We start from the raw sequence: 57,516 nt of genomic DNA on the forward strand, positions 1-57,516 counted from the left end.
CAGCCCGGACAGACGGTAGGCTATCGCACAAGGCTGGATACCCGTGTGTCTGCGGCCACCCGGATCGAAGTCGTGACCGAAGGCATCCTGACCCGGCTGATCCAGGCGGATCCGATGCTGGAGGAGTACGCGGCGGTCATCTTTGATGAGTTCCATGAGCGCTCTTTGCAGGCGGATCTGGGCCTGGCCCTGGTGCGGGAATCGCAGCAGGCGTTGCGGGAGGATCTGCGGTTGCTGGTGATGTCCGCAACCCTGGATACCGGGCCGATTGCGCAAGTGCTTGGAGACGTTCCCGTAATAACCAGTGAAGGACGGGCGTTTCCGGTCGATGTTCATTACCGGCCGTTGCCGCGCAGTGGCCGCATGGTGGATCAGGTTACCGCTGTGGTTCGGGAGGCATTGGCTGATCAAAGCGGCTCACTGCTGGTGTTTCTGCCCGGTGTGGGTGAGATACGTCGGGTTGAGCAACAGCTCCGTGCAAACCTGCCGGACCGGGTGATGCTTGCTCCACTATACGGCAATCTGAAATCGGAGCAGCAGGACCAGGCAATCTCACCGGCTCCCGAAGGCCAGCGCAAGGTGGTGTTGGCTACGGCTATTGCCGAAACCAGTCTGACCATTGAAGGGGTTCGGGTTGTTATCGATTGCGGTCAGCAGCGTCGGGCCGTTTTTGATCCCAACAGTGGCATGACCCGCCTGGTCACTGGCCGGGTATCCAGGGCTTCTGCGGAACAGCGTAAAGGCCGGGCCGGCCGGATGGAGCCCGGGGTCTGTTATCGATTGTGGAGCGAATCGGAACAGTTCGGATTGGCCGATTACACGCCGCCCGAAATTCTGGAGGCCGATCTGGCACCCTTGGTGCTGGAATTAGCCCAGTGGGGCGCGCGGGAAGCCGATGCCGTCGCCTGGATTGATAAGCCCCCTGCCGCCCATTGGAGGCAGGCTGTGGCCCTCCTGCGGTGGCTCGATCTGCTCGATTCAGACGGAGCTATTACGGACCACGGCAAAGCGGCCCGGGAGCTGGGTATACACCCGCGACTGGCGCATATGGTGCTGAAAGGCCGTTCTATAGGGCTCGGAGGCGCGGCTGCGGCCGTGGCCGCCTTGCTGGAAGAGCGTGATCTCCTGGGCCCCGGAACTGGTGCGGACATGCACGAGCGGGTTCGGGTGTTCTTCGGGGAACGGCGGGATCGCACGCTGGATGTCGCTCGCCTGAAGGCTGTACGCCAGTCGGCCCGGCGTCTTTCCGGGCCCGGGACGACTGAGGCAACACCGCCCTCGGAGACCGAAATCGGCCGATTGCTTGCCCTGGCCTATCCGGACCGTATTGCCAGGCGGCGATCGGATAAGGCGGCGAGGTATCAGCTCAGTAATGGCAAAGGTGCGGTACTGAGAGAGGATGATCCCCTGGCACGGCACGAGTGGCTGGTGGCGGCCGAGCTGGATGGCCAGGCCCGCGAAGCCACGATTTACCTGGCCGCGCCGGTGGACATTCCGGACCTGGAGCTCGACCTGGCTGACCACATACAGGAGATCGAAGAGGCACTGTGGGACGACAGCCAGGGTAAAATTCTGGCGCGGCGTGCGCGAAAACTGGGTGAACTCGTGCTTCAGGAAAAGCCGCTCGGCCGGGTGGATCCGGAACTGGTCCGGCAGGGGCTGCTCAGCGCGATTCGGAAGAAGGGCCTGGAAAGCCTGCCCTGGAGTGATGGCAGTCGCCAGTGGCGTGCCCGAATGAGGTTGCTCGCCAGAACCTTCCCGGATTCCGGCTGGCCGGACACCGATGACGCGGCGTTACTGGATAGTCTCGAGGTTTGGCTGGGCCCGTTTCTGGTCGGCATGACCCGATGGTCCGATCTGGCCCGGATCGACTTGCTGGCGGCCCTTAACAGCCTGATTGATTACCCGTCCCAGCAGCAGCTTCAGAGTCTGGCGCCAACACATCTGACCATACCGACCGGCCAGCGGGTGAGTCTGGATTACACCGCCGACAATGGCCCGGTGTTGGCGGCCAAGCTCCAGGCGCTGTTTGGCTGGAAAGAAACCCCTGCCGTTGCCGGTGGGCGGGTACCGGTGGTGCTTCATCTGTTGTCCCCCGCGCAACGGCCTCTGGCGGTCACCGCCGATCTGGCCAGTTTCTGGCATAACGCCTACCCCGAGGTGCGCAAGGATATGCGTGGGCGGTATCCCAAGCATCCCTGGCCGGAAGATCCGTTTACCGCCGAGGCTCAGCAGGGCACGAAAAAACGCCCAACTCGCTGATGCGTTTGCTGACCAGCGCGTGTGGCACCCGCTCAAAGTAGATATTCCGTGGCGTTATCCAGTCTCCCGGCGGTGCGTTGAGTTCTTCCGCGGGCATTTCCTCGAGTTCAACCGACCCGGGGTCGGCGTCGCTGTTCCGGAAGCTGTCGGCAAGAACCCAGAGGGGCTTCCCGGCCGCATGGGCCGCCAGAGCCAACAAGTGTGTACCGCTTTTGTTGATAAAATGCCCATTGGAAAGCCAGGTATCGCACCCGGTGATCACCAGGTCAGCCTGGGGCACAAACAGTCCCATCTGCGCATCGGTGATTAGGGTGACGGGTATGGCTAGCTCGTTCAGCGCCCGTGCCAGGGAGTGGCCCTCGAAGCCCGGGCTGCTCTGGGTGCAGATGACAGAGAAGGCCTGGCGCTGTTCCGCCATGTTACGAAACAGCGCCAGCACTGCGGAGCTGGCGCTATGGGTCAGTATCACCGGCGACCCTGGCAGAAGATCGAGGGCGTGCCGGACAATGGTTCCGGTGGCATTTTCCAGCTGGTCTTTGATGTCCATGACGGCCTGCCGTGCGACCTGAACATCACTGGATAGACGCTGCTCGATCATGGCCAGTGCATTGCCAATCGCGATCATGCTAGGGCGTGCCGCCCGGAGTTCTGCCAGTAGCCTCAGAAATGTCTCGCCCTCTGGCTCGACCTCGTCCAGGTAAGATAGCAGTTGATCGAGGGTGTTCAGTGCCAGCTGTGTAGCGCCTGACCGGGAGTCCGCTTTAAGTGCGGCCAGAATAGACTCTGCCCTCGCATCAAGTTCCTGCATTCCGCCCTCCCGTGCTTCTGTGCTGCTTCAAGGGTAGCACCTGTACGGTCTTTTCCTGATGTCCGGACGTGAAAATAGCACTTGCCTGAATGTCAGCCCTGTATAAAATACGCGCAATTCAACCCCGAGTGCGCAGTATCCATGCACCTTGTTTCCTTCGATATTTTCCGAACCCTCGGTTTTCCCGACACCACCGTCCTCAAGCCGGAGCAGTTTCTGCGCCATAAAGAACTGTTGCGGGAAGCGGATTGGGTCCTGTTCCCAGAATACTGGCAGCTGAATGCCCTGGTTCACGGTCTCAAGTGCCGGGTGTTTCCCAGCGAAGCCAGCTACCGCATCGGCCACGACAAGGTGGAGATGACCCGTGCATTCCAGGCAGTGGCCCCGGAGCACACGCCCTGGACCATGATTGAGGCCAACGGCCCGGTGGAACGTGACATGATCTGGGATGCCATGGTGCATCCGTTCGTTGCAAAGCTCCCCAAGGCCAGCATGGGCGAAGGCGTCTGGCTGATTGAATCCCGTGAGGACTGGCGCCGCTACTGCGAACGCACCGACGTGCTCTACGGCCAGGAATACCTCCCTCTGGACCGGGATGCGCGAGTTGTGGTGGTTGGCGATCAGGTGCTGACGGCTTACTGGCGAACCCAGGCCGATCAGGGCTTCTACAACAATGTGGCCCGGGGTGGCCGCATTGACAACAGTCCGGTTCCCCCGGTGATGACGGACCTGGCGTTGCGGCTGGCCAGGGATCTGGGTGTTGATCACGCAGGCTTTGATATTGCGCTGGTGGATGGCCACCCTTACGTACTGGAATTCAACCGGCTGTTCGGAAACAAGGGATTGGGCCAGGGCACGGAGCTCCAGGAGGCGATTCTCGGCTATCTCCGGGAACAGACCGAACCGGAAGACCCGGACGGCCCCACCGAACCACCGCCGATATGGCCGGTGGCGGTCTAGGAATTCCCGCCAGAATTCATGCCAGTGGCGTTGCCAGTATTGCCCATTACTTATGGGTAGATATGCTCATATCCGGGCCCTCAAAAAAGCCCGATGATCGCGCTATCTAACGGGTGCTGCAGCGTTGCTGTAGTGCCTTTTTTTATGCCTGTTTGCCCTGTGGAGGGACACACCACCCATGACCGAAGCCGCTAACGCCAATATCGCCGATTACTACGAAGCCGACACGTTCAAGCGCATCAAGGACTTTGCCGACGGCAAGGAAACTCCGTTTGTGGTGATCGACACCGCAACGATTGACCGTCAGTACGACGAGCTGGTCGAGGGTTTCCCCTACGCCAAGGTTTACTATGCGGTGAAAGCCAACCCGGCCCCGCAGATCCTGACCATGCTGCGCGACAAGGGTGCCTCTTTCGATATCGCGTCGGTTTACGAGCTGGACAAGGTGATGGCCCTGGGTGTGACCGGTGAGCGGATCAGCTACGGCAATACCATCAAGAAGGCGAAGGACATTCGCACCTTCTACGAGAAAGGCGTTCGTATGTTTGCCACCGACTCGGAGGCAGACCTTCGCAACATCGCCAAGGCGGCCCCGGGCTCGAAAGTGTATGTGCGTATCCTGACCGAAGGTACCCTGACGGCAGACTGGCCGCTGTCCCGCAAGTTCGGCTGCCAGACCGACATGGCCATGGACCTGCTGATCCTTGCCCGTGACCTGGGTCTGGTGCCCTACGGCGTGTCGTTTCACGTCGGTTCCCAGCAGCGCGAGATTGGCGCCTGGGATGCGGCCCTGAACAAGGTGAAGGTGATTTTCGAGCGTCTGAAGGAAGAAGACGGTATCGAGCTGAAGATGATCAACATGGGCGGTGGTTTCCCGGCCAACTACATCACTCGCACCAATGAGCTGAGGGTGTACGCGGAGGAGATTGCCCGCTTCCTGCACGAGGACTTTGGTGCCGAGCTGCCGGAGATCATCATCGAGCCGGGCCGATCGCTGATTTCCAACGCCGGTGTTCTTGTGAGCGAGGTGGTTCTGATTTCCCGGAAATCCCGTACTGCCCTGCATCGCTGGGTGTTTACCGATGTGGGCAAGTTTTCAGGCCTGATCGAGACGCTGGATGAGGCCATCAAGTTTCCGATCTGGACGGAAAAAGTGGGCGAAGGCGAGGATTGTGTGATTGCCGGGCCGACCTGTGACAGTGCCGATATCATGTATGAGCATCACAAGTATCCGTTGCCGTTGAATCTGGCGATTGGGGATCGGATGTATTGGCTGTCTACCGGAGCCTATACGACGACCTACAGTGCCATTGAGTTTAATGGGTTTCCTCCGTTGAAGGACTATTACATCTGACCCTGTATTAGTTTGGAGTCTGGCCGCGGGGCGGGGGATGTAATACCCCCGCCCCACGGCCGTTCCGGCTGTATACGGGGAGTCCGCGAAGGGAAAATTGGTATTCAGAGAAGGATCAGCTTTCGGGCTGGTCCTTTTTTCGTTCCAGGTTCAGGGTAAAGGCCAGGGGCAAGACCAGCAGGCCGTAGGTGATCATCAGCATCAGGGCGTGGCGGGCATCGCCGGTCCAGTCGGCGACGACACCGCCAAGCATAGGCACGCAAAAAGCGACGGTGTAACCGACCAGGAAGGTGCCGGCGGAGAGGCGGCCAGTTTCGGCGGCGGAGACCACCAGCGGGGGTATCGCTACGAGCAGGATCAGGAGCATGCCGGCGACCAGGCTCATGAGAGTGGCGCTGACGATGGACCACCAGCCGGTAAGCATGACCGCGCCAATGGCGCCGAGCAGGCTGATGCTGGCCAGGGTGGCGATGACGCCACGACGCCCGACCCAGTAGCGCGCCATTTTCAGCATGATCAGGGAGGCGAAGACCTGGGCAAGGTTGTACCAGAACAGGGCATCCGGCAGTTTGTCGAACTGGCCCTGATGCTGCAGCAGGTTGCCCATGTACGCGTTGAGGCCAAAAAACAGCGAGCCGGAGAGGCCGAGCAGTAGACCGATTCTCAGGGTCAAGGGGTTATGCCAGTCCGGTAGCCAGGCTACTTTTCGCACCGGTTTGGCCCGGTCCCGTTTGGGCAGGAACAGGGCTGCGGCAACCAGCAGCGCCGGGAGTGACCAGGCCACCAGGGTGGCGCGCCAGCTGTTGTCCAGCAGGGGCATGAGCACAGGCAGCGTGATGCCGGCACCGATGAATTCACCCATCAGCATGCCGTTCATGTAGATCGCAGAGCCTAACGCGAGGTGGTGGGGTTCCAGCCACCGGGGCAGTAGTGCCGGCAGAGATGGTTGCATCATGGAGACGCCGATGCCCATGACGGCACTGGCAAGCATCAGGGTCAGGGTGTCGGGCATCAGGCCGCGCCCGGCGGAGCCGATCACCATGATCACCATGGCCAGAGCCAGGGTATTGCGGGGGCCAGTCCGGGCAATGGCCAGTGAGCCGGGCATGGAGCCGATGGCCAGCATCAGGATGGGCAGGGTGGTCAGGGCGCCGGTGAGTGCCTGGGTGAGTGCCAGTTCGTCGCTGATGAACGGCGCCAGGGGCGGCGCGACCAGTACCGGTATCCGCAGGTAAACGCCGGCCAGCCAAAGCAACACCGCCACCGGCAGCAGCTTCGCTGGCGGTGGCGGTGTGGTCGCGGCCTGGTGTTCAGCCACGGGCAAGACGATTCAGTCTTCGCTGGTGTCCGGCAGATAGGCACCGTCTTCGTCGTGGACTTCACGGCCGGTAACCGGTGGATTGAAGGCACAGATCAGTCGCATGTCTTCCGTGCCACCGTACAGGGTGTGCTGGTCATGCTTGTCGAGTGCGTACAGGGTTCCGTCAGTGATCTCATGGGTTTCACCAGTGGCTTTGTCCAGGATCTTGCCGTTGCCGGCAACACAGTAGACCGCTTCGAGGTGATGCTTGTACCAGAGGTTCAACTCGGCCCCGGCAGGGATGATGGTCTCGTGGAAGGAAAAGCCCATGCCGTCTTTTTTGAGAAGCATGCGGCGGCTTGTCCACCCTGGGCCGGTGACTTCCCGCTCGGTACCGATAATGTCTTGCACTCGTACGATTTTCATGAGCATTCCTCATTTTGTGATGGAATAGCCTTTTAGTATAAACATCCCTTTCAGGTGCGGTTCAACCGCCAATCGTCGTAAACGGCCATGGCCTGTTCGAGCGAGGTGGCGAATCTTTCCCGCTGGCGTTCATCCAGGGGGCGCCGTTTCCGGCACTTGTCGAAGGCTTTCTGAATTTCCTGTCGGCTCGATTTTTCAAGTCGCTCGAGCCAGTGATGGTCTGCTGGCTCAAGGTCCAGCAGGTCGCGACCAGCGTGATTCCGATGGGAGATATGCCACCAGTGATCCACGGCCCTTCCCAATACAACATAGCCGAACTGGCTGTCCTGTACAGGACCGAAGGTGGCTGTTTTCAATCCGTCCCTGAGCACGCCGATACTCAGCGCCGGCAAGGCCAGCCGATCGCCGTAGAAATAGCTGCCGGCAGCACCGATCAAACCGCCCACCAGAGCACCGGTTCCAAGGGAGGAGCCGAAGGTCAGCGCGTCGATTCCGGCGCCACTGACGGCGCCCGCGCCGAAGCCGGCGGTGGCCAGGTAGCGCTTGCTGACCGCCCAGGCTTTGCGGCTGTCTTCCGAGAACAGGTCGTGTTCGCTGTGCCACTCCAGTTCGGCTTCCTGGCGACGGATGCGCTGGTGCTGATAAAGATGTTCGATATCCACGCGCAGGGTCTGTTCCCGCTTGCGCTGGTGACGATACCAACGTTCCCGCAGCTGTTCGGCCAGGGAGCCGTCACTGGTTTCTGCAGCCTGGCCGGCGGTAAGCGTCCGTTTTTCCTGGTAGGACATCATGCTCTCAAGTGTCCTGGCGATCAGTACTGCGGCCTGATGGCGGCGCTGCTGCCGCTGGGCGGACAGGTAGTGAGTGGCCTGTTCCAGTGGTGTTTCCCAGTCCGGCTCCAGTTGTCCGAAAGCCCGCAAAAGGCCCAGATGTTGCTCGAATGGGGCGCGAACCGCGTCGAAACGGCGGACAACCTGAAAGAACTGGCCCAGAGCAGCCTGCCAGGTGTCACTGTAGTCGTCGGCGCCGATGCTGTTGATCAGGGCCAGGCTCGGACGGCCAGTCCAGCGCAGGATGGTCATTTCTGCCTCGTGCTCTGCGCTGTAAGGCACCGAGCCGTCCACCACGTAGATGATCCCGGCGCCTTCGATCAGCGGTCTGAGAAGCTCACATTCATCGGTGAATCGGCCGTCCCCCTCATGCTGTGCCACAAAGGCTTTGACGGTGTCTGCGTGATCCGAGGCGGAGACACTGTGGGCTTCCAGCCACTCCATTACCCGTCTCGGCCGCTGGAATCCGGGCGTGTCGACCAGAGTGTAGAGGGTCTGGCCGTCCACCTTCAGCGGGTACGCCTGATGCCTGCGTGTGGTGCCGGGTTCCAGGGCAATGGCAATGGCATCGTTCTGGGACAGGGTCGCCACCACGCTGGATTTACCCTTGTTCGGGTGTCCGACGACCGCAAACGTGGGTATCCGAGTCATGACCCATCCCCGATGGCTGTGTAGGGGTCCCGCATCTGGAGCGGGGGCAGAGACACCTGGACGAACTCGCTGCCCACCCTTTCGGCAAATCGCAGCCAGGGCTGGATCTGGTGGGCATCGGGTTGCTGATTGCTGTCCGTGGCCAGTGGCACCAGCGCGACCCTGGCGTTGTCGGGCCAGATGTCCCGGGCGGCCGCCAGGAAGTCCTGAAGCTCGCCGGTCGGGGGTTGCCAGCAGCGAACCAGCAGGATGACTGCCTTGGCGTTGTTTTTCAGATGCTCGGCGATCCGGTGCAGAGCCTGATCATCGTCCGAAAGGCTGGCGCCGCCGCCGGCCGTGAGCACGAGCTGCTTGCCTGACCGAAGCGACTCTGGCAATTCCGGTTCACCGGCGCCGGCCCAACACAACAGAATGTCGCTGTCGGGCAGTGATCGCAGGTTGCCTCGAGTGTCGGTGTCCGGAAGATCGTCGGCGTCATGATGGCTGTTGCCAGTGTCCAGGGCGGGTGTTTCCATGCGATACAGCAGGGCGTGCATGGCTGGATGGCTGGTGAGCAGGCGCCGGGCTTTTTGCCGGGCCTGCACGGACGCACACGCCCAGAGAATTATCCTTGGCAGAAGAACCCAGGTTGCCCACATCATGGCCACAAACGGCCACCAAAGGCCCCAGAGGGCCGGGTCAGGACTTGCCGTTGGGTTACCGGCCCGGAAAAAACGCGTCGCCTCGACCAGCGCAAGATCCGGGGCCGCGGCAGGCCAGAGCCAGGCCCAGGGCGTCGCAATGGCCCTAACCAATCCGTGATAGCTGGTGGCGGCAGTGTCCAGCGTGGTGCTCCAGCCGAAGGCGAGGTCCTGCAAGACGACCATGGCCAGCAGGGTAAACAGCCCTGCGATGGCGAACGCAATGCCGCCCAGGTGAGCCGCTCTGGCCATCAGAACAGGCTGAAGCCTGGTGAAGGCGCCATCTCCCGGGTTGACCCCCAATCGATGCGCCAACCAGCGCCAGGGCTGCCATCCGGCCATGGCTTGCACGGTGGTGAACAGGGCAAATATCAGGTGCAGCAACACGAACGCCAGGAAAACCGTGATGTTGATGCGCTGGCCGCCGTCATAGAACAGCAGCCCGGCCATCGCCAGCGTGCCCGCGACCGCGCCTGACAGTGCAAAACCACCGTTGATCCGGCGCCACGATGCCAGTGTCCGGTCCGCGGATGTCGGGGTTGCCCGGGGACCGCTGAGGCGGTTCAGGTGGGCGAGCCAGCGGGCCGCGTCCGGGGCCTCGCCCTGCTCTTCACAGACGAGAGCGAACTTGCGGTCGCGTCGATGCAGGAAGGTAGGCGGCTGTGATCTGTCCCGTTGCGCCTGGCTGTCAAACTCCAGCAGCAATCGGAGGGGGTTGTCGGTCATTCAGGGTTCCGGTGTCGAATTCGGGCTGTCGGGCCCCGTCGGGCTTTAGTGCTAGGATATAGGGATACCCGCACCTGATACCAGACAACGAGAGTCCATGCCCCACCATCTGATGAACCTGCGCCATGTACCCGATGACGAGGCCGAGGAAATCCGGGCCCTGTTTGATGCCCACGAGGTAGCCTATTACGAGACGCCACCAAGCCGCTGGGGCATCAGCATGGGCGGTTTCTGGGTGCACGACGACGATGAGGCGGCCAGGGCCAGGGCGCTGCTGGATGAGTATCAGAGGCAACGCTATGAAACCCAGCGACAGGCCTATGAGGAGCACCTGGCCCGGGGCGAATCCGGCGGTTTCTGGTTCATGCTCAGGCAGAGGCCAATCCGGACTCTGGCGGCCTGCATTGCCATTCTGGTCATCACGGGCCTGAGCCTGCTGCCGTTCATCCGGATCGGATAGCGACCCGGCAATCAGTTACCTTTCTCTCGGTCGAGGAATGCGATTGCCTCGTCAACCGCATCGCCGGCTGTGAGAAAGCTGGTGACATGTCCTCGCAGATGCATTTCATAGAGTTCGCTGTATACCTGATGACTTGCGAGAGCGTCCCGGAAACGTTCGGCCTGGCTGAAGGGCACAAGCATGTCCACGGCGCCGTGAAACAGGAAAAAGGGCGGTGCGGTGGCCGTCACGTGACTGATCGGTGAGGCACTGCGATAGGTGTCCGGCATCGCCTGCTGCTCGCCACCGAGGAACTGCCGGATCAGCTTGCCCGAACCGAACGCCATGAGGTCAGACGGCAAGCCGCCGGCGACAACAGCGTGCAGCCGGGACTCCGGCCCGCCGTAGGGCTGGTTTAGCTCGCTGTCGGAGCTTTCCACCAGGGCCAGCAGGGCAATCAGATGGGCGCCGGATGAAAACCCGAAACCGCTGACTTGCTTGCGGTCGAGGCGGTATTTGTCGGCATGCTCGTTCAACCACTGGCGGGCGAGCTGGAGATCATGCAGCTGCGCCGGGAAGGTGTATTCCGGTGCAAACCGGTAGTCGATGTTCAGCACCGCGAAACCGTGGCTGGCCACTTCTTCCGCGATCCAGGCCATGTCTTCACGGGACCGTCGTTGCCAGCCACCCCCGTGAACCATCAGGACCACCGGATGGCGATGCCCTGAGGCCCCGTTCTCGGGCAGGTAAAGGTCGGCGAATAGTCGTTGTGGCCAGTTATCGGGGGAGAACTGTAAATTGCGCTCTACCTGAAAGGATGATTCTCCCGGCAAGGCCGCGTTCTCTGGTGCATTGTGGTGGGTCGCGCACCCGGCCAGCAACAGCAGGCTGCCAATCACGCCGACCAACCCACCCCGTCTGCCCCCTGTTCGGTAACCGGGCACTGGGCTCTCCTTTTTCAGGCGAATTGAGGTTTCACATCAAAGCTACGACGGACTGATATTGATGGATGCCGGTACGGGGCGGGGCGGATTACCTTATCCAGACTCCATTGTCCGACATTCAGTACAGTGTCCGGTTTCAAGGACAATCTCTGCTAGGCTCGCAATGGGCGTGTTTTTCGATGATTGCTGGCCCCGGGGCTGTCCGGAAATCCGGAATTATTCTTTAAAGTTCAAGTAAGAGGTAAATTTAATATTTATAAAACATAGACATAGCCAATTGGCACAGGATGCGCATGGCGTTCCCGGGGCCCGGCTTGCGGCCTGGTCTGTTCGTTTACAACAACAAACAAGGAACGATCATGAAACGAATAATGCTCTGCGCCCTGATCGGCGCCACGGGGTTGACCCTCTCAGCCTGCAAGGATAATCCACCGTTTAACGAAATCCCCGATTTCATTCAGGGCGATATCAGTCAGACCAGCTACGACGGTATTACCGATGACCTGCTTACTGCGGGCCTGGGTGCCAGCGGTCTGGCCAGTGCGCCCGGGCCTGCATTCGCAGACCCTTTGAACCCTACCGCTGCAGAACTTCGACGGTTGGCGATCTATAACAACTATCGCGCACTGGTGGATACCGCCCCCGGAGGCGGTTATGGGACCTTCTTTGGTCCGCAGGTTAACGCCAGCGGTGAAGGCCTGATTGCGGGTGAAGAATTCATTGCCTACATGTCAGTGCCCGGAACCGACGTGCCGGTTACGGTGATGGCTCAGGTGCCCGATAGCTTTGACCCGGATCGACCCTGCATGGTCACGGCGCCGTCCTCCGGCTCCCGTGGCATCTACGGTGCTATCGGTACGGCCGGCGAGTGGGGCCTGAAAAAAGGGTGTGCTGTCGTATACACCGACAAGGGCACAGGAACAGGTTCCCATAACCTGGCTACAAACACCGCCCAGCGGATTGATGGCACGCTCACCTCCGATGTCGAACCAGTGCAGTTCCGGGCCGACCTGACCGATGGGCAGCGAGCGGATTTCGACAGCGCCTGGCCGGATCGGTTTGCCTGGAAGCACGCTCACTCCAGAGCCAATCCGGAAGCCGACTGGGGCCAGCATGTACTGCAGTCCATTGAATTCGGGTTTTACGTGCTGAACGAGAAGTTTGGCCGTGAGCTGGGCAACGGCGAAACGCTGCTGACCATCAAACCCAAAAACACCGTGGTCATTGCCTCCAGTGTCTCCAACGGTGGTGGTTCTTCCGTCCGTGCAGCCGAGCAGGATACGAAGGGCCTTATCGATGGCGTGGCGGTGTCCGAGCCCAACGTGAACCCGCAGGTGGACCGGAGCTTCACCATACGCCAGGGCGAGGGCCTGGAGATTACCGAGCACAGCCGCAGCCTGCTGGATTACACCACGGCCCTTGCTGTCTATCAGGGCTGTGCCAACCAGGCGCCGGCGATCCGGGACGATGCGCCATTGAACGCCACCTTCAATCCCCCTGCAATCGGCGAGAATATCTGTAACTCCCTTGCCAACAAGGGGCTGGTGAGTGGTGCCACGCTGGATGACCGAGCCACAGACGCGCTGCGCATCCTGAACGAGGACTTTGGTATTCAGCCGGAGCAGAATCTGCTGGCGCCGGTGCACTTCGGGCTCGCCGTAGCCCAGAGTATTTCTATGACCTATGCCAATGCTTATGGTCGCGCCGGTGTCGAGGATCGTGTCTGTGATCTCAGCCTGGCGGCAGTGGATGGCGCCGGGGCAGTGGCTCCGATAGCGCCGGGGGTAGAGGCCGCTCTGTTCTCTGTCAGCAATGGCATTCCGCCGTCGGCCGGCGTAAACATCGTCTACGATGGTGCCGATGGTCAGCCCACCAATCTGCCTGCCAGTGCTTCACCAAGTACCAACCAATTGGACTATGGCCTGGATGCACTGTTGTGCCTTCGTAGCCTTGCCCAGGGCAGCGACCCCGTCAGCGGAGCTGATCTGCAGGGCTCTGACGCCGAGCTGGCAACGGCTATTGCCGAGGGTATCGCCGAAGTCCGTGCCTCGGGTGATCTGCAGGGCAAGCCGACGGTTTTCGTGACCGGCCGTGCCGATGCGATTCTACCCATCAACCACACCTCCCGGCCCTATTTTGGCCTGAACCAGCGAGTGGAAGGAAAGAAAAGCAACCTGCGGTACTACGAAATCCTGAACGCGCATCATCTGGACGTACTTAATGGGTTCCCGGGCGTTGCTGACCGGTATGTGCCGTTGCACCACTATTATTTCCAGGCGCTGGACCTGGTCTGGGCGAATCTGACTGAAAAGCAGGCGTTGCCGCCAAGCCAGGTAGTCCGGACGGTGCCACGGGGGGCTATCACAACACCGCTGGCGGAGGTCAACCTGCCGGCGATCAATCCCGCGCCGGATGCCGGCGACCGGATTGTCTTTACTGACAACCAGGTCCGGATCCCGGAATAAGTGTGACACGCGCCGGCCCGTTGCGGGGCCGGCTTCGTTTGCCCCCGGTCCGGGGGCCCCATATACTTCCGTCACTGCACCCGGCCTGTCGGGTGCGAGGGTTATCCAGATGAATGACATTCGACCCGTTGGTGCGCGGTACATGACACAGCTGTTTTCTGACAACAATAAAAGTGGCCTGACCAGAGACCTGATCGAAGCCCTGTTTCCCATGTTCGAGGAAGCCAGCGCCGGTGCCATCGCCGTGGACTGCGATGCACGGATTACCTGGATTAACAGCAGCTACTCCCATCTTCTTGGCCTGGGCGATCCGTCTACCATCATCGGCAAACCGGTGCGCCAGCTAATCCCTCACACCCGAATGCCCGAAGTGGTCGAAACCGGTAAACCCCTGCTGCTGGACATCATGGAGCACAACCAGCAACAGTTGGTGGTAACGCGCCTGCCGTACTACGACGACAACGGAAAAATCGTCGGTGCCGTGGCCTTTGTACTTTACGACGACCTTCAGCCCCTGACGCCACTGGTGTCGAAATACCGTCGGCTCCACCAGGATCTGGCGGCCGCGCGCAAGGCGTTGGCGAAAAAGGCACGAGGTACTCGCTATAGCCTCGGTGATTTCGTTGGTGCCAGCCCGGCAGCGCTGGAGGTCAAGCGTCGCGCGCGCTTGGCGGCCGGTCGCGATATGCCGGTTCTACTGCTGGGAGAAACGGGCACCGGCAAGGAAGTGCTCGCCCAGGCGATTCATACGGTCTCGGGACGTGCGGAGAAACCGTTCGTGGGAGTGAACGTGGCCGCCATTCCGGACAACCTCCTTGAGGCCGAGTTCTTTGGCGTCGCACCCGGCGCCTACACCGGTGCCGATCGCCGCACCCGGGAAGGCAAGTTTCAACTGGCTAACGGTGGCACCCTGTTTCTCGACGAGGTGGGTGACATGCCGTTGCCGCTGCAGGCCAAGCTGTTGCGGGCCCTGCAAGAGGGAGAGATTGAACCGCTGGGCTCCAACAAGGTGGTTTCGGTGGATGTTCGGGTTATTGCTGCCACCAGCAGAAATCTTGAGGTCATGATCTCCGAAGGTACTTTCCGCTCCGATCTTTATTACCGCCTTAATGTCCTGGAAATCCCCATTCCACCCTTGAGGGATCGGCTGGCGGATCTCGGTGTGCTCTGCGAAGCGCTTCTTGAAGAGATCTGCGAGGGTCTGGAGTTGCGTGGTGAGATTACGGATGCCGGCGTCTCGGCGCTGGGCAGTTATGACTGGCCGGGCAATATCCGTGAGTTGCGCAACGTTCTCGAGCGGGCAATGACCATGGGCGAGGAAGGTGGCTTGCTCGATGCCGACGCGATTTTCAAGGTGTTGCCCCGAGCCGGGACGCGCCCGGTGTCTTCTCTTGCACCGCAACCCGTGAGGCCGTTGTCCCAGACACTCGCCGAGGCAGAGGCCCAGGCGATCGAAGAAGCTCTGGTGGCAAGCCGTGGCAACCGTACCCGGGCTGCCAAGCTGTTGGGTATATCCCGATCTGTTCTGTACGAGAAACTGGCCAAGTTGTCCTGAAATCCGGACGACTGTCTGCTCATCCGTACAATCCCTTACGACTGACGTCTAATGATGTCCTAAATTCCGGACACTTTCCCTCGTGCCGGCTTCGACCGCATTTTATAACTTACTGAATTATATCAATAAAACTAAGATGGCATAGTGTCTGCTATATCCGAGGCGCAGGACGTCAGAACAATGCACAGAACAAGACTGGCGCTAACTGTTGGACCCCAAACATCACCCTGTCCGTCTGTTCCTGCATTCTCTGATTATACTCAGTTCAGGCCTTTCTGGTTGAAAGCCGCCAGGCCAGACAAAACAACAAAGTTAGGAGACTTGCCAATGAAACTTCTCAAGGCTCTCACCGGTGTGGCCGGTGCGATCGCTCTTACCACGGGCTCCGCTTTTGCAGACGATCTGCGCTGGAAAATGCCCGTAGCCTTCGCAACCAACCTTCCTGGCCTCGGTTCTCCCGCTGCCTGGGTTGCAGACAACCTCACTACCGCTTCTGATGGCAGCATCCAGGTCCGTGTCTATGAGCCCGGCAAGCTGGTTCCGCCGTTCGACATCCTGCAGTCCGTCTCAGACGGCAAGGTTTCCGCCGGTTACACCTGGATCGGTTACGACCAGGGCAAAGTGCCTGCGATTCCCCTGTTTGCCGCTGTTCCCTTCGGCATGAAGCCGCCTGCCTACATCGGCTGGTATTACTACGGTGGCGGTCATGAAATGCTGCAGGAAACCTATGCCAACAAAGGCTTCAATGTTCACGCACAGCTGTGCGGCATCATTGGGCCTGAAACAGCGGGTTGGTATTCCGAGCCCATCGAGACCCTGGAAGATTACAAAGGCCTGAAGATCCGCTTCGCCGGCCTCGGCGGCAAGGTCCTCGAAAAGCTGGGCGCCTCTGTCACCATGATGCCTGGCGGCGAGCTCTACCAGGCACTGGAGAAGGGCACCATCGATGCCACCGAATTCTCCATGCCAGCCATCGATCAGATCCTGGGCTTCAACCAGGTGGTCAAGTACAACCTGTTCCCGGGCTGGCACCAGCAGTTCACTGCCCAGTACATGCTGATCAACAAGGACGAGTGGGCACGTGCCACCGAGGCACAGAAGGCGCTGGTTGAGGCTTCCTGCACCGCGGCAACCACCCGTGGTCTGGCCGAGGGCGAGTACAAGAACGGCAAGGTTCTGGCCGAGTTCCAGGACAAAGGCGTTCAGGCTGACCAGATCCCCCGCGACGTTCTGCTCAAGCTGAGGGAAGTAACCGAGGAAGTGCTCGAAGAAGAAGCTTCCAAGGATGCTGACTTCAAGCGTGTTTACGAAAGCCAGCAGGAGTTCATGGAATCCTACAAGGTGTGGGATACCCGCGCCTATGTTCCGGCGGACCTGTAAGGTTCGGGGCTGACCCAGGGCACCGGACGCAATTCCGGTGCTCTTTGATTTAGTCTGGATGGCCCTGCGGGGCCATCCTTGTTTCACGGCAGGCTTTCTGAACGAGGAACTGTTGTATGACAGTGTCTGATAAAGGCTCTCCGCCCGAGGTGCATGCATCGGCGTCGGACGCCGGTCAATTTATTCATCATCACACCGAGTTTCCAACCACCTGGCTAAGCCGGGTTCTGGACGCCGTGATTTCTGCAATAGGCAAGAGTGCCTCCTGGCTCTGGATTGTGGTCACGGGCGTGATTATCTACGCAGTGGTGGGGCGCTATGCCTTTGGCATGGGGTCGGTCACTCTGGAGGAAGTTCAATGGCATCTGGCTGGCGCGGGCTGGTTGTTGGGGCTGGGCTACACCCTGGTAACCGATGATCACGTGCGGGTGGACGTTATCCATGAGCGCTTGTCGTTGAAAGGCCAGGCCTGGATCGAGCTGTTTGGGCTGGTGTTCCTGTTGTTGCCGTTTTTGGTTTTGGCGGTCTACGAAATGATTCCCTATGCCGTGAGCTCCTGGGAGCAGGGCGAGACCAGTCAGGCGCCGGCGGGCCTTCCTTACCGCTGGATTCTCAAGGGCGTTCTCGCGCTGTCGTTTGGGCTCCTGATCGTCGCGGCCCTGTCCCGTCTGCTGAAAGTGACGGCTTTGCTTTTCGGCTTTCCGAAGCCAATCCGGGTCGAGTCCGGTGAGACCAAGAAAGAGGATGCGTCCTGATGGAGCTTGAAACCCTATTTGTAATCGGCATGTTCCTCACCTTCGGGGCGCTGCTGATGACCGGCTATCCGGTTGCTTGGGTACTGGGCGGCACCGCGGTTATCTGGACCGTTGTTGGTGTCGTCGCCGTTGAGAATTTTGGAGCCAATCTGTGGTTCGATTATCAATCTTCCATGGGGCTTGTGCCCGAGCGAATCTGGAAGGTGGTCAGTAGCGAAACCCTTGTGGCACTGCCCATGTTTATATTCATGGGCATCATGCTTGACCAGTCCGGCGTAGCCGAGCGACTGATGAACAGCATGGTCAAACTGTTTGGCGCCGTTCGCGGCGGCTATGCGGTGACCGTCATCGTTATCGGCGTTCTGTTGGCCGCGACCACCGGTATCATCGGGGCGTCCGTAGTGCTCCTCGGCATGTTGTCCCTGCCGGTAATGATGGAGAACAAGTACGACAAGGGCTTTGCGGTGGGTACGGCGTGTGCCACCGGAACCCTGGGTATTCTGATTCCGCCCTCCATTATGCTGGTTCTGATGGCCGACCGCCTGGCGGTTCCCGAGGCGTCAGTCGGTGACCTGTTCATGGGCGCCTTCTTCCCCGGCCTTATGCTGGGTGCCATGTACGTGGCCTACGCGATTATCCGTCCGATGCTGCAGCCGAACATTGCGCCGGTGCCGGAAGGTACCGAAAAAGTGAGCTGGGCCATCGTCTGGGAAGTGGCAAAGGCAGTAGTGCCAACCGCCGCGTTGATCCTGGGCGTACTGGGTTCCATCTTTGCCGGCATAGCGACTCCAACGGAGGCTTCCGGTGTGGGCGCCCTGGGTGCTCTCCTGCTGGCACTGATGTCTGGCCGACTGAACCTGAACGTGCTGAACTCTTCCATGCAGCAGACGACGCGCACGGCGGCGTTCATCTTTGCCATCTTCCTGGGTGCCACCGCGTTCTCCGTGGTCCTGCGGGGTCTGGGCGGCGACCAGGTGATCGAGGACGCCCTGTTGGGTCTGCCGTTCGGCCCTTATGGTGTGGTTCTGACCATTCTGTTCGGCGTATTCCTGCTCGGCTTCTTCCTGGACTGGGTGGAAATCACACTGATCATCCTGCCGCTGGTTGCCCCGGTTGTGCAAAGCCTCGGCTTTGATCTGGTCTGGTTCACCATCCTGTTTGCCATGTGCCTGCAGACTTCTTTCCTGACGCCGCCGGTCGGATTTGCGCTGTTCTACATCAAGGGTGTGGCGCCGCCGGAGATCGCCGTTACCGACATCTACCGTGGCGTTATACCGTTCATCATTATTCAGCTGGCAGCGCTGGCTATTGTGTTCGTGGTACCGGAAATCGCGACCTGGCTGCCCAGCGTGGCTTACGACTAAGGAGAAAATAACCATGCGTCTGGAAAACCGGATTGCTTTGATTACCGGTGCCGGTCGCGGCATCGGCCGGGCCATTGCCGAGGCCTACGGCCGCGAAGGCGCCAAGGTCGCTGTGGCTGACCTGACACTCGAGGCGGCCCAGGACACCGTAGATGCCATCGAGCAGGCCGGCGGCACTGCCATCGCCCTTGAAATGGATGTCACTGACGAAGATGCAGTTGACGTAAACGTCAATTCTGTGGTTAAACAGTGGGGTGGTCTGGATATCGCCATCGCGAACGCCGGCATCCAGCACATCGACCCGGTGCACAAGCTGGCCTACTCCGATTGGCGCAAAGTCATGAATGTGCATCTCGATGGCGCATTCCTGGTGACCCGCGCGGCACTCAAGCACATGTACGAGAGTGGCGGGGGCACCATGCTCTACATGGGGTCGGTGCATTCCCAGGAAGCCTCGCCCCTGAAAGCCCCATACGTGGCGGCCAAGCATGGCATGCTGGGGTTGTGTCGGGCGGTGGCGAAGGAAGGTGCGGAACACGGGGTGCGGAGCAACATCATCTGCCCCGGGTTTGTGCGCACGCCCCTGGTGGACAAGCAGATTCCGGAACAGGCCAAGGAGCTGGGCATTTCCGAAGAGGAAGTGATCAGTAAAGTTATGCTCAAGAACACTGTGGACGGGGAATTCACCACCCTGGAAGACGTGGCAGAGTTGGCCGTTCATCTGGCTGCATTCCCCTCTGCGGCTTTGACTGGCCAGTCCATCGTGGTCAGTCACGGCTGGCATATGCAGTAACATTCAGGAGATATGGATGAGCAATGAAGAACAATCACCGGTAGTCTGGTCTCCGTCGGAAGACACCCTGGCCAATTCCCGTATGGGCCAGTTCAGGACATGGCTTGAGCAGCAGGGCTTCGGCCCGTTTGCTGACTACCACGCACTGCACCAGTGGTCCATTGATGAGCTGGAAACCTTCTGGCAAAAAGTCTGGGATTACTGTGGTCTTGTCTGCGATACACCGGCTGAAAAAGTACTGGGCAAGCATGAAATGCCGGGCGCCGAATGGTTCCCCGGGATGAAGCTGAACTTTGCTGCCAACCTGCTGAGGCTGGCAGATGGTGAGCACCGCGATCGCGAAGCGGTCGTGGCGTACTGCGAAACCCGTCCGGTGCTGCGTCGCACCTACGCCGAACTGAAAGCCGATGCCGGTGCCCTGGAAGCCTTCCTGCGCAGCAAAGGCATCAAACAGGGTGACCGGGTAGCCGGTGTTGTTACCAACGGCTATGAAGCCCTGGTGGGGATGCTGGCCGCTACAAGTCTTGGGGCCATCTGGAGTTCCGCGTCACCGGATTTCGGCATCGGCGCGATTCTTGACCGCTTTGGCCAGATCGAACCTTCGGCTCTGATCGTCGTGAACGGCTACGGCTACGGCGGCAAAGTGTTTGCGCGCCAGCAGGATTTTGCCGAGCTCATTGCCGGCCTGCCAACGCTCAAGGCGGTTGTCAGTGTCCAGCAACTGCCAGACGAGGCTCCGATTTCGGGCGATCTGGTGACTACCTGGGAAAACGCCCTCGCTGCTGGCGAAGGAACGGCTCCTTCCTTTACGCCTCTGCCTCCGGATCATCCGGTGTATATCCTGTATTCCTCCGGCACCACGGGCAAACCCAAGTGCATCGTGCACGGCAATGCTGGCCTGCTGGTCAATCATGCCAAGGAGCTGATGCTTCACGGCGACGTTGGCCCCGAAGACCGATTCCTGTACTTCACCACCTGTGGCTGGATGATGTGGAACTGGCAGGCCTCCGCCCTGATGACCGGCGCCGCCGTAATCACCGTTGATGGCTCTCCGGGTTACCCGAGCCTGAACTTTCTGTGGGACACCGTTGCGGAAGAGAAGGTCACCCACTTCGGAACCAGCGCCCGGTTCATTGCCGGCTGCCGAAAAGGCGAACTCAAGCCCGCAAAAACCCTGGATCAGAGCAAGCTGCGAGTGGTGTTTTCCACCGGCTCACCGCTGTTGCCGGAAGACTATGACTGGGTTTACAGCGATGGCGCCCCCGACGCCCTGCTTGGCTCCATTGCCGGTGGCACGGACATCTGCGGCTGCTTCGTGGGTTCAACGCCACTGCTGCCTGTTCGCCGCGGCGAAATCCAGTGCCGTTTCCTGGGCGTCGACGCGGTTGCCTACGGCGACGATGGCCAGCCGGTCAGTGAAGGTCGCGGCGAGCTGGTCTGCCGTCAGCCGCTGCCATCCATGCCCGTCAGCTTCTGGCAGGATCCGGATGGCGAGCGCTACCGCGACGCCTACTTCAACACCTTCCCGGGCGTATGGGCCCATGGTGATTTCATCGAGTTCACCGAACACGGCGGCGCCATCATCTATGGCCGCTCTGACGCCACCCTGAACCCGGGCGGCGTTCGAATCGGTACCGCGGAAATCTACCGCCAGGTCGAAACCGTGGCCGAGGTCAAAGACAGCCTCGTCGTCGGCCGCCAGATCGACGGCGACGTGGAAGTGGTTCTGCTGGTGGTTCCGGCCGACGGCCAGGAAATCACCGACGACCTGCTGAAACAGCTCAAGAGCCGAATCCGCGAAGGCGCCAGCCCACGGCACGTGCCCAAGCACATTGTGGAGGTGAACGACATTCCGTACACCCGCAGTGGCAAGAAGGTTGAACTGGCGGTGGCCCGGTTAATCAACGGCTCGAAAAAGGCCGACAACCGGGATGCCCTGGGCAACCCCGAGGCCCTGGACCATATTCGGGAGCGGTTGTCTGCGGTCGGGTTATTGCCGGAATAAGGCCGGTTTTGTTGACAATAAGTCGCTGAAAACGGGCGAGATTCTTGCTGTAGAGCTCGCCTGAACAGCCCAACAGCGGGGCGGGTGGCGCCTCCCAAAACTGTGCGGAGCCATGGATGGCGGAGCCCAAGCGCCACAGGGATGTGCCGCAAGGAGCGTGTTTTGGGAGGCGCCACCCGCCCTGCGTCCACTCCAGGTCGATGTTAGAAAGTTTCGTAAATTCCCGCCATTTCATCGTCTTGTAACCGAAGATCAGGCATTTTTAGTCCGTTCTTATACTAAGATCGTAACCAAAATTAACGAAAAAATGGTATCTTAGTAGCCCTATCAAAAGTTCCTAATCAGTCATTGCTCAGGTCGGACGTTCAAAAGACGCCTGACCCCGCCATGACCGTCCTGAACCCACCCATTAGCCTGAGGACGAAAATGACATCATCCAAAGCCAAGATTGTCTACACACTGACCGACGAGGCGCCAGCCCTCGCAACACGGTCGCTTCTTCCCATCCTGGAAACCTACGCCAAGCCGGCTGGTATTGAATTCGAAACCAGCGACATCTCTCTCGCGGCGCGTATTCTGGCGAACTTCCCGGATTATCTGGAGGAAGATCAGCGGGTTCCGGATGCCCTGGCCGAACTGGGTGAATACACCAAGGACCCGGACGCCAACATCATCAAACTGCCGAATATCTCAGCGTCCATTCCCCAGCTGCGGGCCGCAATCAAGGAGCTGAACGAGCAGGGTTACAACGTTCCGGAATACAAAGAAAATCCGGAAAATGACGAAGAGAAAGAAATCCAGTCCCGTTATGCCAAGGTTCTCGGTAGTGCCGTTAACCCGGTTCTGCGTGAAGGCAACTCCGACCGTCGTGCGCCGACTGCCGTAAAGGCTTTTGCCCGCAAATACCCGCATTCCATGGGTGAGTGGAGCCCGGCCTCACGCACCCACGTGGCCCACATGCGCGGTGGCGACTTCTACTCCAGCGAGCAGTCTGTCACTCTCGACAAGGCGACCAAAGCCAACATCGTGTTCGAGAACAAGCAGGGTAAGCAGACGGTTCTGAAGGCCGACCTGCCGCTGCAGGAAGGCGAAGTTCTGGACGGCATGTTCATGAGCAAGAAGGCGCTGGTGAAGTTCTTCGAGGACGCCATTGCCGATTGCGAGAACACCGGTGTCATGTTCTCCCTGCACGTGAAAGCCACCATGATGAAAATCTCCCACCCGATCGTGTTCGGTCACGCGGTGAAGGTTTTCTACAAGGATCTGTTCGACAAGTACGGTGAGCTGTTCGACGAGATCGGCGTGAACCCGAACAACGGTCTGTCGAGCGTGGTCGAGAAGATCAAGCAACTGCCGGAATCCAAGCAGGAGCAGATCCAGGAAGACCTGCACGCCTGTTACGAGCACCGTCCGGAAATCGCCATGGTCGATTCCGTCAAGGGCATCACCAACCTGCACGTTCCAAGCGACGTCATTGTTGATGCTTCCATGCCGGCGATGATCCGTAACTCCGGCAAGATGTGGGCGCGTGACAACAAGCTCAAGGACACCAAGGCGGTTATGCCCGAGTCCACTTACGCCACCATCTACCAGGAAGTGATCAACTTCTGTAAGACCCACGGTGCCTTCGATCCCACCACCATGGGGACCGTACCGAACGTCGGTCTGATGGCGCAGAAAGCCGAAGAGTACGGCTCTCACGACAAGACCTTTGAAATCAAGGAAGACGGTGTTGTTCGCGTTGTTGCCGAAGACGGCACCGTGCTGACCGAGCACAACGTCGAGAAAGGCGACATCTGGCGCGCATGCCAGACCAAAGACCTGCCGATCCGTGACTGGGTCAAGCTGGCGGTCAACCGTGCCCGTGCCACCGGTATGCCTGCCGTGTTCTGGCTGGACGACGAGCGTGCTCACGACGCCCAGCTGATCCAGAAAGTGAACACCTATCTGAAGGATCACGACACTGAAGGTCTGGATATCCGCATCATGTCCCCGGTTCGCGCCATCCGCTGGACCATGGAGCGCCTGATTCGCGGTCTCGACACCATCTCCGTGACCGGTAACGTACTGCGTGACTACCTCACCGACCTGTTCCCGATCCTCGAGCTGGGTACCAGTGCCAAGATGCTGTCCATCGTTCCGCTGCTCAACGGCGGTGGCCTGTACGAGACCGGTGCCGGCGGTTCCGCACCCAAGCACGTTCAGCAGCTGATCCAGGAAAACCACCTGCGCTGGGACTCCCTGGGTGAGTTCCTGGCTACTGCGGTCTCCCTGGACGAGCTGGGCGAGAAGCAGAACAACGAGCGCGCGCGTCTGCTGGGTCAGACCCTGGACAAGGCCACCGAGCGTCTGCTGGAAAACAACCAGTCTCCGTCCAGGGTTACCGGTGAACTGGACAACCGGGGTTCTCACTTCCACCTGGCCCGTTACTGGGCGGAAGAGCTGGCCAACCAGGACAGCGACAAGAATCTGAAGGAGTTCTTCACCAAGCTGTCGGCACAGCTGGAAGAGAACAAGGACAAGATCCTGGAGGAGATGACCGTGGTTCAGGGCAATCCGGCCGATATCGGGGGCTACTACCACCCGCCGATGGAAAAGGTCTGCGAAATCATGCAGCCCAGTGCCACGCTGAACCAGATCCTTGAGGATGCCCGTTCATCTGTGAAGTAAGTCAGCGTTGAAGCATCCGGACTGACATCCGGATGCATTCAAAAAACCGGACAACCCTTGGGTTCTCCGGTTTTTTTATGGCCGTGTACCGGGCGATCAGTCCTCGTCCGGTTCGTCCTGATAGCCTTTGCCGGTTTCGCCGGCTCGCCTGAGCTGAATCAGGGTGAGTGGCGGCCCCACCAGTTCAAAGATCACCGTTGCGCCAATGACCAGAGGCAGAATATACGTCAGTTCCGGCAGCCGTTCTGTGGCCAGCAGTGCCAGGCCCAGGGCAACGCCGGCTTGGGGCATGAGGCAGGCGCCGATCCGTTTCCGGGTATGAGATGCAGAACCGGCCAGATAGCCGCCGAACCGTCCGCCGGCCAACCTGCCGGCAATCCGGGCGGCAACATAGGCGAGGCCCAGTGCACCGAGGGTTGGCAGCATGGCCCACTCGAGTTGGTAGCCGGCCATGAAGAAGAACAGGGCCAGGAACGGCTCGGAAATCCCTTCAATTGAACGGAACGGGCGCACATGATGCCTTGCCCGGTTGGCGACCACGATGCCGAGGGTCATGCAGGTCAGCAGATAGGAGAGGCCAAGAAACGACGCGATGCCGGCGGCCACAAAGACAAACCCGGCGGACTCGAGCAACATCGGCTCCCCGGGCCGCAGCCGGCCCGTAAGCCAGGCCATAGGCAGACCCAGGACCGTGCCCAGCAGAACCGCCCCTCCGACATCCAAAAGACCGACTCCGAGGGTCGAAAGCCCGGTACCGCCTTCGCCCAGCAGCAGTTGTGCACCGACCAGGCAGATACTGAACAGGATGGCGCCCCAGGCATCATCAATGGCGACGACCTGGAACACCAGCCGGGTCAGCGGACCGTTCGCACCAGCTTCCTTCAACGTATCAAGTGTTGCTGCCGGTGCTGTTGCTGTTGCGATGGAACCCAGGAGCAGCGCAGCGGGTAGATTACGAGTAACAAGCCAGACTGCAACGGCAACAAATGCCGCCGTCACCAGAGTGACCGCGAGGCTCACAATCACGGCTTCCCGGCCTTCTGACAGGTTTTTCACTGCCATGCGCTCGCCCAGCAGGAAGCCGACCATGGCAAGCGTTAATTGGGTAATGAATCCGAAGTGATCGTCTGCACCTGCTGGCAGAAGATCCAGAAGTTCCGGCCCGGCAAGCGCCCCAAGCAATAGCAACAGGGTAACCCTGGGCACGTGTATGCGCTGGCCGATGCCGTGTGCGGCAAGAGCCAGCAGCAGGGTGCCGCCGATTAGTAGCAGATCCGTTGCGTGATTCACGGGCTACTCCTGGTGGGGGGTGGAATGTAGCGGAGCGAACGCGCCTTTGGTCAGGAGGGCCAGATCGCGGGGCGCAAGTTCAATCTCTAGCCCTCTGCGCCCCCCGCTGACAAATATGGTGTCGAAGTCCAATGCCGAGTCGTCAATAAAGGTTGTCAGCTGTTTTCTCTGGCCCAGGGGGCTGACACCACCCAGGACATAGCCGGTGGTGCGCTCGACCAACTGTTTGTCTGCCATCCCGGCTTTTTTCCCACCTGAGGCCCGGGCGATCAGTTTCATATTGAGCATGGTGGTCACCGGGACAATGGCAACCACCAGCTCCTTGCCGTCGATGGCCACAACCAGTGTTTTGAAGACCCGGGCGGGATCCACGCCGGTTTTCTCGGCGGCCTCGGTACCATAGCTCTCGCTGGCCGGGTCGTGGTCGTACTCATGGATGGTATGGGGTACAGAGGCTTTGCGCGCAGCGTTGATGCCAGGCGTCATGCTGGGCTCCTGAAAGACGGCAGAAACCGGGAATTAAAGCAGCTAAGCGGCATCACAACAACTGTCTGGCGTGGAGGCAAAACCCGATTCCCGGGTGGATTTTACCGGGCATGACATTTGACGCTCGACTTAAAGCGCCGTTATGACTATTTTTCGTACATTATAATTATTCAAACATCGATGGCGGTGTTCATGGAGCCTTCGTCGTCGAAATCTCAGGGAATGAAAAGCTTGAACGAAAACCGCACACCCCTGCGGCGCGCTGGCTGGGTTGCCGTGGTCTATCTGATCGCCGGCTTTGCCTGGATTGCGTTTTCCGACACTCTCGCGGAAGCATGGTTTCCCGATCCGAAAACCCTCTCCGTCATCCAGACCTGGAAAGGCTCTTTCTTTGTGCTGATAACCGGGGTGATTCTCTTTTCCGTGTTGCTCCGCCAACTCACCAAGGATCGGGCCCTGCTCAACCTCCAGCACCGACAACGGCAAGCACTCCGTGAGCGCGAGCGGCAGCTCCAGATCCTGATGGACAATCTCCCGGGCATGGCCTATCGCTGCCTGTATGATCCCGACTGGACGATGAAATTTGTCTCCCAGGGGTGTACCAAGTTGACTGGTTATGAACCGGACGAGTTGGTCAATAACCGCGTCACCAGCTATGCGGCGCTGGTCAGCGACGCTTCTAATCAGCAACTGTTCGAGCAAGTCAGAGTGGCCCTGGAAAAAGAAGAATCGTTTTCCCTGGAATACGAGGTCACCCGAAAAGACGGCAGTCGTATCTGGGTCTGGGAGCGGGGACGAGGCGTTCAGGAGGACGATGGCTCGCTCCACCTTGAAGGCATCATTCTGGACATTTCTGACCGCAAAGTGCTGGAGACAGAGCTTGAGCAAATGGCCACTCGGGATCCCCTGACCGGTCTTCTGAACAGGCGGGAAATGTCCCGGGTGCTGGATGAGGAGCTTCAGAGAGCCCGACGTTACCAGCGACCCATGGCGGTGCTCTGGGTGGATTTCGACCATTTCAAGGATGTGAATGACACCTACGGCCATGCTGCAGGTGACTCGGTTCTCAGAGCTATCAGCCGCCTGTTGCTGGGCAGCGTCCGCAGCGTCGATTCCATCGGTCGGTTTGGCGGAGAGGAGTTCGTGATTGTTTTGCCTGAAATGGATCTGGAGGAGGCCCAGGAAACGGCCGAGCGTTTGCGGCGCAAAGTGGCGGAAGAGCCGCAGCCGTTGGGGAATGGCGAGGCGGTGCCCCTGACCATCAGCGTGGGCGTTGCGGTCTACCCGGATCACGGGCAGACTGCTTCGACACTCTGCGCCGCCGCCGACAAAGCCATGTATCTGGCAAAGGACAGGGGCCGCAACTGTGTCGCCATGGCGCACCTGCACGACCAGGTCCATAATCAGTAGTGAGACTCGTGTCCCGGCAGGTGGAGGAGGTGACGTCCGCTTTGCCGCGGCCCGGCCAATGTGGCCCGGGCCGGTTCTGTTGAACATAGAAAAACAACAATCGTACTGAAAAAGGTTTGAGCCGATGAACCGACTTGCCCGCCGTGCCCTCCATAGCAGTCAGATTCCCGAGGATCTCGAATCCGTCACCTTTCGGGATGATGCCGGTGAAAATCCGGCAGCTGCCGGTGTCAGTCAGGAAACGGTTGATGCCCTGTGGCGCAGCGTCCAGAGCCTTTACCGGACCGGCGTGCACCCGGGTATCCAGATTTCCATCCGCCACAAGGGTGAGCAGGTTCTGCACCGGGCGATTGGCCATGCCAGTGGCAATGGCCCCCATGACCCGCGCGACGCCGCCAAGGTTCCGATGACGACTGATACCCCAATCTGCTACTTCTCCGCCTCCAAGGCGGTGACGGCATTGCTTATGCACATGCTGGCGGAACAGGGCCTGGTCAACCTGATGGATCCCGTCTCCTACTACTGCCCGGAGTTCGGGGTTAACGGGAAAAGGACCATCACCGTTCACCAGATTCTTTCTCACCGCGGGGGCATTCCTGCCATTCCACGGGAAACGCCGATTGATGTGCTGTGGGATAACGATGAAATCTGGCGTCTGCTCTGTGCTGCACGACCGGTGGAAGTGGACGGCGCCAAGGTGGCCTATCACGCCATCACCGGCGGTTTTGTCCTGCAGCGGGTATTGGAACGCGTCACGGGCGACACCATTGAAAAATACCTCGACAAGCATTTGCGTCGGCCCATGGGCATGAAATGGTTTACCTATGGCATTGCCCCGGAGCATCTCGATGAGCTGGCCTGCAATTACGCCACCGGACCAACGCCCCGTTTCCCCGTTTCCTGGGTTGTTAACCGCGCGCTGGGTGGCGATATCCGGACCGTCGAGCGGGTTACCAATGACCCGAGGTTCCAGGAAGCGGTGATTCCTGCGGGCAATCTGTGCGGCACCGCCGAGGAAATGGGCCGCTTCTTCCAGATGATGCTGAATGGCGGGCTCTGGAACGGCCGTCGTATCTGCAGCGAAATCACAATCCGCCGGGCCATTCAACAGTTCGGTTCGCTACAGATAGACCGCACCATGATGATACCCATGCGCTTCAGTGCCGGCATGATGCTGGGTGGCAATCCGGTGGGCCTCTGGGGTCAGAACAGCCGGTTTGCTTTCGGTCACGTCGGTCTGATCAACAAGCTGTGTTGGGCGGATGCGGCCCGTGATATTTCGGTCAGTCTGCTGAACACCGGCATCCCGATCGTCGGTCATCACCTGCCGGCACTGGCAAAGTTCGTCTATACCGTGGGCAATCGTTTTCCGCTCATACCCGAGCACCGGCGACCGCTGATCGCCGCCTGAGGCAAAGGGTTCAGAGCGTCCTGAGCTGGGCTTCGAGTATGCCCAGCACGGAGGACAGAATGTCCCTGAAATCCGTCAGGGTCTGGGTGCGCTGGATGACGTCTTCCCGGTTTTCATCAAGTCGCTCAAGCTTGGGCACAACCCGGCGTATGCCTTCTGTAATTACCTCATAGGGGTAGTGGTGGTCCTGGATACTGAGCTTGTTTATCTCGGCCACTTCCTGGCTGAAGATGCTGATGATGTCGTACAGCATGTCCTTGTGGTGAATGCTGCTGGCTTCCCAGTAGGCATCGTCCAGCAGTTCCAGTAGCGACAGATATTCACGGAGGGTATCCGCCACGGATGTCTGGGTCATGGGAGCTCCTGTCGGTGGGCAATGTCGTCTCTACAGGGAACTATAGCAGGGGTTCTGTCGTCTGGATGACAGGTGGTCCGGCAGAGCTGAAAATAAAAATGAAACTCTATTCATTTTAATTGCACTATGTCGGACAGTTGTGCAGACTTGCGTGATGGGAAAAGGATCTATCACGACTCATTGGACGAGAAGCCGAATGGACAAGCCCACACCCCCCAGTAACCAGCCCGCCTCCCGCGAGGTCAAGCTGGACCATCACGACAGCGTTCGCAATCATGTGCACCAGCAGGTGCGCTCTGAAGTTGAACGGCTGGAGCGCCGAATAGAAACCCTGCGTCTTGTCAAAGCACCCCACGCGGCCATCATGATCTCCACCTATGAACGCATGATCGACCGCAAGAAAGGCTTCCTGCAGAACTGGGACCTCAGGGATGGCGGCGCCGGCTAGCGGCCGGCGACAGGCACTGTTGTCCAGCTGGTAATCGCGTCGGCATCTTCCTGGTAGGTGCAATTGGCCGGATTCGGAATGGTGTCCTGCCCGTCGGTTGAGTCAGGGTCGTCAATGCGCGCTGGCTCGCCGTTCGAGGCAAAAATCCTCACCAGATCCATGTTGTAATCCAGCTCGACTCTCAGGCAGTCCGGGCTGTTGTCTCCCAGGCCATAACCTGGATAGCGATCGAGTGTGATCACCTCGGATTCGTCATTCTTTATAAACAGCGTGTCGGTGTTTTCGTCAATGAAATCCTGGCGCAGTTCAATGCTGCCATGGTTCCGACTCAGGTAGTCCGCGGTTGCAAACTCGGTGGGGCTGTAGCCCAGTGTCATGAAACTGTTGGCATCAAACCGGCTGCCTGCCAGCACGCTGACCAGTTCCGGCTGGGCCGCCTGCTCCTCTTCTTCAACACTGCGGCTGACATACTGGATCGTGCGATATACCTTGTTGTCGAGGTCCGAGCCTTCCGGGCCATCCGGCAGGTAACGCCAGTCGAGCGTCGGGTAGATCCAGAGCTGGTCGTTCAGCGGCAGATTGGCAATCACCGCCGACTGGTCTGTGAACCGGATCTGCGCGCCGTTGCCCCGGCTGTTGTAGGTGCCTGCGACACCATCTGCAATCCTCTGGCTGATGTATCGTTTGCCTTCCTGGAAATTGGTGACTTCGCCGGAGGCCAGCACCTGGTTCATCAGGTCCAGCGGGTTGCGCACGCTGTCATAGCTGGTGCCGGCGTCCGTTGGCGTGGCGCGGATGAAAACCTCGATGTGGCTGCGTATTTCCCCGGTGGTTTGCAGGTCGTCGGAATCGTCTGCTGCCGGCTGGATGCCCCGGTAAAAGTCCCAGAAACGGGTATTGCCGAGGTTGTCCGGTGCCACCTCCGTGTTTTCCAGGTTGAAGCTCGAGAACGTCAGATCCACATTGGTCGCCGGATTGAACGCGGAAGGTCCGGTATCCTCAAGTCCGCAGCCACTCAGGACAAGTGTGGTCATGGAAACAGCGGCGAAAATGCAGGAATGTCTCATTTCAGATGGCCCCGGGATGCGAAAAACGGTGTAAACGGCTAAAGTGAGTCACCGGGACGGTATAGCCCCGGCGTGGCTACTGACAGTAAAACAAAAAACCGGTATCTACCCTCGCGGAGATCACATTTTGCGGCAACGGCTTGAATTGGCGCTTCCAGCGGTGACGTCTTTGGTAGCGGTCCTGCTGTTCCTGGTCACGGCCATGATGCCGGCGTCGGCCAGTGCGGCCGGGCCCTGCCATGATGGCGAGATTGTACTGGACGGCGGTATCGAGAGTATCCGTGATCTGGGTGGCTGCATCTGGTATCTCGAGGACCCGGGGCAGGAACTGACCCTCGATGAGGTTCGCGCTCTCGAATCGGGTGCCTTTACCCGCCACGAAGGCGGCGTGTTGAACTTCGGCTACACGGAATCCGCATACTGGGTGCGCCTGGATCTCCGCTCCGCGGGCAATCCGGACCAGAACGGATGGATCCTTGAGCTTGCCCTGCCTCTGGTGGATGAAGTCACCCTGTTCATGGTCCGCGACGGGGATCTGGTCGATCAGCGACAGGCGGGTTATGAGGACAACTGGGTGGAACGGGACCTGGCTGTCCCCAACCCGACATTCCGCCTTTCACTGGCACCGGATTCCCTGAGCCACGTCTACTTGCGGGTGGTCAACACCAATACTTTCCGTCTGCCGATCAGCCTCTGGCATCCGGACAGCTACATCGAAAAAGTCTCGGTGGATGAGCTGGTGCGGGGCATCCTGCTTGGTTCGGTGCTGGCCATTCTTGCCTACAACCTGTTCGTCGCGGTCTCGGTTCGCGAGCGGAGCAACATCTATTACGTGCTCTACCTGGTCTTTGCGGCCATCTTTATCTTCACCGAACAGGTTCACGGTATCCAGCTTCTCGACAGCCGGCCCGCTCTGTTCGACAAGCAGTTCCTGCACTTCCAGATCATTCTGACCTGGTTCTGGGGCCTGCTGATGGCAAGGTCGCTGCTTGAAACCCGGGAACGGTCGGCCGATCTTGATCAGGTCATCCGCCTGTGCCTGTATTCGGTGGTTGCCACTTTCGTGCTGTCGCTGTTCCTGCCCTACCACGTGGCCATGGAATGGATTGTGGTTGGCTCCATTCTGCTGAGCCTGATTTTGATCGTGGTCAGTTACCTGTCCTGGCGCTATTACAATCCGGCGGCCCGTTCCTATTTTTTCGCCTGGACACTGGCGCTGGTGGGCTTCGGTATCTATGCCCTGACGGTGATGGGCATACTGCCATTGAACACCTTCACCGCTTACTCACCCCAGTTTGGTCTGACCGCGCAGATTATCCTGTTTTCTTTTGCCCTCGCAGACAGGATCAAGCAGGTCCAGGGCGAGGCCCTGGGCTGGAGCCAGCGGGCGTTGTCGAACCTTCAGCGTTACCAGTCGCTGTTCGATAACGCCATCGAGGGCGTGTTCCAGATGTCGCCGGACCGGCGATTTGTCACGGCCAATCCCGCCATGGCGCGCCTGCTGGGCTATAACAGCAGCCGCGAGTTGCTCAAGCGGAACCCGGACGTACTGGAAACCTGCATCGCCGACGAGCGGTTGCGGCGGCTGGTGATCGAGCAGCTGGAGGCCCGGGGCACGGTCAAGGGCATTGAGGCCCGATACCTTACCCGGGACGGTGACGAGCGCTGGGCGACCATCTCACTGCATACGGTGTATGACACCGAGGGTGAGCCGACCCATCTGGAAGGCACCTGCATCGACGCCACCGAAAGTCACAATCGCTTGAGGATCGAGAGGGAGCGCGAGCAGGAGCGTCTCGAGAAGGAGCTTGCCCGCAATTCCGCGGAGGCGAAAAGCCAGTTCCTGGCCAATATGAGCCATGAGATCCGCACACCGCTGGCAGCCATCATCGGTTACGGAGAAACGCTGCTTGATCCGGATCTCAGTGAACCGGAGAAAAGAAGCAGTGCCGAGACGGTGGTGCGCAGCGGCCGACATCTGCTGGACCTGGTCAACGACATCCTCGACCACTCGAAAATCGACGCCAACAAACTGGATGTGGACATCGTATCGGTCAATCTGCCGGAACTTCTTGACGAGATTCGCGCCTTCTTCGCGCCAAGAGCCCGGGAAAAAGGACTGGATTTCAGCATCATCTGCGAATACCCGTTGCCGGAGCAGGTGCGCACTGACCCCACCCGACTGCGCCAGATCATTATCAACCTGTGTGGTAATGCCCTTAAATTTACCGATAAGGGGTCCATTTCCCTGGTGGTCCGTTGTGATCGCGATCAGGAATTGCTCGTGGCCCGGGTCGTGGATACCGGCATTGGCATGAAGCCGGAGCAATTGGGGCGGCTGTTCGATCCCTTTGCCCAGGGCAGCGCCGCCATTTCCAGGCAATATGGTGGCACCGGCCTCGGGCTCAGCATTTCCCGGCGTCTGGCGGAAATGCTTGGCGGCAGTATCCGGGTGAACAGCACCTATGGCGAGGGCAGCGAGTTTGAGCTTTCGATCCGGACCGGGCCACTGGATGAGGTGCATTTCCTGCGCGACGCCTCGGAGCTGAGCCAGCGCCGCCGGACCATCCCCATGGTTGTCGCGCCGCGATTGTCAGGGCGTATCCTGTGTGCCGAGGACAACGAGGTGAACCGGCGGCTTGTTTCCCTGTTGGTGTCTCGAACCGGAGCCGAGCTTGTCCATGTGAGCAACGGAGCGGAAGCCCTGGAAATGGCGATTCGCGAACCCTTTGATCTGATCCTGATGGACATACAGATGCCGGTGATGAACGGCCGTGACGCCACGGCGGCACTTCGCGAAGCCGGGGTGAATACGCCGGTCATCGCGCTCACCGCCAATGTGATGTCCGAGGACATTGCCGATTATCGCCTGGCCGGCTGCAATGAACACCTGGCGAAGCCCATCGACAAGCAGCGCTTCTATGAAACACTGGGACGATACCTTTCGGTGACGCCGGCCTCCGCTAATGAACGAACCTCACGCTATCAGGGCAAGGTGCTGGTTGCCGAAGACAACACCGAAAACCGGCAGCTGGTAGAGCGTATGCTGCGCCGGGAAGGTCTGGACGTCGTGGCAGTGACCGGCGGCGAGGACGCGGTTCGGACTGCATTGTCCGATACGGTTCATCTGGTGCTGATGGACCGTCACATGCCGGGAATGGATGGTGTTGATGCCACCAGGTTGCTGCGCCAGGCCGGGTTCCGCCGGCCGGTGATTGCCTTTACAGCCGGCGATCAGCAGGAAACCGATGCATTGCTTGAGGCCGGTTGTGACGGCGTGCTGAACAAGCCCATTGATCAGTCCCACCTGACGGCCCTGCTGGATCGGCTGCTGGGCACGGGCCCCGTTTTCGCCGCGGATACCGGCGAAGACGCTGAAATTGCCCACCTGGTGGCACAGTTTCTTGATGGGCTTGCCGCGCGGCGGACCCGAATGGATGCCGCGCTGGCGGACGCAGATCGTGAAGCAATGAAAACCGAAGCCCACCAGATCAAGGGCACGGCGGGTGCCATGGGCTATCCGCTGATGACCCGACAGGCGGGTATACTGGAAGAGCTGCTGAAAGTCACTGAGCCGGACTGGGAACGTGTTCGCAGCGAACTGAAGGAACTCGGTGAAATGATAGACCGTGCCCTCGCCGCTGCGAAAACGCCAGGCTGACGTGTGTGAGTATGACCAACAGGAAGAACCCGATGAGTGAGCTGCCGGAACGCCGAGAACACCATTCCCTGAGCATGATGTATGGTACCTATGCCGACATCCTGTTTGTGTTGTTTCCCTTTCTGATTATCGGTATGCAACGGTTGTGGGAAGGCCGGCTTTACGAAACCCTGCTGCGACCGGACCTGAGCATCGCCGCCGCTATCCTTGCCGGTCTGGCTATCGGCAAGTTCGTGCTCGGTCTCGTGACCAACCGGGAGCTCGGGCGCTACAAGGAGCGCATTGTTTTCTTCATCGCCCTGACGCTTTTCGTGGTGCTGGGGCCGGCAATCATTCTGATCCTGAGTATACTGGGAAGCGCGGATGTACCCGGTTTTGTAACCTTTGTTCAGCCGATCCTTCTGATTATTGCGATATCCCTCTACACAACCGCTGTGAGCATCAGCAATATACTGACAAGGTTTGGCATGGAGGACGGGACGACGGCCAATCCGGAGACCTCGTCACGCTCTGACTACAGTGACATGAGCGAGCCCCGACCAGCGCCGCTGGACCTGCCACGGCGCACAGGCAACGACCCGACAGTTTGAGAGGAGCAACCCACATGACGGATCTGAAAGTGCTGGTAGTGGAAGATGAGCCTGTGATGCGAGAGCGGCTCGTGGATATGCTCTACAACGCTGGCGCAACCAAAGTGATCGAGTGTATTGACGCAGCTTCCGCCAGGACGGCTTTCAAAGCCGGGGAATTTCACATCATCCTGCTGGATCTGGGGTTGCCGGACGGCGATGGGCACGAACTGATGCTGGAATTCAAGGACGCCCGTGAGGAACAGCACATTGTGCTGGTGACGGCGGACGATTCGATCGAGAGTATTCAGCGTGCGATCAGTGCCGGCGCTAACGGCTACGTGGTCAAGCCTTATTCCCAGGAAAAAATACACGATGTGGTCAACAATTACGCCATGGTTCACGGCGGCGATATGGCGATGATGCAGGGTCTGAACCGGCGCCACTGACCGGTTCAGACACGCGGCTTCTGAATCAGGCGACCTGCCGGGCAATCCAGGAATTGTAACGGGTCGCCAATGCTCTGACGTACCTTGCCTCGGCGTCGTTCATATTGCCCAGGACGCCCTTGAAGATCCAGCCCCGCTCATACACTCCCAGCACCCGCTGTTCGTCATCCAGATTGACGCGCTGATTAAGTTTTTTGCAGATGGCATCCAGCAGCGGCAGCTTCTCCGGACGCTTGATCGGGCCCTGGCGATTGTTCATGGGCTGGTTTGCTGCGCGAGTTGTCGGATGTCTTTTCATGATGTTCTCCTTGTCGTTTTGCGGCTGCAAAAACAAAACCCCGGTGCCTGAAGCGACCGGGGTTTCGCGGAGAAGCTGACCCGGTCGCTACATAGGCTCCCGGGACTGACCGAAAGCCGTTAGATGTCTTTCACCATCGCGCGGACAGACTGCCCTGCATGGCAACCTGCTGCTGTGTAAGCGCTGAACTGTGGAATCATTCTGGTCATACCGGCTCTTATGTTTCGGTTCGACTACCAGTGTATAGGCTAATGGGCCGTTTGCAATAGCCCGGCTTCTTCGGCAAACCCCTACAGACGGCCTCCAGGGGCGCTTGGCATAATTCTTTCCGTCACGTGTTTTACGTTGTGCAATCCCGACTGCCTGCCGCGCCAGGCAGTCGATGGATCTCTCCTTTCTACGCAGCCTCTATGGCTGCGTTTTTTTTGGGTAGTGGAATCTTCGTAGCCATTACTTCTTACAGATTTTGCGGCCTGTCCCGGCGATAATTCGCACACTAATAGTCGATTAATCGCCATCAACAGACAGAGGTTGAAACCTAGCAAAATGTCCGACGAAGCCGGATCTGCCAGTAAAAAGTTCCGTTCCCACGCATTGATTGAACTCGCCCTGATTATTGCACTTGGTCTTTACCTGCTGGTCGCGCAGGAGCAGGTCGTGGGTGAGAATCTGGTGTTTACCGTGACCGGAGCCGCGCTCATGGCCCTGGTGACCTACTGGACGCTGAATACCCTTCGGGATGGTCTCGAGGTCATCGCACTGCGTGTCCGTCACGCCAGGCACTGATCAACCGGGAATGCGTCAGGCCTGCCGGGTTTGACCCGTTAACGGCGCCAGTTCGTCCTGATTCGGCGCAATCCGTTCCCAGGTCTTGTGGAGAATCAGGGCATCGTTTGCGGCCCGATGCACAGGCAGGCCAAGCTCTGTAATCACCTGTTGGCGAAGTGCTGACCATTCGCGCACCTGCCTCGTGTCCAACAGCGCTGAAATGGATTCAAGCTGAAACGTTGGCGTCATGCGGGCGGCCTTGAACAAACGGTGCAGCCAGAAACTGTCGAAGGTCCAGGCATCGCAAAACACCTGTTCCGGCAGCAGTTCGTTGAGGGCACTGGCGACTTCGCTCACCGCAATACCATCCGCTTCCAGGGTCTCGCGGGAAATGCCGTGAATCTGCTCAGCGCTTTGTGACCAGTCCTGCCACAGCACGTGGGGGCTGATCAGCCAGCTGTGGAGAGTGCCATCCGGCATGCAGATTCCCACCTCAATGGGGTAGCTCGCGATCAGATCAAGGCTTGATGCCTCGAAATCGATGAATGCCGGCTGGATAGTGGTCATGGAGTCAGTGTAGCTGATGAGTTGTTTTTCGCTGAGTTTACCCGCCCCGCAAGCGAGACGCGAACCCAACCTGTTCCTGCACTGTTACAATATGTCCATTCATTGTAAAAGCCCGATGACAGCAACAGGCCTCGGGCGCGACAGTAAACCAGCCAAATCCGAACCGCACCATACGGGGAGCCCGAATGACAGACACCGTAGTCGTTATCTATTCCGGAGGCATGGACTCCTACACCCTGCTGCATCTGGCCCGGGAGCGCGGCTACCAGGTTCATGCCCTGTCCTTCAACTACGGGCAGCGCCATGTCCGGGAGCTTGAGTGCGCGCGTTCGGTCTGTGAAGCGCTGGGTGTACCCCACAAGGTGATCGATATCCGCGCCATGAGTGAGGTGATGGCCGGCTCATCGCTGACCTCGGATATCGATGTGCCGGAAGGCCACTATGAAGAAGACAGCATGAAAGCGACCGTGGTGCCTAACCGAAACATGATTCTCCTGTCCCTGGCGACCGGTTACGCCGTGACCGCAGGTGCTGGCGCCGTCTGGTACGGAGCTCATGGTGGCGACCACGCTATCTACCCGGACTGTCGCCCGGAGTTTGTGGATAAAATGGACGCGGTCTGCCGCGTGGCCAACTACGAGCCGGTCGGCATTGAGGCGCCTTTCATGACCATGGACAAGGGTCAGATCCTGGCTGAAGGCCTGCGCCTGGGACTGGACTATGCACAGACCTGGACCTGCTACAACGGCCGGGAGCGGGCTTGTGGACGCTGTGGCTCCTGTGTTGAACGACTGGAAGCCTTCGCTGCCAATGGTGTCAAAGATCCCCTGGACTACGAGGCGGCAAGCTGATGTATCGGGTCAAGGAAGCCTTCTACACTTTGCAGGGTGAAGGTGCCCAGGCCGGGCGTGCTGCCGTGTTCTGTCGTTTCAGCAAGTGCAACCTCTGGACCGGTCGCGAGAAGGACCGCGCCACTGCCGTGTGCAATTTCTGTGATACCGATTTTGTCGGTACTGATGGCCAGAATGGCGGTCGCTTTGAAACCCCGGAGGAACTGGCCCGTCACATACGCAATCTTTGGCCGGAGGCACCCGGCAAGCCCTACGTGGTCTGCACCGGTGGCGAGCCCCTGCTGCAGCTGGATGCTCCCCTGATCGAGGCTCTGCACCGGGAAGGGTTCGAGGTAGGGGTAGAGACCAACGGTACCCTGCCCGCGCCCGAAGGCATCGACTGGCTCTGCGTCAGTCCGAAAGCCGATGCCCCGGTGGTGCTTGAGGCCTGTGACGAGCTGAAGCTGGTCTATCCACAGCCCCTGGCGATGCCGGAGCGATTCCTGGGCATTCGCGCAAGCCATTATTTCCTGTCGCCGATGGCCTCTCCCTCGATACCGGAAACGGCCGTGGATGAGATCAAACAAAGCAATACCCGACGCGCCACCGATTATTGTCTCGCGCATCCGCAGTGGCGCCTGACCCTGCAAATGCACAAGATCATCGGCATCGACTGATTACCCCGTGGCCAGTGCCCGCCTGGCGTTAATCAGCCCGGGGCCGGGCGGCGAAATTCGGTAATGGCTGGGGCTGCTGCCGGTCCAGCGCTTGAAAGCCCGGGTGAAATTCGCCGCGTCGGCGTAACCGAGGGCATCCGCAATCTGGCTCAGATTCATGGTGGTACTGCGGAGCAGATCCTGTGCCCGTTCCAGGCGGACCTGATCTACCAGCTGCTGGAAACTGGCGTCTTCTTCCTGCAGCCGCCGCTTGAGCGTTCTCTCGGACACAAACAGGGTGGCCGCTACCCTGGCCAGTTTTGGCGGGAAGGGGTGGCTGGTCTCGATCACCCGTCGGACGCGACAGGCAAATCCGGCGTCTTCGGTCAGCTGCCGCAGCGCCTCCTCGCACTGGGCTTTGGACGAGGCCGCCAGTTGATCATCGGTGAAGCGCACGGGCAGGCTCAGACGGCCAACCGGAATCACCAGGGCGTTCTCCGTGGCGCCGAATTCCACCGGCACCGGGATCTGTGAGCGGAAACGCTGGAAATAGGCCGGCTCCGTTCCCCGGCGAACAATCCGCAAACCGTCAATGACCGAGCCCGTCAACTGTGCCCCCATGGAAACGCAACCAAACAGCATGGCATCCATGATAAAGCCGTGCAGAGGCCCCAGGTCGATATCACAATTCACAACGTACCAGGCCAGGTTGCCGGTCTCCCGTTTGCAGACCCGAAGGTGAGGAACCCTTAGCGTCAGGTATCGGGTCATCAGCTCCATGGCATCGCCCAGGGTACGGCTGCTCATGACGGCCGTACCCAGGGCGCCGTGCAGGGGCAGCTTCAGCTCCCTGGCGAGCATGATACCGAGTCCCGGTTCGCCGCTCTCGATAATGGCCCGGGTGACGAATTCGCTGGCCTGGGTCTGGCTCACCCGCCGATCGGTGGATTGCAGGCGGACGGGGTCAAGACCGACCCGGAGGAGGAGGTCCTGTTCGTCAACACCGATGGTGTTCAGCAGTTCGGCCAGAAGATGCAGGTAGATGGCCGGCATGCCCAGGTCCTGTGCCGTTGAAACGGAGGCGCGCATGGGATTTCCTCGTCTGATTCTGTTCTTGTTATGTCGCAGAACGCTTGGTTTCGACGATTATGGCGCCTCGCGGCTCGTTGCCCCATGACTTCGGTGACGGAATAAATGGCCTGAAAGGCCAATCATCGGCCGATTGGCAGGAAGTATCCGGATCGATCACTGGCCATGACGGCGGACGAAGTGTTCCAGGGCTGCGGCAGATCGCCCGGGCGTTTCCAGCATCGGAAGATGCCCGACACCCCGGAACATGTGGATTTCTGCCTGAGGCGTGGCCGAGCTGAACCAGTCGACGCAGCGGGTCGGGGTAATCACGTCACGGTCGCCCCACTGAACCTGCAGTGGCGGTGTCTCGGGGCCCAGGTAGCGGGCCGGTGCCAGCGCGTCTGCCACCATGTCACTGAAGATATGCCGGAGGGCCTCGGTACGGCCCAGGAGGTCTGGTCCGAGAAGGCCGGCCATGGCAAGTCCGGAGACCGTGGGCTTGCCGGTGCCAACACTGTTGAACATGCGGTAGACGCCTTTCCAGTCCCGTGGAATCAGGATGCCATCCCGGTCAGGCTTCAGGGGGGCGTGAATGTCTACCTCTTCATGTTCGGGGATGCCGGCGCTGTTGAGCAACGTCACCGAGCGGGGCGCCGGATCCAGTGTGTGGGCCAGTATTGCGGCAATCGCGCCACCCATGGAGCTGCCGGCCAGATGGATGTTGTCGGTGTTAACGCCGGCAAGCCACTGAGCCAGTCGACGGGCCTGGGTTTCGTAGCGGTAGCAGGCCTCCGGCCGGTAATCACTCTCCCCGAATCCCGGCAGATCCGGCGCCAGAAGATGCCAGTGTCTTGGCAGTCTTTGCAGCCACAGCCCCCAGTTTTCCTTCATGGCGGCAAAGCCATGAATCAGGACGATCGTCGGGCGGCCGACACCTGGTGATCCCCGTTCCAGGAAAACCATCTTGTGGCCATCGACCATGGTTTCACGGCGGCGGGCCTGGAGAAGAAATCGTTGTCCCGTGCGGGCAGCGGGCCAGAAGTTGGGGGCAGGAATTCTCATGGTTGTCAGCGATCACCGGTTTTGGGTCTGACCACCAGTCTACCGGGACCAGAATCCGGAGCCTTGGCCACAGTGCCCGTGGACGTCGGCGAATGGGCAACAGATTGCCCGTGACGGGGCGTCGAAAGTCAGAGCTTCAGGTCGACAATCACCGGATTATGGTCGCTGGATCGCCAGGGTCCCCGGCCGGATGCCGGGTGATCGCTCCGGTAGTCGAGTACCCGGGGCTCATCGGCGTTCACCAGCCAGCTCCAGGCGCCCATGACCCTTGGTTTTAAGGTCTCGGAGGCGAGTGCGAAATCCAGCGAGCCCTTCTGACCACGGTAACGGTAGGTGTAGTGACCACAGGTCTTTTCGGTACAGGGATAGAAATGGTGCACCATGCTGGTAAACCCTGCCTGCTCCAGCACCGCGATGGGATGTTCGCGGGCATAGCTGTTGAGGTCACCGATTATCAGGGTGCCGACCGAATAGTGCCTGCGGGTATCGCTGCCGGACCAGGCCGCAAGTGTTTTCGCTTCGTTGGTCCGCCGGCTCGCGTAGCAGCCCTGGCCATCGGCCTGGTCCTGATTATCGCCACGGGCGCCCCGACAGGATTTCGATTTCAGGTGAGGAACAATGACCCGAACGGTAGCATCACCGTCCGTTCGGCCGAAATCCTGAGCCAGGGGAGGCCGGCCTCCCGATTCAAATGGCCCTTTGGCAAGCCGTTCTGGCGAGCCAACGGCGCTAATCCGGTCGCTGCGGTAGAGCAGGCCGGTCCGGATCTCGTCATCGCCGTCCTGGCCGGGCGTGCTGACGAACCGCCAGGTGCCGCCCAGGGCCTCTGCAAGTTCGGCTATGGAACTTGCCGGTCCATAGCCGTCGTTCTCAAGTTCGGTCAGCGCAAGAATGTCCGGATCGGGGGCCAGAAGTGTGTTCACCAGTTGTTGTTGCTGGCGCCGGAATTCCGCCGGTGTCCCGGCCCCGCGACTCGTTGGAAACTCGCCGCCCCGGCCATCCCCGTTAAAGAAATTACCAAGGTTCAGAGCCATGATCCGCACCGAAGCCTCATGCCGCTGCCCGGGTGCGGTTTCTCTGGGATTGGTGGCGAGGAAAGCCGGCTCCTGAGAGGGCTGGAGCCGCCAGGCATCGAAGCGGAAATCCAGCACACCGATGAGCCCTTTAATCTGATCCCCGGCCCTTACGGTTGCCGAAGACAGGCCGCCCGGGGGCCAGGGTACCGGGCGGGGGTCTCTCCTGGACCGGTTGTCATCAAGCAGAACGCGGTTTGCCCCGTTCCGGGTGAATGCCCGGTGTGCTTCTTTGCCGGGGGGCAGGTATTCCGTAGGCTGGACCTGGTCTGAGGCCGCCAGCCCAAGCTCGCCGTAGCGAGCCAGGTTGTAGTTGTCCACCACCGTCAGGGGCTGGCGAAAGGTAACTCTCATGTTCTCCAGATGTTCCGGATCGACGGTCCAGGGCAGGGTGATGGCAATGGGCGCTGGAAGCGGCTCACGCCCGCACGTCCGGATGCTCCGAACCGACACCAGTTCGGTCAGCCCGTGGTATTCCTTCACCTTTCCGGTTACCCGCAGTCGCATTCCGACATCGGCGATTTCACGATCGGTGTAAATAAACAGCGCTTCGGAAGTGGCAGGATTCCCGTCGGTCTGATGGTCGGCCTGCTGCAGGTAAAAACCACCAAAGCCGCCCTTTGCGCGGGAATCCTGGGTCAGGATGCCCTCGACGGTGACGGTAGCTCCTGCCATGGGTGAGGCCGGTCCAGTGCCCTGGACCCGGGAAATCGGCGTTGCGGGATCACCGCAGACCGATTCTGCCCTCCCTGCTGCGGGCAGAAACGACAGAATAAGAACGCCGAGAAAGACATACCGCCAGGTCCCAGAGCTCACACTGGCAGTTTAGCTGAGGCCGGCAACGGCTTTGAGGGCCTGTTCGCGTTTGCTGCCAAACCCCAACTGGTCGGGATTGGCCAACTCAAGCTGTTGCACCAGAGGATCCGGGTGCTGATTGTCGAAGGTAATACCGAGCCGTGACAGCACGTAGGGGGCAAGCGCGGCACGGGTAGCAACTTCCAGACGACCATGTTCCATGCCGTAGTCACGGGCAATGATCTCTTGCTGGGCTTGGGTCAGGCGCTGATCCGGGGTGACCACCAGGGTAACCTGCCGGTTCCAGTGCTCGTCCTGGTCCCGGGTGTGTCTGGCGCGCTGCCGGAGGGCCTCCGGCGAGGTCCGGAATCGGCTCAGGGCGAAATCCCGGAATTCCCGGTTTGAGTCGCACCATGCCCGCAAATGCCAGCTGTCGCCGGCACAAACCAGAGTATGCGGCTCAAGTATGCTTTCCACCGCTTCCGGTCGGCTCAGGGAGGCATAGCTGGCCCGCAGCTGTCTTCCCTGTCGTGTTGCCGTCACCACCGCACGCATGGTTTCGGGCGCGATGACGCGATTCGGACCCTGGACCACGGTGCTGTCCGGCAGGCCAATGTTCAGGGATTCAAACGTGGTGCTCAGGTTTTGCTGGCGGGCAAGCAGGTCCAGATATTCATTGACCACGCCTCGGGTGACCACCGGGCGAAATCTATCGGCCGGGACATAACCTTTCAGGTGACGGTCGTAAACCAGATTGCCCGGCGCCAGTTCGCGCAGATAGGTGTTGATATCCTTGGACGCCTGCTGACGACCGATCCCGAAACTGTGGCAGATGTGGTTGGTAGTCAGACGACCTTCCCACAGGGCAATCGTTTCGATAAGTCGATAGCGAAGCAGCAGATCCCAGCGGATGGGCCAGTCCGTTTTTTTCATAACCAGGCGCTCACGGTCCAATGAATAGCTCGTTTTCATGTTACCTGCTCCGGCACTCATGGTCTGTTACGGCGCATTAATGTAAAACCCTGTTAAACCGCTACACGGCGGCCTTTGCGGGTTTTTGTGATGCAGTTAACAGGTTTCGGGAAGTGCCTAGTGGCTTCACTTCCCGCTACTGATCTAATACGTCGCCGGCAAAGTCCGGGACTTGTTGCTATTTTGTTTGTCATCCAAGCGAAAATACCCTGTAACGCCCGGAGCCGCTGTAATGACCCGAATGGTCACCTCCCTGTCTGCCCTGATTCTAAGCATTATTCTGCTGGTCAGTGGCAATGCATTCCTGATGACACTGCTGGGCATCCGTCTGAGTATCGAGGCGATATCGCCGGATATTATCGGCTGGATTCTGGTCTGCTATTCCATCGGTTTTGTGTTGGGTACGCTCTATGTTCACCGGATTATCGGCCGGGTTGGTCATATCCGGGCGTTCGCGGTGTTTGCCGCTGCTGCCGCTGTCACGTCGTTACTCTATCCGATGGCCGTTTCCGAGATTTTCTGGGCCGTTCTGCGGGTACTCTCCGGGTTCAGTATTGCCGGTGTGCTGGTGGTCATCGAGAGCTGGTTCTCCAGCCGTGCCACCAATGCCAACCGCGGTGCGTTGTTTGCGGTGTACCAGATTGTTTTTTATCTGTCCGCCGCCGGCGGCCAGCTCATCGTAAATATCGGCGACCCCGCCAATTTCATGCCTTTCTCGATTGCCGCGATCCTGTTGGCGCTGGCGCTGATGCCGCTGGCACTGACCAAAATGGAAGCGCCCGTTATTGAGCAGGTTCAGCGCATCTCCATTTTCACTTTGGCACGGGAATCCTTTTCCGGTGTTGCCGGCGCCCTGATCTGTGGCGTCATGATCGGCGGCTTTTATGCGCTTGGGCCGGTGTACGCAACACTGGTCGGGCTGGACGTTGCACGGACATCCACGTTCATGGCCAGTGCCATTGTCGCTGCCATGATCCTTGCCTGGCCGCTGGGCCGGCTCTGCGACCGTTTCGACCGTCGCCGTGTGATGTTCTGGATCGCTCTGGTAGCGGCTTCAGCCGCAGGCGGTGTCGGAGTTCTCGGGGCTGGGAATGCGTGGCTTTTGACCCTGCTGGTTGGTGTGTTCACGGGGCTTTCAGCCGCTTTGTACCCCGTAGCCGTGGCCATCACCAATGACCGTATGGAAAGCACCCGTATTGTGGCGGCCAGCGCCACGCTGTTGCTCAGTTACGGGGTTGGCAGTGTCATCGGGCCAGTTGTCATGGCGGAGCTAATCAACCTGCTGGGGCCGAAAGGCCTGTTCTTCGGTAATGCCGGCTTCCTGCTGCTGCTGGCCTTGATTACCAGCTACCGGATCAGTCATACCGAGGACGTTGCCGTTGCAGATCAGGAGCACTTCGTACCTGCCATGCCGGAAGCGTCGCCGGTGCTTGCTGAAATCGATCCGCGGAACAGCGAGTTCCATGAGTCTCCTGAAGTCGAGGAAATGCACGAAGAGCAGCGTCAGGCGAGCTGACGCTGCTTTCGGTTTTCCCCAATTTTGTTTTTACTTCCGTATCTGTTTTTATCACAATGGTTAGCATACTATTGGTGACTTTCCGATAATGTGATTAATTGGCCGAAGGCGCGGCAGCGCCCGGCCCGGGCCAAGCCCTCTTTTGATATGGAGTGACGACAAATGAGAGACCAGTTTCCTTTTGCGGTAGCGCGGGTTACCCGGCGCTGGAGAAAAATGCTGGACGAGCGCCTGAAGGATCTGGGCGTCACCCAGGCGCGCTGGAGCACGATGGTGTACCTGGAAAAAGGCGGTGAGGGCCTCACACAGCGTGAGCTGGCAAGCCTGATGGCGATCGAGAATCCGACCCTGGTTCGACTGCTGGACAGTCTCGAGCAACAGAATTTGATTGAGCGCCGGCCCTGCCCGAACGATCGCCGTGCGCGGCGGCTGCATCTGACCAACGCCGGCCGGGCGTTTATGGATGACCTTTCCGAGCGAGCCGAGGTGCTGCGCGAGGAAATGCTGGAAGGCATCAGCGACAAAGAGATCGAGTGCACCGTAAAGGTGTTCCACAAGATCCTGGAAAACGCCGAAAAGCAGAAATAACCCTTGGCTGATAACTCAGTTGAGGGTCTGAAAGCCCGCTACGGGGATCGCTGGCGTTGGCTGGCGGTGGCCACGGTGATGATAGGCACCATGGCTACCGTACTCAGCGCCACCGTAGTCAACGTGGCGTTGCACGATATCATGGTGGAGTTCGGCATTCGCCAGGGCCAGGTTCACTGGCTGGCAACGGGCTTTATCGCCGCCATGACCACCACCATGCTGGCCTCCTCCTGGCTGCTGGATCACTTCGGGGTTCGCAAGACCCTTGCCGTAGCCATGTTTCTCTTTACCCTGATTTCCCTTGCCGGCGGTTTTGCCGAGACGCCGGGGCAGCTTATCGCCGCCCGGATCGGCCAGGGTGCCATGGCCGGCCTGATGCAGCCCATGGGCATGTATCTGGTGTTCCGGATTTTCCCCCGCGATCGCCGCGGCCAGGCCATGGGTATCTACGGTATGGGGGTGATTCTGGCCCCGGCCCTCGGTCCGGTGCTGGGAGGCTTTCTGGTTGATCAGCTGGACTGGCGCTACGTGATGTTTGCACCGGCTCCGGTTACGCTTCTGGGTGTGTTGATGGCCTGGCGTTTCCTGCCTTTGCCGGTCTCCCGGCCGGCGCCCTATCGGTTTGATCTGCCCGGTTTGTTACTGCTCGGCCTCACCATTGCCCTGTCCCTGGATACCCTCAACCGACTGCAGCAGGCGTCAGGACAGCAGACGTGGATTCTTGCTGAAGCATTGCTGGCCCTTTGCGGGCTGGTGTTCTTTGTGTTGCGTGAACGGCAGACTGCGCACCCGCTGGTGAACATCGGCTTGCTGCGCAAACCGGCATTCCTGTTCGCCTGCCTCGGGGCCATGGCGCTGGGGCTGGCGCTGTTCGGATCCACTTATCTTATTCCGTTGTTTGTCCAGACAGCCCTCGGGTTCAGTGCGACGGAGGCAGGGTTGCTGATGCTGCCTGCAGGGATTGTCCTGGGTATGACGTTCCCGCTGGCCGGTCGGCTGGCGGACAGACATAGCGCCCGGGTTCTGGTTGTCTTCGGGATTGGTGTATTTGCCCTTTCAGCCGTACTGTTCGCGATGTCAGACCTCGAGCTGGCGTTCGGCTGGCTGGTTCTCTGGACCGTTTTGGGGCGCGTTGGCATCGGATTCATGCTTCCGGCTCTGTCGACCGGTGCCCTGAACCCGCTGGAGCCACAGGAGTTAGGTGCCGGCTCCAGTAGCCTGAACTTTATGCGACAGCTCGGGGGCGCCTTTGGTGTCAACCTGGTGGCCCTGACCATCGAGTTCGGCGAGCACAGTGCGGGCATGCCAACGATCAATGCGTTCCATTCCGCCTGGTGGCTGGTGGCGGCATTCGTAGCGGTTGCGGCGATCCCGGTTTGGCGAATGCGGGTCTAGGAAGACCTTTGGTTGCGGCCCCGCGCCGGATTCATTATTATGCCGGCATCTCTTCAGGGGAGTAGCCTCCGCATCGGAATGTCCGAGCGGATGATAGTCAACATACTTGGGGCCAAATCCCCATGGCTATCATGTTTCACCGCAACACCGGTGATATTGGCAAGACCTGAGGCGGTTTCACCTCCATTGGGCGGAAGGTGGGCTGCCTCATGTCTGGTTATCCGCCCTGGAGTTTTTCATGGACGCTTTTCTCGCCTCGACGGTTGCTGTTGCCATAGCGGAAATTGGTGACAAGACCCAGTTGCTGTCGCTTTTCCTGGTTGCCAGATACGCCACACGCCTGCCTATTATTCTCGGCATTTTTGTCGCAACGGTTCTCAACCACGCCTTATCTGCCTGGCTCGGTGCCTGGGTCGCTTCCTTTATTCCAGAAGCCTGGCTGCCCTGGATTCTGGCCGGCAGCTTTGTCGCCATCGCTCTGTGGCTACTGGTGCCCGACAAGGATGACAGCGCAGACTCGAAGTTTCTGGGCATGGGGGCGTTCATGGCCACCACCATCATGTTTTTCCTGGCGGAAATCGGCGACAAGACCCAGGTGGCAACGGTCGTTCTCGCCGCCCGCTTTACCGAAACCTTCTGGGTTATTCTGGGCACCACGGTGGGGATGCTGCTGGCCAACATACCGGTTATCATGGCAGGACGCTGGCTGATGGAACGGTTGCCCCTTGCCACAGCCCGGATTGGCGCAAGCGTTCTGTTCGTGGTGCTTGCCGTTGTAACAGTGTGGGCAACCTTTATGAACTCCTGAGGGTACTTGCTGTCACTGTACCCGGTTGCCTGATGCTTTCGGAATGTTTTCTATGTGGTTCAGATTCTTAATGGTTTTTGCTTTGGCACAGCTCCTGGCATTTCCGACCATCGGTTCGGAACAGCCTGTGGAGGCTGTCAGTAATTCGGATACCCCGGAGAAACCCGACAGAAGCCCTCGTGTGCCCACCTTCCCGATCCAGGGGGACCTGGCCGGAGAGCTTGGCGTATTCGAGACCCGTTACGAGGACACTTTTGCCGGCATTGGCAACCGTCTGGCCATGGGCTATCTGGAGTTGGTGAAGGCCAATCCCGGTGTCGACCCCTGGCTACCCGGAGAAGGCACTACGATTACCCTGCCGCGCCATTATGTGCTGCCCGACTCCCGGCGCGAGGGCATTGTCATCAATCTTGCGGAGTACCGCCTGTATTACTTCACCAATGGGGGAGTTCAGGTGTACCCGGTTGGAGTGGGAACGGCTGAAAATCCCTCTCCGCTGACCGATGCCGAAGTCACCATGCCGCTGGAATCTCCGGCCTGGTATCCGCCGGCCAGTATTCGCGCGGAGTACGAGGCATCAGGTGAGTACCTGCCCCGTATGATTCCTCCGGGCCCCGGGAATCCGCTTGGTACCCACGCCCTGTTGCTGAGCGAGAAAGGCTATCTGATCCACGGCACCAACAAGAAGTTTGGTGTGGGCATGCCGGTCAGCCATGGCTGTTTCCGGATGTACAACGAGGATATCTCCCGGTTTGTTTACCAGGTTGAGAAAGGTACACCGGTTCAGGTTGTCCACGATGCCGTCAAGATCGGTTTCTCGGATGGTGAGGTCTGGCTTGAGGTGCACCGCCCCCATGAAGACTACCCCCGAGAAGATCGCGACCGTTTATGGCAGCAGGTCTTCGCTGAAGTTGAAGCTTTCCGCAGCCAGCACCCAGGCGTTGAGGTCAAGCGTGGCGCCATTGAGCTGGCAGTGGACCAGGCCGATGGTCTGCCAACCATGATTGGTGAACGGGTTACCCAAATGGCCGCAGACAAGACCGTGGAAGAGAAGTCACCGGAATCGGCCAACGAGCCGGAGCAGCGGCTATACTTCTGACATAGAGTTCCGGGCAAGAGTGCCGCGCTGCGTGAGTGCCTGAGACAGAACCGCGGCCACTGTGCCATCGTATGTCCAGCAATCAGAATTTTTCCGGATCCGGGGAGGCGTCATGCAGGTAAACCATCCCATGCGATCACAGAACCCTGCCCGGCTTCGGCGCTGGGCCCTGGTGATGATGACCGGCGCCCTGCTGGCACTGGCTTCCCTCGCCCATCAGGTTTTTGCCCAGCAGAAGGCTTCCGAGACCGCTCTGGTGCTTACAGTTGAGGGCGCCATTGGCCCCGCGACCATGGACTATGTCACCCGGGGTATTCGCAGGGCCGAATCTGAGGGTGCCGGCCTGGTGATCATTGAAATGGACACCCCGGGCGGCCTGATGGATTCCATGCGGGATATCATCAAGGTGATTCTTGCCTCTGAAGTTCCCGTGGCTACCTATGTTTCCCCGCAGGGCGCCCGGGCCGCCAGCGCTGGCACGTTTATTCTCTATGGCAGTCACATTGCCGCCATGGCCCCTGCGACCAACCTGGGCTCTGCGACGCCGGTTCAGATGGGCGGCCTGCCGGGCAGCCCGGAACCGGAGAGCGATCCGGCCTCCGGCGAGCCGCAAACGGAGGAAGGCTCTGATTCCGAATCCGGGTCTTCGTCTGACGGCGAACAGCAAGCCAGCGACGATGACGGCAAACGGCGCGGTGGTACCGCCATGGAACGCAAGGTTCTGGAAGACGCGGTCAGTTATATTCGCGGGCTGGCGGAACGTCACGGCCGGAATGCCGAGTGGGCCGAGGAAGCCGTCCGTGAGGCGGTGAATCTCGGTGCCGATGAGGCCCTGGAAAAGAACGTCATCGACGTGGTCGCACCCAACATTCAGGACTTGCTGCAGCAAATGGATGGCCGGACCGTTCGCATGGCGTCGGGCGACATGACCCTGAATACGGCCAGTCTGGAAATCGCCCGGTCCCAGCCGGACTGGCGCACCCGCCTGCTGTCGGTGATCACCGATCCGAACGTTGCCTACTTCCTGATGATTATCGGCTTCTACGGCATCATCTTCGAACTGGCCAACCCCGGTGCCGTGGTGCCGGGCGTGATTGGCGCTATCTCGCTGATTCTCGCGCTCTTTGCCTTCCAGGTTCTGTCGGTGAATTATGCCGGCCTGGCATTGATCATCCTCGGGTTGGCGTTCATCGTGGGGGAGGCGTTTGTGCCCAGTTTCGGGATATTGGGGGTCGGCGGCATTGTCGCTTTTGTGACCGGTTCGATCATCCTGATGGATGGCAGTCACCGGGATATTTCGCTACCGACAATTGGCGGCACGGCTGTCGTGGCTGCCGGTTTTATCCTTTGGACGGTGACACGGTTTATCGGGCTGCGTCGACGGCATCCGGTCAGTGGGGCCGAGCAGATCACCCATGAGGAAGCCGTGGCACTGGACGAGTTCTCGGGAGAGCATGGCCACTACCGTGGTCATGTCCGGCTTAGCGGTGAGCGTTGGAATGCCATCAGCGAAGCGCCTGTCAAGGAGGGTGACCGGGTTCAAGTGACAGCAATTGAAGGTTTGACGGTAACCGTCAGGGTCATCCAGGAAAGCGGTTGACCCGGCAGACAAAGTAACGGCAATACAAGGAGGCCGTATGATTGGCGATCTGATTCCCTATCTGGCACCAACGGTGGTGTTACTGCTCATTCTTGCTTCGGCCATCAAGATCCTGCCGGAGTACGAGCGTGGCGTTGTTTTCTTTCTCGGGCGGTTCCAGGGTGTCAAAGGCCCGGGGCTGATCATCGTCATTCCCGGCATTCAGCAGATCGTGCGGGTGGATCTGCGGGTAATCACCCTGGATGTCCCCAGCCAGGACGTCATCTCCCGCGATAACGTGACGGTACGGGTGAATGCCGTGCTTTACTTCCGTGTCGTGGATCCCGAGCGGGCGATTATCCGGGTGGAGGATTTCAATTCCGCAACCAGCCAACTGGCCCAGACCACGCTGCGGTCGGTGCTGGGCAAGCACGATCTCGACGAAATGCTGTCAGAGCGGGACAAGCTCAATTCGGATATCCAGGAAATCATCGATGCCCAGACCGAGGAATGGGGCATCAAGGTGGCCAACGTGGAAATCAAGCACGTGGATCTCAACGAGTCCATGATTCGTGCCATTGCCCGCCAGGCCGAGGCCGAGCGCGAGCGGCGTGCCAAGGTCATCCACGCCGAGGGCGAATTACAGGCGTCCAAGAAGCTGGTGGAAGCGGCGGATGTCATGTCTACCAACTCCGGTTCCATGCAGCTGCGTTACCTGCAGACCCTGGCGGATATGAGCAATACCAATTCATCCACCATTGTGTTTCCGCTGCCAATGGAGTTGATGACCACGTTCCTGAAGGAAAACAAACCCTTTACGCCTGATAAGCCCGATCCGGACAAACCCGAACCCGAGGCATAAAAAAAGGCCGGCATTGCCGGCCTTTTCTGTTACGTATCAGCCTTACTTCTGGCTGGCACGCTCGAGCATACGCTTGGCACGCTCGTTTGCTTCGTCAGCGGCTTTCTGGGCTGCCTTGGCAGCGGCCAGAGCTTCTTCTGCAGTCTGCTGGGCAGTACGTGCAGAGCTTGCAGCGCTGTTAGCGGTGTTCATTGCATTTTCAGCAGTGCGCTCAGCGGAGCTGGCGGTTGCATTCGCTTCGTCGAGGGCGCCTTGGTCAGTCGTGGCACAACCTGCAGTCAGAGCAGTGGCCAGTGCAATCCCGGCGATCGTCAGTTTACGCATTGTAAATCCCCTTATTGGTCGAGTTATTTCCTGTGATCCGAAAGTCAGTATAGACGACTTCCTGTCAACCTGTGCCCGATAGGCATAATAGGCATTGACTACCGGAGTCGTTAAACAGTGTAAAACACTGTAAGCCAAAATGTTAACTCAGGATAGGTAAATATTCTTAGCGTATGACAACAACTTAATTCTGCTGTCAGGCTTTTCTCAGGGGTGAATGCTGATCGGGGTCCCGTTCGACACCAGTTGCCAGATTTCGTCCATCTCTTCGTTGGTCACGGCAATACAGCCATCGGTCCAGTCCAGACCGGTGTAGGCGAAGGCCATGTCGCCCACGTTATTGGGCAGGCCATGGATCATGATGCTGCCACCGGGATCCAGGCCCCAGGCGGATGCCAGTTCCCGATCCCGCTCACTGGGATAGGAGATGTGGATGGATTTGTAGAAATCGCTCTCGGCATTGCGCCAGTCCAGGGTGTAATCGCCCTCCGGTGTGCGCTCGTCACCCTCGTACAGCTTGTGGCCTTCCGGATTGTCGCCCAGGGAAATGCGGTAGCTGCGAACCACGTCCTCGCCATCCATAAGGTACAGACGGCGCTCTCCCTTGCGAACCACCACCCTACTGACGTTCTGAATGTCCGCGGGCTCATACATGGTGGCAACCGGCATCCGGGTGTCGGCCTTGGCCAGCAGCTCGGTTGCAACGGCGGTTGGAGCGGCAGCCATGCAGAGCAGGGCGAGGCTGGATAATAGGGCGCGGAAAATGCTCATGTCCTTAACTTACCAATGATTAATCTTTGTACAGGCGTTTTATACCATAGCCCGCAAGGGATCTGTTAAGGGGTTTTGTTAACTTTTTTGGCTATCTGGTTCGCTGATCAACCATTTTGTGAATTGTCCATCTTCAGTCCCACCTTGGTTACCTGGTCAGCGCTGGTGGCCCGGGCCACCAGCGTTACCGGGCCAAGGGTAACCACGTCACCGACAACCGGGTGCCCCTTGGTGCGTCTGGCAAAGCATTCAGCCAGGGACAGTTCCGGGGGCAGATCGTCGAATTCAATGCCATAAACCTGCTCGACGTCACCCAGCAGGGCATCACCGTTAAGCACAAAATCTCCAAAAAATGCCCGTTCAGCCAGGTACTTGGGCGCGTGGCGGCCGCTCAGGGCCTTGCCGAGCTCGGGCAGCACACTGGGGGTTGCGAACATCGCCACCATGTCGCCACTGGAAACTTCCAGATCGGCTTTCGGCTGCAGGCAAACCCGGTTCCGGAAGACGCCGGCGACGGCCGTGTTCTCAGGAAGCCGCAGCTGGCTCAGCCGCCGCGGCGTCTCCCAGATTTCGCCCCGCAGCGGGAACAGCATCAATTCATGGTCGCCGGCGGCCGGCGCATCCAGGGGCAGCCTTCGATAGGGATCCTCTCCGGCCGGAACTTCCAGGCGAAGTTTCCGGGCCAGGGGTGTCATGGTGGTGCCCTGAACCAGGAGCGAGACCAGCACGATAAAGAAAGCCGCGTGGAAGACCAGTTGAGCTTCCGGCAAGTCGGCGATGATCGGGAACAGGGCCAGTACAATCGGCACCGCACCCCGGAGGCCGACCCAGCTGATGAAACCCAGCTCGCGGCGATTGAAGGCAAACGGCCAGAGGGTGAGCATGACCGTCAGCGGGCGGATAATGAAGATCAGCGAGAGGGCCAGGATCAACCCGCCGCCGGCCAGAGGAATCAGATCGGAGGGCGTTACCAGCAGTCCGAGCATCAGGAACAGGCACAGTTGGGCCAGCCAAGCCAGACCATCGTGCACCTGCAGGATCATCGGCATCATCCGGACATGGCGGTTACCGATCACCACGCCGGTCAGATAAATGGCCAGAAACCCGCTGCCGCCGAGGGCGTTTGTGGCAGAAAACACCGAGATGCCAGCAGCGGCGACCAGAAGGGGATACAGCGAAGGCGTCAGGCGGATCCGGTTGGCCAGCTCAACCACGGCGAAGCCGCCAATGATCCCGGCAACGGCGCCGACACCGAATTGCTGCACCAGCATGGTCAAGACCGCCCAGCCCGCGTGGTCGCCATCGTTACCGATGAGCGTGACCAGCATCAGGGTCAGGAAAATCGCCATGGGGTCGTTACTGCCGGATTCGATCTCCAGGGTGGCACTGACCCGTTCGTTCAGGTGGAGGCCCCGCCCCTGAAGCAGTGAAAACACGGCTGCGGCATCGGTGGATGAGATGATGGCGCCAATCAGCAGGGCCGTCAGCCAGTGCAGGTCGAACACCCACCAGGCCACAACTGCGGCACCAGCGGCGGTCATCGCGACCCCGAGTGTAGCGAGCACCAGGGCGGGTTTCAGCCCCACGCGGAAGGTTTCCGCACGGGTGCGCATGCCGCCGTCCAGCAGGATCACGCCCAGCGCCAGATTGGCAATCAGGAACGCGAGCTCGAAATCGTCGAACTGGATGCCACCCGGGCCGTCCTCGCCCATCATCATGCCGACCACCAGAAAGATCAGCAGCACCGGCATGCCCACCCGGCTGGAAAGCGGGCTGAGCACAATACTGATGACCAGCATCAGGGCGCCAATCAGAGTCAGGGTGGGATCCATTGTTGCTCCAGACAGAATGCTTGCCCATTGCCGGGCGGACCGCTTATATTGCTTTCGCGGCCCTTTTTTTGCGGGTGTAGTTCAATGGTAGAACGGCAGCTTCCCAAGCTGCATACGAGGGTTCGATTCCCTTCACCCGCTCCAAACCACTATCCTTCTACGCCCTCGTATCTCCATTAAAGTCTTTTGTATCAATGCATTAAGACTAATTCTTGCCCTTGTACGTCTTTATAGATCCCTGTACGTCGGGCCCCGTTGTGTATAGCGATTTGTATGGTAATTTCAAAGGCGAACTCAGCCATACAAATACAGGGATCGCAATGAAGCGTCATGAAATCAAAAGAACTCCCCTCGCCGAGACGGTGCTGCGGAGTCTTGAACCTGAAAACAAACTTTACCGGATCAAGGACGGTTCAAACCAGCTTCATTTCACCGTGGCTGCCAACGGATCGAAGCGCTGGGAAGTCAGATTCAAGAGGCTTGATGGTAAATGGAGCTGGATGGGTGTCGGTGGTTATCCGGCTGTGAGCGCCAAGCTTGCCCGAAAGCAGGCCGACTTTATTCAGGCGCTTGTGTCGGATGGGAAGGATCCGCGGGAGGTCCGTCGCGCTGAAGCGGAAGCTAAAAAGACTTTGATTGAACATCCTTTCTCAGAGTCGTGCGAGTTTTGGTACAACAAGAAGCTTGAGGAAGGCTATGCAAAGAGCACTGCCAAACAGATGCGGGGGTATCTCGACAACGACATTTTGCCGGAGCTTGGCAAATTCCCTGTCAGGCAGATTACGCCGAAGCAGTGCGCTGATCTGCAGCACAAGATCGAACTGAGTCAAAGTCTCGACAAAAGTAAGAAGGTTCGCCAAGCACTGAACCAGATCTTTCGCTATGCCATCGGTCGTGGAATTTGCGATAACAATCCGGCGTCTGAGCTTAGGTATATCGCCACCCGGAGAGGCTCGAAAACGCCGTTTCCTCATCTTTTGGAGCCAGAGCTGCCTGATTTCCTGAAGGCTCTGGAGTGCTCCAGCGCGCGGACGCAAACACTTATAGCGACGAAAATGACTTTGCTAACCGCGTCACGACCAGGAATGGTTGTGAAAGCGGAGTGGACTCACCTAAATCTGGACCAGGCGTTATGGGTTGTTCCAGACGGAAACATGAAAAACAGAAAACAGCACATCGTTCCGCTCTCCACCCAGCTCGTGGACCTGCTGAGAGAGCTCAAGGCAATCACGGGCCGTTCTCGCTATCTGTTTCCGTGTATTGGACCAAAGAACCCAACCATGCCAACAGACTCAATAAACAAGATGCTTCGTGGAATCGGTTATAAAGGGCGTTTGACAGGCCACGGCTCGCGTCACACAGCCTCTACCCTCCTCCATGAGCATGGCTGGTACCATTTCCACATTGAAGCTCAGCTTTCACATAAGATGCCCGGCGTGGCAGGGGTATACAACCAGGCCGGTTACCTGGAAGCCCGTCGGGTCATGATGCAATGGTATGCGGACTATCTTGATGCCCTCAGAGAAGGGCTCACAGAAGACAAGCGAGCGGATTTCGAGCAACGTGTTATTCAGGCCATGCAGCGCTACCGGCCGGTTGATGTCTCCCAAAACATCGCTGCTTAAAGTTGGCCGCGCTCGTCTAAATCATCTTTTAGCGAAATTAGACCCGACACAAGTGCTCAAAGCGCCAATAATATAGGTGTCGTTCTTAAAAAATTCAGGAGCGACACCTATGTCCAGAAAGATTCAAAAAATCCTTATCCGCCAGAAAACCCTGATGGAGATGCTCGATCTCTCCAGTAGTGGGTTCTACGAACTTCGTAAGCGTGACCCCAGCTTCCCCAAGCCGATTAAAGATGGCCACTCCCAGCAGGCCCCAGCTTTCTACGTCTACGAAGAAGTCCGCTGCTGGCTCATTGACCGAATGAATGCTCGGGACAAGCAGGACTCATGATGTCGATTTTGGACATAGAGTTATTTCCTGCAGGGGACACCAAAACCTCGCAGAAAGCCTCTGCCCCTTCCCAGAATCACTTAACCACTCATTACTTAATAATGGGTGGTTAATGGCCCTGCCTCCGTAAGCTCTCAATTGGCCTCTTCGTAAAACGCTGATACAGTCAAAGCCAACTTAGCAAAGTAATGATCTTCGGATTTCTCGAACTTGCCATCAGCATCGTGAGACTGATGGTCGCAATAAAGCGCTGAGCCCAGGGAGCAGGTCGTGCAGGAAAGCAGTACTCCATCGGCAAACTTTAGTTTCCTCGACGAACACGATCCTTTATTCGTAGAGCTAGCTCAATCCGCCGAACGTGCCTTCGCCAGTGACCCCAATACGACCCTGATTAAACTCCGTCAGCTTGGCGAAGCTCTGGCACAGCACTTGGCCGCGCTCTCTGGCGTCGAGTTTGACGAACAAACTAGCCAGGCCGAACTGCTCTACCGCCTTAACAGGGAATTGCGCCTGGAACCGCAGATCAAAGAGCTGTTCCACATACTGCGCATTGAGGGCAACAAGGCCACTCATCAGTTCCGCACCCAGCATAAAGAGGCGATGGACGGCCTGAAAGTGGCGCGCGCCCTGGCTATCTGGTTTCACCGCTCGTTCGGTAAAACCGGGGCCAGCTTCAAACCCGGCCCCTTCGTTCCACCCGCTGATCCCAGTGCCCAGTTGCGCCAGCTCCAGAGCGATATAGAAAAACTGCGCCACGATCTGCAACAGGCCAACATGGAGCTGGACAGCAGCCAACAGCTCAGCCAGCTGATCGAGAAAGAGAAGGCGGAATACGAAGCCCTTGCCCTAGCCATGGACGAAGAGTCCCGCGCGTTGACGGAACAGGCCCGCCAGCACGAACAGGCTCTGCACCAACAGCAACAAGCCTACGAGCAGAAGATCAAAGCCCTGCACCAACAGCTCACAGAGCAGGGCGAACAAACCGTTAACCAACAGCGCCAGCAGGTAGCCAAGCAGACCAAAGCCGCCACGGATACTCTGGTACTGAACGAAGAACTCACCCGCATCCTCGTCGACCAGCAATTGCAGGAAGCCGGCTGGGAAGCTGATAGCCAGGAAATCACCTTCCAGAAAGGTGCACGTCCGGAGAAAGGCACGTATCGGGCTATTGCTGAATGGCC

The 57,516-nt window shown here is 59.2% G+C and carries 50 protein-coding genes, 1 tRNA gene and 1 riboswitch (2 of these 52 only partly in view); of the genes, 32 read left to right on the forward strand and 19 right to left on the reverse strand.

Translation table 11 applies throughout. The features are described 5' to 3' along the window. A protein-coding gene (gene hrpB, locus BM035_RS12650; RefSeq protein ID WP_092032215.1) for an ATP-dependent helicase HrpB crosses the window boundary here: on the forward strand, positions 1-2,262 show its 3' portion. Its footprint begins 219 nt before the window's first position; 2,262 of the gene's 2,481 nt are visible here — the last part of the coding sequence; its start codon lies off the left edge, out of view; the stop codon is at positions 2,260-2,262. Here hrpB and BM035_RS12655 read toward each other — a convergent pair. Then, positions 2,216-3,070, reverse strand: a complete 855-nt coding sequence (locus BM035_RS12655; protein ID WP_092032218.1) for a translation initiation factor eIF-2B — start codon at positions 3,068-3,070, stop codon at positions 2,216-2,218. The genes hrpB and BM035_RS12655 overlap by 47 nt on opposite strands. A 141-nt stretch (positions 3,071-3,211) precedes the next feature. On the opposite strand from BM035_RS12655, the gene BM035_RS12660 reads away from it, so the two are divergent. Next, on the forward strand, positions 3,212-4,030 hold the full coding sequence (locus BM035_RS12660; protein WP_092032221.1) for a hypothetical protein: 819 nt from the start codon (positions 3,212-3,214) through the stop codon (positions 4,028-4,030). A 178-nt stretch (positions 4,031-4,208) separates the two neighbouring features. Continuing rightward, positions 4,209-5,384, forward strand: a complete 1,176-nt coding sequence (locus BM035_RS12665) for a type III PLP-dependent enzyme (RefSeq protein WP_092032223.1) — start codon at positions 4,209-4,211, stop codon at positions 5,382-5,384. 115 nt (positions 5,385-5,499) lie between these two features. On the opposite strand, the gene BM035_RS12670 is transcribed toward BM035_RS12665, so the two are convergent. Genes BM035_RS12670 through BM035_RS12685 form a run of 4 tightly spaced genes read right to left on the reverse strand, consistent with a single transcriptional unit; the run spans position 5,500 to position 9,997 of the window. Beyond that, positions 5,500-6,702 carry an MFS transporter gene (locus tag BM035_RS12670; RefSeq protein ID WP_092032226.1) on the reverse strand — a complete coding sequence of 401 codons (1,203 nt, stop codon included), beginning with the start codon at positions 6,700-6,702 and terminating at the stop codon, positions 5,500-5,502. A 12-nt stretch (positions 6,703-6,714) separates the two neighbouring features. Next, positions 6,715-7,110, reverse strand: a complete 396-nt coding sequence (locus tag BM035_RS12675; RefSeq protein WP_008176749.1) for an ectoine synthase — start codon at positions 7,108-7,110, stop codon at positions 6,715-6,717. 50 nt (positions 7,111-7,160) lie between these two features. Then, positions 7,161-8,591 carry a GTPase/DUF3482 domain-containing protein gene (locus tag BM035_RS12680; RefSeq protein WP_092032227.1) on the reverse strand — a complete coding sequence of 477 codons (1,431 nt, stop codon included), beginning with the start codon at positions 8,589-8,591 and terminating at the stop codon, positions 7,161-7,163. Further along, positions 8,588-9,997, reverse strand: a complete 1,410-nt coding sequence (locus BM035_RS12685; protein ID WP_092032229.1) for a DUF2868 domain-containing protein — start codon at positions 9,995-9,997, stop codon at positions 8,588-8,590. Before BM035_RS12685 ends, BM035_RS12680 begins: the two co-directional genes overlap by 4 nt. A gap of 97 nt (positions 9,998-10,094) precedes the next feature. Between BM035_RS12685 and BM035_RS12690 the strand changes: the two genes are divergently transcribed. Further along, positions 10,095-10,457, forward strand: coding sequence for a DUF6164 family protein (locus BM035_RS12690; RefSeq protein WP_092032230.1), 363 nt, complete (start codon positions 10,095-10,097; stop codon positions 10,455-10,457). Between the two features lie 11 nt (positions 10,458-10,468). On the opposite strand, the gene BM035_RS12695 is transcribed toward BM035_RS12690, so the two are convergent. Next, on the reverse strand, positions 10,469-11,380 hold the full coding sequence (locus BM035_RS12695) for an alpha/beta hydrolase (protein WP_092032232.1): 912 nt from the start codon (positions 11,378-11,380) through the stop codon (positions 10,469-10,471). 359 nt (positions 11,381-11,739) lie between these two features. Here BM035_RS12695 and BM035_RS12700 point away from each other — a divergent pair, with 359 nt between their 5' ends. The 8 genes from BM035_RS12700 (at position 11,740) to BM035_RS12735 (ending at position 24,367) form a co-directional block, all read left to right on the forward strand. Then, on the forward strand, positions 11,740-13,845 hold the full coding sequence (locus BM035_RS12700; RefSeq protein WP_039882175.1) for a 3-hydroxybutyrate oligomer hydrolase family protein: 2,106 nt from the start codon (positions 11,740-11,742) through the stop codon (positions 13,843-13,845). Between the two features lie 142 nt (positions 13,846-13,987). Further along, positions 13,988-15,400 carry a sigma-54 interaction domain-containing protein gene (locus BM035_RS12705; RefSeq protein ID WP_014578922.1) on the forward strand — a complete coding sequence of 471 codons (1,413 nt, stop codon included), beginning with the start codon at positions 13,988-13,990 and terminating at the stop codon, positions 15,398-15,400. Between the two features lie 327 nt (positions 15,401-15,727). Continuing rightward, complete coding sequence (locus BM035_RS12710) at positions 15,728-16,780, forward strand: TRAP transporter substrate-binding protein (RefSeq protein ID WP_053113486.1); 1,053 nt, start codon at positions 15,728-15,730, stop codon at positions 16,778-16,780. Between the two features lie 116 nt (positions 16,781-16,896). After that, positions 16,897-17,535, forward strand: coding sequence for a TRAP transporter small permease subunit (locus BM035_RS12715; protein ID WP_008176766.1), 639 nt, complete (start codon positions 16,897-16,899; stop codon positions 17,533-17,535). Beyond that, complete coding sequence (locus BM035_RS12720) at positions 17,535-18,899, forward strand: TRAP transporter large permease (protein ID WP_008176768.1); 1,365 nt, start codon at positions 17,535-17,537, stop codon at positions 18,897-18,899. Before BM035_RS12715 ends, BM035_RS12720 begins: the two co-directional genes overlap by 1 nt. Positions 18,900-18,912: 13 nt before the next feature. Then, complete coding sequence (locus tag BM035_RS12725; protein ID WP_092032234.1) at positions 18,913-19,692, forward strand: 3-hydroxybutyrate dehydrogenase; 780 nt, start codon at positions 18,913-18,915, stop codon at positions 19,690-19,692. Positions 19,693-19,708: 16 nt separating this feature from the next. Then, positions 19,709-21,697 (forward strand): acetoacetate--CoA ligase, encoded by a 1,989-nt coding sequence (locus tag BM035_RS12730; RefSeq protein WP_092032236.1) that lies wholly within the window; start codon positions 19,709-19,711, stop codon positions 21,695-21,697. A 426-nt stretch (positions 21,698-22,123) separates the two neighbouring features. Then, positions 22,124-24,367 (forward strand): NADP-dependent isocitrate dehydrogenase, encoded by a 2,244-nt coding sequence (locus BM035_RS12735; protein WP_092032238.1) that lies wholly within the window; start codon positions 22,124-22,126, stop codon positions 24,365-24,367. Positions 24,368-24,463: 96 nt separating this feature from the next. Here the strand turns inward: BM035_RS12735 and BM035_RS12740 are convergent, their stop codons facing one another. Together BM035_RS12740 and ybaK are read right to left on the reverse strand one after the other, a co-directional pair. Then, positions 24,464-25,657 carry a cation:proton antiporter gene (locus tag BM035_RS12740; protein WP_092032241.1) on the reverse strand — a complete coding sequence of 398 codons (1,194 nt, stop codon included), beginning with the start codon at positions 25,655-25,657 and terminating at the stop codon, positions 24,464-24,466. A 3-nt stretch (positions 25,658-25,660) separates the two neighbouring features. Further along, complete coding sequence (gene ybaK / locus BM035_RS12745) at positions 25,661-26,143, reverse strand: Cys-tRNA(Pro) deacylase (protein WP_008176781.1); 483 nt, start codon at positions 26,141-26,143, stop codon at positions 25,661-25,663. A 222-nt stretch (positions 26,144-26,365) separates the two neighbouring features. Between ybaK and BM035_RS12750 the strand changes: the two genes are divergently transcribed. Both BM035_RS12750 and BM035_RS12755 read left to right on the forward strand, forming a co-directional pair. Next, positions 26,366-27,553, forward strand: coding sequence for a sensor domain-containing diguanylate cyclase (locus tag BM035_RS12750; RefSeq protein WP_175497392.1), 1,188 nt, complete (start codon positions 26,366-26,368; stop codon positions 27,551-27,553). 124 nt (positions 27,554-27,677) lie between these two features. Further along, positions 27,678-28,964, forward strand: a complete 1,287-nt coding sequence (locus BM035_RS12755; protein ID WP_053113496.1) for a serine hydrolase domain-containing protein — start codon at positions 27,678-27,680, stop codon at positions 28,962-28,964. A 10-nt stretch (positions 28,965-28,974) separates the two neighbouring features. Here BM035_RS12755 and BM035_RS12760 read toward each other — a convergent pair whose 3' ends face one another. After that, complete coding sequence (locus BM035_RS12760) at positions 28,975-29,319, reverse strand: hypothetical protein (RefSeq protein WP_008176786.1); 345 nt, start codon at positions 29,317-29,319, stop codon at positions 28,975-28,977. Between the two features lie 196 nt (positions 29,320-29,515). Between BM035_RS12760 and BM035_RS12765 the strand changes: the two genes are divergently transcribed. Continuing rightward, positions 29,516-29,767, forward strand: coding sequence for a hypothetical protein (locus BM035_RS12765; RefSeq protein WP_008176788.1), 252 nt, complete (start codon positions 29,516-29,518; stop codon positions 29,765-29,767). Here BM035_RS12765 and BM035_RS12770 read toward each other — a convergent pair. Continuing rightward, positions 29,764-30,834 (reverse strand): hypothetical protein, encoded by a 1,071-nt coding sequence (locus tag BM035_RS12770; RefSeq protein WP_008176790.1) that lies wholly within the window; start codon positions 30,832-30,834, stop codon positions 29,764-29,766. The genes BM035_RS12765 and BM035_RS12770 overlap by 4 nt on opposite strands. Positions 30,835-31,036: 202 nt before the next feature. On the opposite strand from BM035_RS12770, the gene BM035_RS12775 reads away from it, so the two are divergent. From BM035_RS12775 to BM035_RS12785, 3 genes are read left to right on the forward strand one after another with little or no spacing between them, the layout of a single operon-like run. After that, positions 31,037-34,495: a response regulator gene (locus BM035_RS12775; RefSeq protein ID WP_254775496.1), complete on the forward strand. Its 3,459-nt coding sequence runs from the start codon at positions 31,037-31,039 to the stop codon at positions 34,493-34,495. A gap of 32 nt (positions 34,496-34,527) precedes the next feature. Further along, on the forward strand, positions 34,528-35,085 hold the full coding sequence (locus BM035_RS12780; protein ID WP_092032246.1) for a hypothetical protein: 558 nt from the start codon (positions 34,528-34,530) through the stop codon (positions 35,083-35,085). Positions 35,086-35,099: 14 nt separating this feature from the next. Continuing rightward, positions 35,100-35,513 carry a response regulator gene (locus BM035_RS12785; protein ID WP_008176796.1) on the forward strand — a complete coding sequence of 138 codons (414 nt, stop codon included), beginning with the start codon at positions 35,100-35,102 and terminating at the stop codon, positions 35,511-35,513. Between the two features lie 25 nt (positions 35,514-35,538). Here the strand turns inward: BM035_RS12785 and BM035_RS12790 are convergent, their stop codons facing one another. After that, on the reverse strand, positions 35,539-35,811 hold the full coding sequence (locus tag BM035_RS12790) for a hypothetical protein (RefSeq protein WP_041645887.1): 273 nt from the start codon (positions 35,809-35,811) through the stop codon (positions 35,539-35,541). A 546-nt stretch (positions 35,812-36,357) separates the two neighbouring features. Here BM035_RS12790 and BM035_RS12795 point away from each other — a divergent pair. Next, on the forward strand, positions 36,358-36,597 hold the full coding sequence (locus BM035_RS12795) for a hypothetical protein (protein ID WP_008176800.1): 240 nt from the start codon (positions 36,358-36,360) through the stop codon (positions 36,595-36,597). Positions 36,598-36,612: 15 nt separating this feature from the next. Here BM035_RS12795 and BM035_RS12800 read toward each other — a convergent pair whose 3' ends face one another. Next, positions 36,613-37,146: a 3'-5' exonuclease gene (locus tag BM035_RS12800; protein ID WP_039882176.1), complete on the reverse strand. Its 534-nt coding sequence runs from the start codon at positions 37,144-37,146 to the stop codon at positions 36,613-36,615. A gap of 185 nt (positions 37,147-37,331) precedes the next feature. On the opposite strand from BM035_RS12800, the gene queC reads away from it, so the two are divergent. Next, complete coding sequence (gene queC, locus BM035_RS12805; protein ID WP_008176806.1) at positions 37,332-37,997, forward strand: 7-cyano-7-deazaguanine synthase QueC; 666 nt, start codon at positions 37,332-37,334, stop codon at positions 37,995-37,997. After that, positions 37,997-38,653: a 7-carboxy-7-deazaguanine synthase gene (queE, locus tag BM035_RS12810; RefSeq protein ID WP_008176809.1), complete on the forward strand. Its 657-nt coding sequence runs from the start codon at positions 37,997-37,999 to the stop codon at positions 38,651-38,653. Before queC ends, queE begins: the two co-directional genes overlap by 1 nt. Here the strand turns inward: queE and BM035_RS12815 are convergent, their stop codons facing one another. The 4 genes from BM035_RS12815 to BM035_RS12830 form a co-directional block, all read right to left on the reverse strand. Then, entirely contained in the window at positions 38,654-39,721 is a 1,068-nt protein-coding gene (locus tag BM035_RS12815; RefSeq protein ID WP_092032249.1) for an AraC family transcriptional regulator, read from the reverse strand. It lies immediately after the preceding gene. 156 nt (positions 39,722-39,877) lie between these two features. Beyond that, on the reverse strand, positions 39,878-40,765 hold the full coding sequence (locus BM035_RS12820) for an alpha/beta fold hydrolase (RefSeq protein ID WP_092032252.1): 888 nt from the start codon (positions 40,763-40,765) through the stop codon (positions 39,878-39,880). 128 nt (positions 40,766-40,893) lie between these two features. Further along, on the reverse strand, positions 40,894-42,513 hold the full coding sequence (locus BM035_RS12825) for an ExeM/NucH family extracellular endonuclease (protein ID WP_175497393.1): 1,620 nt from the start codon (positions 42,511-42,513) through the stop codon (positions 40,894-40,896). A gap of 150 nt (positions 42,514-42,663) precedes the next feature. After that, positions 42,664-43,566 carry a helix-turn-helix transcriptional regulator gene (locus BM035_RS12830; protein ID WP_175497395.1) on the reverse strand — a complete coding sequence of 301 codons (903 nt, stop codon included), beginning with the start codon at positions 43,564-43,566 and terminating at the stop codon, positions 42,664-42,666. A 271-nt stretch (positions 43,567-43,837) separates the two neighbouring features. On the opposite strand from BM035_RS12830, the gene BM035_RS12835 reads away from it, so the two are divergent. The 7 genes from BM035_RS12835 to BM035_RS12865 all read left to right on the forward strand — a co-directional run bounded on the left by BM035_RS12835 (position 43,838) and on the right by BM035_RS12865 (position 51,452). After that, the gene (locus tag BM035_RS12835) at positions 43,838-45,121 is read left to right on the forward strand and encodes an MFS transporter (RefSeq protein WP_092032257.1); all 1,284 of its coding nucleotides are present in this window, start codon (positions 43,838-43,840) and stop codon (positions 45,119-45,121) included. A 162-nt stretch (positions 45,122-45,283) separates the two neighbouring features. Then, positions 45,284-45,709: a MarR family transcriptional regulator gene (locus tag BM035_RS12840; protein WP_008176821.1), complete on the forward strand. Its 426-nt coding sequence runs from the start codon at positions 45,284-45,286 to the stop codon at positions 45,707-45,709. Positions 45,710-45,712: 3 nt separating this feature from the next. Then, a complete protein-coding gene (locus tag BM035_RS12845; RefSeq protein ID WP_008176822.1) occupies positions 45,713-47,104 on the forward strand; it encodes a DHA2 family efflux MFS transporter permease subunit in 1,392 nt (463 codons plus the stop codon). Between the two features lie 51 nt (positions 47,105-47,155). Further along, positions 47,156-47,338, forward strand: a riboswitch (yybP-ykoY riboswitch). Positions 47,339-47,342: 4 nt separating this feature from the next. Then, a complete protein-coding gene (locus BM035_RS12850; RefSeq protein ID WP_008176825.1) occupies positions 47,343-47,912 on the forward strand; it encodes a TMEM165/GDT1 family protein in 570 nt (189 codons plus the stop codon). 52 nt (positions 47,913-47,964) lie between these two features. After that, complete coding sequence (locus tag BM035_RS12855) at positions 47,965-49,011, forward strand: L,D-transpeptidase family protein (RefSeq protein WP_008176827.1); 1,047 nt, start codon at positions 47,965-47,967, stop codon at positions 49,009-49,011. 112 nt (positions 49,012-49,123) lie between these two features. Continuing rightward, entirely contained in the window at positions 49,124-50,611 is a 1,488-nt protein-coding gene (locus BM035_RS12860; protein ID WP_092032266.1) for an NfeD family protein, read from the forward strand. Positions 50,612-50,648: 37 nt separating this feature from the next. Further along, on the forward strand, positions 50,649-51,452 hold the full coding sequence (locus BM035_RS12865) for a slipin family protein (protein WP_008176832.1): 804 nt from the start codon (positions 50,649-50,651) through the stop codon (positions 51,450-51,452). A gap of 42 nt (positions 51,453-51,494) precedes the next feature. On the opposite strand, the gene BM035_RS12870 is transcribed toward BM035_RS12865, so the two are convergent. The 3 genes from BM035_RS12870 to BM035_RS12880 form a co-directional block, all read right to left on the reverse strand. After that, on the reverse strand, positions 51,495-51,776 hold the full coding sequence (locus BM035_RS12870; protein WP_008176834.1) for an Lpp/OprI family alanine-zipper lipoprotein: 282 nt from the start codon (positions 51,774-51,776) through the stop codon (positions 51,495-51,497). Between the two features lie 207 nt (positions 51,777-51,983). Next, positions 51,984-52,547 carry a L,D-transpeptidase family protein gene (locus tag BM035_RS12875; RefSeq protein ID WP_092032269.1) on the reverse strand — a complete coding sequence of 188 codons (564 nt, stop codon included), beginning with the start codon at positions 52,545-52,547 and terminating at the stop codon, positions 51,984-51,986. Positions 52,548-52,654: 107 nt separating this feature from the next. Continuing rightward, positions 52,655-54,379 (reverse strand): potassium/proton antiporter, encoded by a 1,725-nt coding sequence (locus BM035_RS12880; RefSeq protein ID WP_014578952.1) that lies wholly within the window; start codon positions 54,377-54,379, stop codon positions 52,655-52,657. Between the two features lie 70 nt (positions 54,380-54,449). On the opposite strand from BM035_RS12880, the gene BM035_RS12885 reads away from it, so the two are divergent. The 4 genes from BM035_RS12885 to hsdR all read left to right on the forward strand — a co-directional run. Then, positions 54,450-54,523, forward strand: a tRNA-Gly gene (locus BM035_RS12885). 176 nt (positions 54,524-54,699) lie between these two features. Beyond that, the gene (locus tag BM035_RS12890) at positions 54,700-56,004 is read left to right on the forward strand and encodes a tyrosine-type recombinase/integrase (protein ID WP_092032270.1); all 1,305 of its coding nucleotides are present in this window, start codon (positions 54,700-54,702) and stop codon (positions 56,002-56,004) included. Between the two features lie 109 nt (positions 56,005-56,113). Continuing rightward, complete coding sequence (locus tag BM035_RS12895) at positions 56,114-56,335, forward strand: helix-turn-helix transcriptional regulator (protein WP_092032273.1); 222 nt, start codon at positions 56,114-56,116, stop codon at positions 56,333-56,335. Positions 56,336-56,605: 270 nt separating this feature from the next. Continuing rightward, on the forward strand, positions 56,606-57,516 hold the 5' portion of the coding sequence (gene hsdR, locus BM035_RS12900) for a type I restriction-modification system endonuclease (protein WP_092032276.1). 2,614 nt of this gene lie beyond the right edge of the window; only the first 911 of its 3,525 coding nucleotides appear in the window; its start codon is at positions 56,606-56,608; its stop codon lies beyond the right edge, outside the window.

It is taken from the genome of Marinobacter sp. DSM 26671 (assembly GCF_900112835.1).
In the GTDB taxonomy this organism is placed as follows: Bacteria; Pseudomonadota; Gammaproteobacteria; order Pseudomonadales; family Oleiphilaceae; genus Marinobacter; species Marinobacter flavimaris.

Excerpts from the sequence above, each read along its gene's own strand:
- BM035_RS12755 (WP_053113496.1), top strand. The coding sequence starts at position 27,678 with ATGAACCGACTTGCCCGCCGTGCCCTCCATAGCAGTCAGATTCCCGAG.
- BM035_RS12715 (WP_008176766.1), top strand. The coding sequence starts at position 16,897 with ATGACAGTGTCTGATAAAGGCTCTCCGCCCGAGGTGCATGCATCGGCG.
- BM035_RS12820 (WP_092032252.1), bottom strand. The coding sequence starts at position 40,765 with ATGAGAATTCCTGCCCCCAACTTCTGGCCCGCTGCCCGCACGGGACAA.
- BM035_RS12770 (WP_008176790.1), bottom strand. The coding sequence starts at position 30,834 with ATGAGACATTCCTGCATTTTCGCCGCTGTTTCCATGACCACACTTGTC.
- BM035_RS12730 (WP_092032236.1), top strand. The coding sequence starts at position 19,709 with ATGAGCAATGAAGAACAATCACCGGTAGTCTGGTCTCCGTCGGAAGAC.
- queE (WP_008176809.1), top strand. The coding sequence starts at position 37,997 with ATGTATCGGGTCAAGGAAGCCTTCTACACTTTGCAGGGTGAAGGTGCC.
- BM035_RS12665 (WP_092032223.1), top strand. The coding sequence starts at position 4,209 with ATGACCGAAGCCGCTAACGCCAATATCGCCGATTACTACGAAGCCGAC.
- queC (WP_008176806.1), top strand. The coding sequence starts at position 37,332 with ATGACAGACACCGTAGTCGTTATCTATTCCGGAGGCATGGACTCCTAC.
- BM035_RS12850 (WP_008176825.1), top strand. The coding sequence starts at position 47,343 with ATGGACGCTTTTCTCGCCTCGACGGTTGCTGTTGCCATAGCGGAAATT.
- BM035_RS12710 (WP_053113486.1), top strand. The coding sequence starts at position 15,728 with ATGAAACTTCTCAAGGCTCTCACCGGTGTGGCCGGTGCGATCGCTCTT.
- BM035_RS12760 (WP_008176786.1), bottom strand. The coding sequence starts at position 29,319 with ATGACCCAGACATCCGTGGCGGATACCCTCCGTGAATATCTGTCGCTA.
- BM035_RS12870 (WP_008176834.1), bottom strand. The coding sequence starts at position 51,776 with ATGCGTAAACTGACGATCGCCGGGATTGCACTGGCCACTGCTCTGACT.
- BM035_RS12835 (WP_092032257.1), top strand. The coding sequence starts at position 43,838 with ATGACCCGAATGGTCACCTCCCTGTCTGCCCTGATTCTAAGCATTATT.
- BM035_RS12825 (WP_175497393.1), bottom strand. The coding sequence starts at position 42,513 with ATGGCAGGAGCTACCGTCACCGTCGAGGGCATCCTGACCCAGGATTCC.
- BM035_RS12880 (WP_014578952.1), bottom strand. The coding sequence starts at position 54,379 with ATGGATCCCACCCTGACTCTGATTGGCGCCCTGATGCTGGTCATCAGT.
- BM035_RS12855 (WP_008176827.1), top strand. The coding sequence starts at position 47,965 with ATGTGGTTCAGATTCTTAATGGTTTTTGCTTTGGCACAGCTCCTGGCA.
- BM035_RS12660 (WP_092032221.1), top strand. The coding sequence starts at position 3,212 with ATGCACCTTGTTTCCTTCGATATTTTCCGAACCCTCGGTTTTCCCGAC.
- BM035_RS12800 (WP_039882176.1), bottom strand. The coding sequence starts at position 37,146 with ATGACCACTATCCAGCCGGCATTCATCGATTTCGAGGCATCAAGCCTT.
- BM035_RS12680 (WP_092032227.1), bottom strand. The coding sequence starts at position 8,591 with ATGACTCGGATACCCACGTTTGCGGTCGTCGGACACCCGAACAAGGGT.
- BM035_RS12875 (WP_092032269.1), bottom strand. The coding sequence starts at position 52,547 with ATGAGCATTTTCCGCGCCCTATTATCCAGCCTCGCCCTGCTCTGCATG.
- BM035_RS12775 (WP_254775496.1), top strand. The coding sequence starts at position 31,037 with ATGATGCCGGCGTCGGCCAGTGCGGCCGGGCCCTGCCATGATGGCGAG.
- BM035_RS12860 (WP_092032266.1), top strand. The coding sequence starts at position 49,124 with ATGCAGGTAAACCATCCCATGCGATCACAGAACCCTGCCCGGCTTCGG.
- BM035_RS12700 (WP_039882175.1), top strand. The coding sequence starts at position 11,740 with ATGAAACGAATAATGCTCTGCGCCCTGATCGGCGCCACGGGGTTGACC.
- BM035_RS12750 (WP_175497392.1), top strand. The coding sequence starts at position 26,366 with ATGAAAAGCTTGAACGAAAACCGCACACCCCTGCGGCGCGCTGGCTGG.
- BM035_RS12720 (WP_008176768.1), top strand. The coding sequence starts at position 17,535 with ATGGAGCTTGAAACCCTATTTGTAATCGGCATGTTCCTCACCTTCGGG.
- BM035_RS12765 (WP_008176788.1), top strand. The coding sequence starts at position 29,516 with ATGGACAAGCCCACACCCCCCAGTAACCAGCCCGCCTCCCGCGAGGTC.
- BM035_RS12895 (WP_092032273.1), top strand. The coding sequence starts at position 56,114 with ATGTCCAGAAAGATTCAAAAAATCCTTATCCGCCAGAAAACCCTGATG.
- BM035_RS12675 (WP_008176749.1), bottom strand. The coding sequence starts at position 7,110 with ATGAAAATCGTACGAGTGCAAGACATTATCGGTACCGAGCGGGAAGTC.
- BM035_RS12865 (WP_008176832.1), top strand. The coding sequence starts at position 50,649 with ATGATTGGCGATCTGATTCCCTATCTGGCACCAACGGTGGTGTTACTG.
- BM035_RS12795 (WP_008176800.1), top strand. The coding sequence starts at position 36,358 with ATGTCCGACGAAGCCGGATCTGCCAGTAAAAAGTTCCGTTCCCACGCA.
- BM035_RS12840 (WP_008176821.1), top strand. The coding sequence starts at position 45,284 with ATGAGAGACCAGTTTCCTTTTGCGGTAGCGCGGGTTACCCGGCGCTGG.
- BM035_RS12705 (WP_014578922.1), top strand. The coding sequence starts at position 13,988 with ATGACACAGCTGTTTTCTGACAACAATAAAAGTGGCCTGACCAGAGAC.
- BM035_RS12785 (WP_008176796.1), top strand. The coding sequence starts at position 35,100 with ATGACGGATCTGAAAGTGCTGGTAGTGGAAGATGAGCCTGTGATGCGA.
- BM035_RS12890 (WP_092032270.1), top strand. The coding sequence starts at position 54,700 with ATGAAGCGTCATGAAATCAAAAGAACTCCCCTCGCCGAGACGGTGCTG.
- BM035_RS12830 (WP_175497395.1), bottom strand. The coding sequence starts at position 43,566 with ATGAAAAAAACGGACTGGCCCATCCGCTGGGATCTGCTGCTTCGCTAT.
- BM035_RS12815 (WP_092032249.1), bottom strand. The coding sequence starts at position 39,721 with ATGCGCGCCTCCGTTTCAACGGCACAGGACCTGGGCATGCCGGCCATC.
- BM035_RS12790 (WP_041645887.1), bottom strand. The coding sequence starts at position 35,811 with ATGAAAAGACATCCGACAACTCGCGCAGCAAACCAGCCCATGAACAAT.
- BM035_RS12685 (WP_092032229.1), bottom strand. The coding sequence starts at position 9,997 with ATGACCGACAACCCCCTCCGATTGCTGCTGGAGTTTGACAGCCAGGCG.
- ybaK (WP_008176781.1), bottom strand. The coding sequence starts at position 26,143 with ATGACGCCTGGCATCAACGCTGCGCGCAAAGCCTCTGTACCCCATACC.
- BM035_RS12780 (WP_092032246.1), top strand. The coding sequence starts at position 34,528 with ATGAGTGAGCTGCCGGAACGCCGAGAACACCATTCCCTGAGCATGATG.
- BM035_RS12735 (WP_092032238.1), top strand. The coding sequence starts at position 22,124 with ATGACATCATCCAAAGCCAAGATTGTCTACACACTGACCGACGAGGCG.
- BM035_RS12655 (WP_092032218.1), bottom strand. The coding sequence starts at position 3,070 with ATGCAGGAACTTGATGCGAGGGCAGAGTCTATTCTGGCCGCACTTAAA.
- BM035_RS12725 (WP_092032234.1), top strand. The coding sequence starts at position 18,913 with ATGCGTCTGGAAAACCGGATTGCTTTGATTACCGGTGCCGGTCGCGGC.
- BM035_RS12690 (WP_092032230.1), top strand. The coding sequence starts at position 10,095 with ATGCCCCACCATCTGATGAACCTGCGCCATGTACCCGATGACGAGGCC.